Source organism: Streptomonospora wellingtoniae (assembly GCF_031845375.1).
Taxonomy (GTDB): domain Bacteria; phylum Actinomycetota; class Actinomycetes; order Streptosporangiales; family Streptosporangiaceae; genus Streptomonospora; species Streptomonospora wellingtoniae.
The window spans coordinates 1-56,731 of sequence record NZ_JAVREK010000021.1 but is presented as its reverse complement, the minus strand read 5'-3'; the positions used below and the strand labels follow the sequence as shown (position 1 = coordinate 56,731).

General features: G+C 72.7%; 50 protein-coding genes (1 of these 50 cut by a window edge). 20 read left to right on the top strand and 30 right to left on the bottom strand.

Going from position 1 to position 56,731, the window contains the following annotated elements; genetic code table 11:
• Nucleotides 1–982 carry the 3' portion of a metal ABC transporter substrate-binding protein gene (locus tag RM446_RS18400; RefSeq protein WP_311546584.1) on the top strand. The gene continues 2 nt to the left of window position 1, outside the view, so only the last 982 of its 984 coding nucleotides appear in the window; its start codon straddles the left edge of the window (only 1 of its three bases is visible, at nucleotide 1); the stop codon is at nucleotides 980–982.
• Between the two features lie 238 nt (nucleotides 983–1,220).
• On the top strand, nucleotides 1,221–1,454 hold the full coding sequence (locus RM446_RS18395; RefSeq protein ID WP_311546583.1) for a DUF397 domain-containing protein: 234 nt from the start codon (nucleotides 1,221–1,223) through the stop codon (nucleotides 1,452–1,454).
• 420 nt (nucleotides 1,455–1,874) lie between these two features.
• Here RM446_RS18395 and RM446_RS18390 read toward each other — a convergent pair whose 3' ends face one another.
• The 4 genes from RM446_RS18390 to RM446_RS18375 form a co-directional block, all read right to left on the bottom strand.
• Nucleotides 1,875–2,696: a helix-turn-helix domain-containing protein gene (locus tag RM446_RS18390; RefSeq protein ID WP_311546582.1), complete on the bottom strand. Its 822-nt coding sequence runs from the start codon at nucleotides 2,694–2,696 to the stop codon at nucleotides 1,875–1,877.
• Nucleotides 2,697–2,952: 256 nt separating this feature from the next.
• Complete coding sequence (locus RM446_RS18385; RefSeq protein ID WP_311546581.1) at nucleotides 2,953–3,495, bottom strand: ATP-binding protein; 543 nt, start codon at nucleotides 3,493–3,495, stop codon at nucleotides 2,953–2,955.
• A 378-nt stretch (nucleotides 3,496–3,873) separates the two neighbouring features.
• Nucleotides 3,874–4,632 carry a glycerophosphodiester phosphodiesterase gene (locus RM446_RS18380; protein WP_311546580.1) on the bottom strand — a complete coding sequence of 253 codons (759 nt, stop codon included), beginning with the start codon at nucleotides 4,630–4,632 and terminating at the stop codon, nucleotides 3,874–3,876.
• A 390-nt stretch (nucleotides 4,633–5,022) separates the two neighbouring features.
• The gene (locus tag RM446_RS18375) at nucleotides 5,023–5,784 is read right to left on the bottom strand and encodes an amidohydrolase family protein (protein ID WP_311546579.1); all 762 of its coding nucleotides are present in this window, start codon (nucleotides 5,782–5,784) and stop codon (nucleotides 5,023–5,025) included.
• Between the two features lie 274 nt (nucleotides 5,785–6,058).
• On the opposite strand from RM446_RS18375, the gene fabG reads away from it, so the two are divergent.
• The 3 genes from fabG to RM446_RS18360 are packed head-to-tail and all read left to right on the top strand — an operon-like array spanning nucleotide 6,059 to nucleotide 9,274.
• Nucleotides 6,059–6,817, top strand: coding sequence for a 3-oxoacyl-ACP reductase FabG (gene fabG / locus RM446_RS18370; RefSeq protein WP_311546578.1), 759 nt, complete (start codon nucleotides 6,059–6,061; stop codon nucleotides 6,815–6,817).
• 47 nt (nucleotides 6,818–6,864) lie between these two features.
• On the top strand, nucleotides 6,865–8,070 hold the full coding sequence (locus RM446_RS18365; protein WP_311546577.1) for an acyl-CoA dehydrogenase family protein: 1,206 nt from the start codon (nucleotides 6,865–6,867) through the stop codon (nucleotides 8,068–8,070).
• 58 nt (nucleotides 8,071–8,128) lie between these two features.
• Entirely contained in the window at nucleotides 8,129–9,274 is a 1,146-nt protein-coding gene (locus tag RM446_RS18360) for an acyl-CoA dehydrogenase family protein (protein ID WP_311546576.1), read from the top strand.
• Between the two features lie 213 nt (nucleotides 9,275–9,487).
• Here RM446_RS18360 and RM446_RS18355 read toward each other — a convergent pair whose 3' ends face one another.
• The 10 genes from RM446_RS18355 to dhaM form a co-directional block, all read right to left on the bottom strand.
• Nucleotides 9,488–10,519: a threonine aldolase family protein gene (locus RM446_RS18355; protein WP_311546575.1), complete on the bottom strand. Its 1,032-nt coding sequence runs from the start codon at nucleotides 10,517–10,519 to the stop codon at nucleotides 9,488–9,490.
• Between the two features lie 123 nt (nucleotides 10,520–10,642).
• A complete protein-coding gene (locus RM446_RS18350) occupies nucleotides 10,643–11,632 on the bottom strand; it encodes a serine hydrolase (RefSeq protein ID WP_311546574.1) in 990 nt (329 codons plus the stop codon).
• A gap of 140 nt (nucleotides 11,633–11,772) precedes the next feature.
• Nucleotides 11,773–12,381 (bottom strand): energy-coupling factor transporter transmembrane component T, encoded by a 609-nt coding sequence (locus RM446_RS18345; protein ID WP_311546573.1) that lies wholly within the window; start codon nucleotides 12,379–12,381, stop codon nucleotides 11,773–11,775.
• The gene (locus RM446_RS18340) at nucleotides 12,378–13,130 is read right to left on the bottom strand and encodes an energy-coupling factor ABC transporter ATP-binding protein (RefSeq protein ID WP_311546572.1); all 753 of its coding nucleotides are present in this window, start codon (nucleotides 13,128–13,130) and stop codon (nucleotides 12,378–12,380) included. Before RM446_RS18340 ends, RM446_RS18345 begins: the two co-directional genes overlap by 4 nt.
• Nucleotides 13,127–13,792 (bottom strand): biotin transporter BioY, encoded by a 666-nt coding sequence (locus tag RM446_RS18335; protein ID WP_311546571.1) that lies wholly within the window; start codon nucleotides 13,790–13,792, stop codon nucleotides 13,127–13,129. Before RM446_RS18335 ends, RM446_RS18340 begins: the two co-directional genes overlap by 4 nt.
• Before the next feature lie 139 nt (nucleotides 13,793–13,931).
• The gene (locus RM446_RS18330) at nucleotides 13,932–15,056 is read right to left on the bottom strand and encodes a baeRF2 domain-containing protein (RefSeq protein ID WP_311546570.1); all 1,125 of its coding nucleotides are present in this window, start codon (nucleotides 15,054–15,056) and stop codon (nucleotides 13,932–13,934) included.
• A gap of 78 nt (nucleotides 15,057–15,134) precedes the next feature.
• Nucleotides 15,135–15,551, bottom strand: a complete 417-nt coding sequence (locus RM446_RS18325) for a DUF2267 domain-containing protein (RefSeq protein ID WP_311546569.1) — start codon at nucleotides 15,549–15,551, stop codon at nucleotides 15,135–15,137.
• A 208-nt stretch (nucleotides 15,552–15,759) separates the two neighbouring features.
• Nucleotides 15,760–16,827 (bottom strand): lactonase family protein, encoded by a 1,068-nt coding sequence (locus RM446_RS18320; protein WP_311546568.1) that lies wholly within the window; start codon nucleotides 16,825–16,827, stop codon nucleotides 15,760–15,762.
• 228 nt (nucleotides 16,828–17,055) lie between these two features.
• Nucleotides 17,056–21,015, bottom strand: a complete 3,960-nt coding sequence (gene hrpA / locus RM446_RS18315) for an ATP-dependent RNA helicase HrpA (RefSeq protein ID WP_311546567.1) — start codon at nucleotides 21,013–21,015, stop codon at nucleotides 17,056–17,058.
• A 50-nt stretch (nucleotides 21,016–21,065) separates the two neighbouring features.
• Entirely contained in the window at nucleotides 21,066–21,473 is a 408-nt protein-coding gene (gene dhaM, locus RM446_RS18310; protein ID WP_311546566.1) for a dihydroxyacetone kinase phosphoryl donor subunit DhaM, read from the bottom strand.
• Nucleotides 21,474–21,547: 74 nt separating this feature from the next.
• Between dhaM and dhaK the strand changes: the two genes are divergently transcribed.
• Together dhaK and dhaL are read left to right on the top strand one after the other, a co-directional pair.
• The gene (dhaK, locus tag RM446_RS18305) at nucleotides 21,548–22,546 is read left to right on the top strand and encodes a dihydroxyacetone kinase subunit DhaK (protein WP_311546629.1); all 999 of its coding nucleotides are present in this window, start codon (nucleotides 21,548–21,550) and stop codon (nucleotides 22,544–22,546) included.
• Nucleotides 22,547–22,738: 192 nt separating this feature from the next.
• Nucleotides 22,739–23,365, top strand: coding sequence for a dihydroxyacetone kinase subunit DhaL (gene dhaL, locus RM446_RS18300; RefSeq protein ID WP_311546565.1), 627 nt, complete (start codon nucleotides 22,739–22,741; stop codon nucleotides 23,363–23,365).
• A gap of 103 nt (nucleotides 23,366–23,468) precedes the next feature.
• Here the strand turns inward: dhaL and RM446_RS18295 are convergent, their stop codons facing one another.
• Together RM446_RS18295 and RM446_RS18290 are read right to left on the bottom strand one after the other, a co-directional pair.
• A complete protein-coding gene (locus RM446_RS18295) occupies nucleotides 23,469–24,467 on the bottom strand; it encodes an LCP family protein (RefSeq protein WP_311546564.1) in 999 nt (332 codons plus the stop codon).
• Nucleotides 24,468–24,908: 441 nt separating this feature from the next.
• A complete protein-coding gene (locus tag RM446_RS18290) occupies nucleotides 24,909–25,445 on the bottom strand; it encodes an NUDIX hydrolase family protein (protein WP_311546563.1) in 537 nt (178 codons plus the stop codon).
• A gap of 240 nt (nucleotides 25,446–25,685) precedes the next feature.
• On the opposite strand from RM446_RS18290, the gene RM446_RS18285 reads away from it, so the two are divergent.
• The gene (locus tag RM446_RS18285) at nucleotides 25,686–26,771 is read left to right on the top strand and encodes an S-(hydroxymethyl)mycothiol dehydrogenase (RefSeq protein ID WP_311546562.1); all 1,086 of its coding nucleotides are present in this window, start codon (nucleotides 25,686–25,688) and stop codon (nucleotides 26,769–26,771) included.
• Between the two features lie 58 nt (nucleotides 26,772–26,829).
• Here the strand turns inward: RM446_RS18285 and RM446_RS18280 are convergent, their stop codons facing one another.
• The 5 genes from RM446_RS18280 to RM446_RS18260 all read right to left on the bottom strand — a co-directional run bounded on the left by RM446_RS18280 (nucleotide 26,830) and on the right by RM446_RS18260 (nucleotide 32,693).
• Nucleotides 26,830–28,014 (bottom strand): MalY/PatB family protein, encoded by a 1,185-nt coding sequence (locus RM446_RS18280; RefSeq protein WP_311546561.1) that lies wholly within the window; start codon nucleotides 28,012–28,014, stop codon nucleotides 26,830–26,832.
• Nucleotides 28,015–28,220: 206 nt separating this feature from the next.
• On the bottom strand, nucleotides 28,221–29,423 hold the full coding sequence (locus RM446_RS18275) for a glycosyltransferase family 4 protein (RefSeq protein WP_311546560.1): 1,203 nt from the start codon (nucleotides 29,421–29,423) through the stop codon (nucleotides 28,221–28,223).
• A complete protein-coding gene (locus tag RM446_RS18270) occupies nucleotides 29,420–29,902 on the bottom strand; it encodes a hypothetical protein (protein WP_311546559.1) in 483 nt (160 codons plus the stop codon). The genes RM446_RS18275 and RM446_RS18270 overlap by 4 nt, the downstream gene beginning before the upstream one ends.
• Nucleotides 29,899–30,858 (bottom strand): sulfotransferase family protein, encoded by a 960-nt coding sequence (locus tag RM446_RS18265; protein ID WP_311546558.1) that lies wholly within the window; start codon nucleotides 30,856–30,858, stop codon nucleotides 29,899–29,901. Before RM446_RS18265 ends, RM446_RS18270 begins: the two co-directional genes overlap by 4 nt.
• Before the next feature lie 908 nt (nucleotides 30,859–31,766).
• Complete coding sequence (locus tag RM446_RS18260; protein WP_311546557.1) at nucleotides 31,767–32,693, bottom strand: LysR family transcriptional regulator; 927 nt, start codon at nucleotides 32,691–32,693, stop codon at nucleotides 31,767–31,769.
• Between the two features lie 126 nt (nucleotides 32,694–32,819).
• Here RM446_RS18260 and RM446_RS18255 point away from each other — a divergent pair, with 126 nt between their 5' ends.
• The 4 genes from RM446_RS18255 (at nucleotide 32,820) to RM446_RS18240 (ending at nucleotide 36,895) form a co-directional block, all read left to right on the top strand.
• Nucleotides 32,820–34,199, top strand: coding sequence for a CitMHS family transporter (locus RM446_RS18255; protein ID WP_311546556.1), 1,380 nt, complete (start codon nucleotides 32,820–32,822; stop codon nucleotides 34,197–34,199).
• Nucleotides 34,200–34,245: 46 nt separating this feature from the next.
• Nucleotides 34,246–35,577: an acyclic terpene utilization AtuA family protein gene (locus RM446_RS18250; protein WP_311546555.1), complete on the top strand. Its 1,332-nt coding sequence runs from the start codon at nucleotides 34,246–34,248 to the stop codon at nucleotides 35,575–35,577.
• Nucleotides 35,574–35,930, top strand: coding sequence for an AtuA-related protein (locus tag RM446_RS18245; RefSeq protein ID WP_311546554.1), 357 nt, complete (start codon nucleotides 35,574–35,576; stop codon nucleotides 35,928–35,930). Before RM446_RS18250 ends, RM446_RS18245 begins: the two co-directional genes overlap by 4 nt.
• A gap of 155 nt (nucleotides 35,931–36,085) precedes the next feature.
• On the top strand, nucleotides 36,086–36,895 hold the full coding sequence (locus RM446_RS18240; protein ID WP_311546552.1) for an oxygenase MpaB family protein: 810 nt from the start codon (nucleotides 36,086–36,088) through the stop codon (nucleotides 36,893–36,895).
• Between the two features lie 55 nt (nucleotides 36,896–36,950).
• Here RM446_RS18240 and RM446_RS18235 read toward each other — a convergent pair whose 3' ends face one another.
• Nucleotides 36,951–37,883 carry an oxygenase MpaB family protein gene (locus RM446_RS18235; RefSeq protein ID WP_311546551.1) on the bottom strand — a complete coding sequence of 311 codons (933 nt, stop codon included), beginning with the start codon at nucleotides 37,881–37,883 and terminating at the stop codon, nucleotides 36,951–36,953.
• 619 nt (nucleotides 37,884–38,502) lie between these two features.
• On the opposite strand from RM446_RS18235, the gene RM446_RS18230 reads away from it, so the two are divergent.
• Nucleotides 38,503–39,747 carry a cytochrome P450 gene (locus RM446_RS18230; RefSeq protein ID WP_311546550.1) on the top strand — a complete coding sequence of 415 codons (1,245 nt, stop codon included), beginning with the start codon at nucleotides 38,503–38,505 and terminating at the stop codon, nucleotides 39,745–39,747.
• A 157-nt stretch (nucleotides 39,748–39,904) separates the two neighbouring features.
• Here RM446_RS18230 and RM446_RS18225 read toward each other — a convergent pair whose 3' ends face one another.
• From RM446_RS18225 to RM446_RS18195, 7 genes are all read right to left on the bottom strand, one after another.
• A complete protein-coding gene (locus RM446_RS18225) occupies nucleotides 39,905–41,194 on the bottom strand; it encodes a cytochrome P450 (RefSeq protein WP_398695435.1) in 1,290 nt (429 codons plus the stop codon).
• Entirely contained in the window at nucleotides 41,191–41,814 is a 624-nt protein-coding gene (locus RM446_RS18220; protein WP_311546549.1) for a GTP-binding protein, read from the bottom strand. The genes RM446_RS18225 and RM446_RS18220 overlap by 4 nt, the downstream gene beginning before the upstream one ends.
• Nucleotides 41,795–42,160, bottom strand: a complete 366-nt coding sequence (locus RM446_RS18215; protein WP_311546548.1) for a DUF742 domain-containing protein — start codon at nucleotides 42,158–42,160, stop codon at nucleotides 41,795–41,797. The genes RM446_RS18220 and RM446_RS18215 overlap by 20 nt, the downstream gene beginning before the upstream one ends.
• A complete protein-coding gene (locus RM446_RS18210; protein WP_311546547.1) occupies nucleotides 42,157–42,579 on the bottom strand; it encodes a roadblock/LC7 domain-containing protein in 423 nt (140 codons plus the stop codon). The genes RM446_RS18215 and RM446_RS18210 overlap by 4 nt, the downstream gene beginning before the upstream one ends.
• 113 nt (nucleotides 42,580–42,692) lie before the next feature.
• Nucleotides 42,693–44,129 (bottom strand): sensor histidine kinase, encoded by a 1,437-nt coding sequence (locus RM446_RS18205; RefSeq protein ID WP_311546546.1) that lies wholly within the window; start codon nucleotides 44,127–44,129, stop codon nucleotides 42,693–42,695.
• Nucleotides 44,130–44,679: 550 nt separating this feature from the next.
• Nucleotides 44,680–45,081 carry a VOC family protein gene (locus RM446_RS18200; protein WP_311546545.1) on the bottom strand — a complete coding sequence of 134 codons (402 nt, stop codon included), beginning with the start codon at nucleotides 45,079–45,081 and terminating at the stop codon, nucleotides 44,680–44,682.
• A 137-nt stretch (nucleotides 45,082–45,218) separates the two neighbouring features.
• On the bottom strand, nucleotides 45,219–46,091 hold the full coding sequence (locus RM446_RS18195) for an SDR family oxidoreductase (protein ID WP_311546544.1): 873 nt from the start codon (nucleotides 46,089–46,091) through the stop codon (nucleotides 45,219–45,221).
• 347 nt (nucleotides 46,092–46,438) lie between these two features.
• On the opposite strand from RM446_RS18195, the gene RM446_RS18190 reads away from it, so the two are divergent.
• Nucleotides 46,439–47,332: a LysR family transcriptional regulator gene (locus RM446_RS18190; RefSeq protein ID WP_311546543.1), complete on the top strand. Its 894-nt coding sequence runs from the start codon at nucleotides 46,439–46,441 to the stop codon at nucleotides 47,330–47,332.
• 186 nt (nucleotides 47,333–47,518) lie between these two features.
• On the opposite strand, the gene RM446_RS18185 is transcribed toward RM446_RS18190, so the two are convergent.
• Complete coding sequence (locus RM446_RS18185) at nucleotides 47,519–49,012, bottom strand: FG-GAP and VCBS repeat-containing protein (RefSeq protein WP_311546542.1); 1,494 nt, start codon at nucleotides 49,010–49,012, stop codon at nucleotides 47,519–47,521.
• Between the two features lie 466 nt (nucleotides 49,013–49,478).
• Between RM446_RS18185 and RM446_RS18180 the strand changes: the two genes are divergently transcribed.
• The 6 genes from RM446_RS18180 (at nucleotide 49,479) to RM446_RS18155 (ending at nucleotide 56,603) form a co-directional block, all read left to right on the top strand.
• Nucleotides 49,479–50,549, top strand: coding sequence for a tartrate dehydrogenase (locus RM446_RS18180; RefSeq protein ID WP_311546541.1), 1,071 nt, complete (start codon nucleotides 49,479–49,481; stop codon nucleotides 50,547–50,549).
• 150 nt (nucleotides 50,550–50,699) lie between these two features.
• Complete coding sequence (locus tag RM446_RS18175) at nucleotides 50,700–51,785, top strand: tartrate dehydrogenase (RefSeq protein WP_311546627.1); 1,086 nt, start codon at nucleotides 50,700–50,702, stop codon at nucleotides 51,783–51,785.
• Between the two features lie 116 nt (nucleotides 51,786–51,901).
• On the top strand, nucleotides 51,902–53,068 hold the full coding sequence (locus RM446_RS18170; protein ID WP_311546540.1) for an enolase C-terminal domain-like protein: 1,167 nt from the start codon (nucleotides 51,902–51,904) through the stop codon (nucleotides 53,066–53,068).
• A 150-nt stretch (nucleotides 53,069–53,218) separates the two neighbouring features.
• On the top strand, nucleotides 53,219–54,220 hold the full coding sequence (locus RM446_RS18165) for a Bug family tripartite tricarboxylate transporter substrate binding protein (protein WP_311546539.1): 1,002 nt from the start codon (nucleotides 53,219–53,221) through the stop codon (nucleotides 54,218–54,220).
• A gap of 134 nt (nucleotides 54,221–54,354) precedes the next feature.
• Complete coding sequence (locus RM446_RS18160) at nucleotides 54,355–55,935, top strand: tripartite tricarboxylate transporter permease (RefSeq protein WP_311546538.1); 1,581 nt, start codon at nucleotides 54,355–54,357, stop codon at nucleotides 55,933–55,935.
• Nucleotides 55,932–56,603, top strand: a complete 672-nt coding sequence (locus RM446_RS18155; RefSeq protein WP_311546537.1) for a tripartite tricarboxylate transporter TctB family protein — start codon at nucleotides 55,932–55,934, stop codon at nucleotides 56,601–56,603. Before RM446_RS18160 ends, RM446_RS18155 begins: the two co-directional genes overlap by 4 nt.
• Nucleotides 56,604–56,731: the final 128 nt, after the last annotated feature.

The following is a 56,731-nucleotide window of genomic DNA, read 5'->3' as shown; positions in this document are numbered from 1 at the left end:
GGGACGACGGAGCTATGTCAAGGCGGCCGCGGCGTGCGCGGTCGGGGTACTCGCGGCCTCCGGCTGCGGTGGCGGCGGCCAGGAAGCCGACTCGGGCGACCGGCTGAGCGTGGTCACGGGCGTCTATCCGCTGCAGTGGCTGGCCTCCCAGGTCGGCGGCGACCACGTCGGCGTCGAGAACCTGGCCGGTGCGGGCACCGATCCCCACGAGCTGGAGCTCGCGCCGCGCCAGATCGGCGGGCTGCAGCCGGCCGTCGACGACGCCGTCTCCTCACAGGGCGGCGACAACGCGCTCGACGTCGCCGACCTGGTCGAGCTGCGGACGCTGGAGCAGAACGCCGGCTCGTCCGGACACGACCACGGGGAGGGCGGACACGGGGAACCCGGCGGCGAGAGCGGCCACGACCACGAAGAGTCCGGCCACGAGGAACCCGGCGGCGAGGACGGCCACGACCACGGCGCCTCCGACCCGCACATGTGGCTCGACACGGAGCGCTTGACCGCGGCTGCCGAGGGCCTGGCCGACCGCCTCAGCGAGATCGACCCCGACCACGCCTCGGACTACGCCGCCAACGCGGAGGCGGTCACCGGCACGCTCGGCTCCATCGACACCGAGTACTCCGAGGGCCTGGCCGAGTGCGCGAGCCGCGACATCGTCGTCAGCCATAGCGCGTTCGGCTACCTGGCCCACCGCTACGACCTGCACCAGATCAGCCCCACCGGGACGGACCCCCACTCCGAGCCGACCCCCGCGCGCCTGGCCGAGGTCGCCGAGACCGTGCGCGAGCACGACATCGGCACCGTGTTCACCGAGCCCCTGGGCGACGCCGACGCAGCCGAGACGATCGCGTCGGAGACCGGCGCGAAGACGGCGGTACTCGACCCGGTCGAGGGCGTCGCCGAGACGTCGCCGGGCGACGACTACCCCTCCATCATGCGCGCCAACCTGCAGACCCTCACCGAGGCGCTCGACTGCTCCTGACGCGAGCCGCGCCCGCACCTCTGCGCACAACGACGCCGACGGCCCGGAGATCCCCCATGCGGGGACTCCGGGCCGTCGGCGTCCGCACGCCCTTTGACCACCAGAAAGGTACCCCCTGGGGGCGGACAGGAGAGTGCACGTGCGCTATCCTGCTCAAAGTACGGTGCTAATGCACGTGCATCGGACAGTGCATCGGCCTGTGCATCAATTCAGCTCCGCAGAGAATCAAGGAGTCTCCATGAGCGCCTACAACGGCATCGCGGCCACCGAGCTCCAGAACGTCGCCTGGCAGAAGAGCCGGCGCAGCAACTCCCAGGGAGCCTGCGTCGAGATGGCACGACTGACCGACGGTTCCATCGCCGTGCGCAATTCCCGTTTCCCCGACGGCCCCGCGCTGCTGTATACCCAGGCCGAGATCGACGCCCTCATCGGCGGCGCCAAGGACGGCGACTTCGACAACCTCGTCAGCTGACCCACTCGCGGCCGGTCTCGTGCGCGCTCCGGCGCCGACTCGGCGACCGGCGCAGAACCCGCGGAGCCCCGCTCCCTGCGGCCTGATCGGCCGCAGGGAGCGGGGCTTCGCGCATCGGCCCCTCGGCCCGCGCGCGAACCTATGTGGACCAACGACACCCCCGAACACGTCGGGCCCGGCGGTGCGCGCGTCGCACGCCTCCTGCCAGGCCGGGCGCCGGAGTCGAGGGCGGTACGCAGGTAGGCCCAGGTGAGCCGCTGGACCGCGGCCGGCCTCCGGGATCCTCGTCCGCGGTCTCGGCGGAGTCGCATCCTGCGGGCCGTCGCATCGTCTGCGGATCGGGCTCGGGAGGCGAACGGCTGCGTGCGGGGGTGGGGGCGGCGGTGGGGGCGGGCGGATGGGACGCCGACCGGTGGGACGCTAGTCGAGGTCGTCGATCATGCCCTTGAGGATGTCCCTCGTGTAGGTGGGCGGCTGGGCGATTACGCTCAGCTTCTCCATCGCCATGGTGTAGGCGTCGATCTCCGTCCGGCGGTCCAGGCACATCGACCCGGTGAGCTGCTCCAGGTAGATGATGTCGGACAGGCCGAAGTCGGGATAGCGCAGGATCGTGAACGACCCCGCTTCGGCGGCGTGCGCGCCCGCGCTGAAGGGCACGATCTGCACGGTGATGTTGCGGCGGTCGCTCAGCTCGATCAGCCGCTCCAGTTGGCCGCGCATGACATCGGGCCCGCCGACGGGGCGGCGCACCGCGGCCTCGTCGATGATCGCCCACAGCCGGCATCCGCCGTCCTCGATGTGGCGCTGGCGCCGCATCCGCACCGCCACGCGATCCTCCAGCAGCGGGTCGGGGATCGAGCGCCCGGCCGAGATCACCGCGCGGGCGTAGTCCTCCGTCTGCAGCATGCCGGGCACGAACTGCGCCTCGTAGACCCGGATCCGGGTAGCGGCCTCCTCCAGGCCCACATAGACCTGGAACCAGTTGGGCAGGGAGTCGCCGTACTCCTGCCACCAACCGGGCTTCTTGGACTCGCGCGCCAGGCGGACCATGGTCTGCACCTGGTCCTTGTCGGTCACGCCGTATAACTTCAGCAGGTCCTCGACGTCGCGGACCTTGAAGCCGACCCGCCCCAGTTCCATCCGGCTGATCTTGGACTCCGAACCGCGGATGTAGTGGCCCGCTTCGCCGCGGGTCAGCCCGCGCGCCTCGCGGTACTTGCGCAGTTCGGATCCGAGCAGCATTCGGCGGACTGTGGGACCGCTCCCCCGCTTCAGACGAGCTATGTCCACAGCCGCTGCCTCCCTACTCATCGCTCCCCGCGACCCGACCGGTGTTCAGGGGTCGCCGCGTCGCGCGGAACATCCACGCACGCACCACGATATCGCCGATCCCGGCGCCGACTCGATGGGCCGCAACGGGAATCCGCGATGATTACCGGCGCGTGCACGATGTACCGGCTCCCCTCCGCGCGCCGGGAGCGCCGCAGGCGAGGACGCCTCAGCCGAAACGCGCCCAGACGTGCTTTCCGGCGGGCAGAACGGGAAGAACACCCCATCCACTGCAAAATGACGCGACAAGGTGCAAACCACGCCCGCACTCGAACCTGAAGTCGGGGTCGCGCCGCTCGGGCATCCGGTCGCTGAGATCCCGTACCGCGCAGACCAGCTCGCCTCCGCGCCGCAGCATACTCAACCGGATCGGGTCGTCGGTGCCGGCAGCGGGGTGGACGCGACGGCCGTGCCGCAACGCGTTGGTGACGAGCTCGGAGACGACGAGCTCGACGTCGGCGGCGCGCTCGGGCATGTGCCACTCCCCGAGGACGCCGGCGCAGAGGCCCCTCGCCACACCCGCCGCGCCCGGCTGCGCGTCCAGGCTCCAGGACAGCGCGTCGGCGCGGGAGGGGAGGGCCGCCGAGGCGTGCAGCGACCCGCTCAGCAGGGCGGAGGTCCACCATGCTCTCGGCGACGGAGCCGAGACCGCCCCCGGACGCTCCCCGTTGCCGAGTCTTCCCATTGATTCGCGGGCTGGCTGTCCGGTCACCGCGATCCCCTCGCAGTCGTCTATATCGGGTTCCCGGCCGGAGCGCCGGCTCGCGAAACCTCCTTGCGTGCGCACGCGCATGAGCCATATGCACGTGCATTCTCCGCTTGCACGCATCCTAGGACACCGACGGGGCGCACATCAGAGAAAGCGGGGACTTCGGCCCACACTTTTCTCAGGTGTTCCGGCGGCGGTGCGCACACCTGCGAGAACACCGGGGCGCGCAGGGAGGAGGGACGGTTCCCGGGCGGCACTCGCGGCGCGTCGCGAGCGTCCGCACGCGGCGGGAGGCCGCTCGCGACGGGGGGTTCCGGACAGCGGCGGCGGAGGCTGCGGCCCACGGAGCGGCGAGGAGGAGGGGCGAGCGGTCGGCGGGACTCAGACGGCCGGCAGGGTGCTGTGGACGCGGTCGGGGTAGTCCGTGATGATCCCGTCGACGCCGTCGCGGATGAGCCGGCGGATCGCCTGGTGGTTGTTGGCGGTCCAGCCGAACATCGACAGCCCCTGGGCGTGCGCGTGGCGCACATAGGGCGCCGAGACGCGCAGGTGGTGCGGGTTGATCAGGCGCGCGTACTGGGCGATCCGGCGAAGCCCGTAGCGGCCGTAGGTCTTGCCCAGCGCCGCGGTGTGCAGGCCGGGGACGTCGCCGGCCATCGCGCGCAGCGTGACCCAGTCGAAGCTCTGCAGGATGAGACGTCCTTCGGCGCCGGCCTCCCCCCAGTGGTGGTCGGCGCGCAGCTCCTGCGCCAGCCGGTGGGCCATCGAGCGGTCGCGGCGCTGCACCTTCAGCTCGACCAGGGCGCCGAGCCGCTCGTCGCGCAGGACCCCAAGGCACTCCTGAAGTGTTGGCACGCGCTCGCCGGCGAACTCCGGGCCGAACCAGGAGCCGGCGTCCAGGCGGCGGATCTCGGCCAGGGTGAAGTCGCCGACATGCCAGCTGCGGCGCCGGGGGAACACCTCGGCGACGTCGGTGGTGCGGCGCAGAGAGGAGTCGTGCAGAACCACGAAGGCGCCGTCGGCGGTCTGGCGCACGTCGATCTCGGCCATGTCGGCACCGCGCTCGCGGGCCGCCCGCAGAGCCGCGAGTGTGTTCTCGGGCGCGTACGCCGACGCACCGCGGTGGGCGACGACGATCACGCCCGCCACCTCCGCCCGCCGGGGGCGGCCATCAGGGCCGGCGCGGAGTCCCGCACGGCCGGACCGGACAACGCGCGCCGTGTCCGCACCGGGGTGCCGGCGAGCGACATGGCCACCGCCTCTTTCCACTCGGTCCTGGTGGGGCCTTCCTCCAGCCTCACCCCTCCCGGCCAATTGCGCATGGCCGCGGAGTGATCGCCCGGTGGAGCGCGCCGGGCGGTCGCCCGGGGGCGCGGAGGTAGGCCGGTCACGCGCCGCGGGCGGCTTCACAGCGTCACACTACAGCCGCCGACGGCCGAATCCCGACTACCTCGCGTAGTGGCCGGGTGCCCCCACCCGGGAGGTGGTACCAGCACCCCCGTCCGCGGGAGTGCCGGCGCCACGGGGGTCTCACCGCAGTCCGCTCGCGGGCAGTCCGTAGAAGTCGCGCGCGTTCGCGCCGAACGCCGCCTCGGCGGCCGCGGGCGGCAGCGTTTCGGCGATGACCTTCAGGTCGGCGGGGTCGAACGGGCGCGGCGCGCGGGTGCCGGGCAGGTCGGTGCCCGCCATCAGAGCCCCGGGGTTGACCTCGGCGACGGCGCGCAGTGCGGCGGCCACGTCCAGATCGCCGCGACCGAATCCGGTCGCCTTGACCCGCGCGCCCGATCCCACCAGGGCCAGCAGCGCGGGCAGGCCCGCGGCGGAGAGCCCGAGGTGGTCGATGCTGATGCGGGGCAGCGGCGCGACGCGCGGTGCCAGCGCGCGAAGATCGCGGGAGTCGACGTAGATCTCGGTGGGCCAGTTGAGCAGCTCGGCGGCGCGCCGGCCCAGTTGCACCAGGGAGTCGAGGTCGTCGACGGCGCCGCGGTACAGGTTGAGCCGCAGCGCGCGCACCCCCGCGGCGTGCAGGTCGCGCAGATGGGAGTCGGAGGTGTCGGGCGGCAGCTGCGCCACGCCGACGTAGGCCGGCCCCAGTTCCCGCAGCGCGGCCACCAGGTGGTCCTGGCCGGTTCCGGAGAAGGACCCGGCCACGACGGCGCCGCCGGTGAAACCGAGCTCCCGCGTGCACTCCCGGTAGTCGGCGACGGAGAAGGGCTCCGGCCGGTAGCCGGAGTTTCCGGGCAGCGCGAAGCGGTGGTCGATGATGTGGAGGTGGGCGTCGAACAACGCCATTGCCCTCGATTCGGCCGGGAGCACGGACTTCCGCACAGCGGGGTTCGGGCCGGAGCGCGCTGTGCGGTCGGCTCGGCCCGGCGACCACGCTAGTGCCTTGGGTGCCCTGCGTGGGCGGGCGCACCCCGCCCCTGCGGGGACCGGCCGGCCTTTGCGCAGGCCGACGGACCGCAGCACGCCGTCCGACCTGCACACCACCCCACATACCACCCAGTCGGTATGAAGCCGATAGTATCTGCTCGATGTGTCCCGGACCACTCAATCGGAGGTAGCAATGGCAGAGACCCCACGTGTCGCGATCGTCACCGGAGGCGCCCGCGGCATCGGAGCCGCCACGGCGCGCAGGCTGGCCGCCGACGGGCGCGCCGTCGCCGTCGTCGACCTGAAGGAGAGCGACGCGCAGGGCGCCGTCGACCTGATCACGGCTGACGGCGGGAAGGCGGTCGCCGTCGGCGCCGACGTCAGCGACGCCGACCAGGTGGCGGCCGCCGTCTCCCAGGTCGCCGAGCGGCTCGGGCCACCGCAGATCCTGGTGAACAACGCCGGCGTGATCCGGGACAACCTGCTGTTCAAGATGTCCGATGACGACTGGGACACCGTGATGAACGTGCACCTGCGCGGAAGTTTCCTGATGTCGCGCGCCGCCCAGGAGCACATGACCTCCCAGGGGTGGGGCCGCATCGTCTCTCTGTCGAGCACCTCGGCGCTGGGCAACCGCGGCCAGGCCAACTACTCCACGGCCAAGGCCGGCCTGCAGGGCCTCACCAAGACCCTGGCGATCGAGCTCGGCAAGTTCGGCGTCACCGCCAACGCCGTGGCGCCCGGCTTCATCGAGACCGACATGACCAAGGCGACGGCGGAGCGCGTGGGCATGGACTTCGAGGAGTTCAAGGCCGCGGCCGCCGCCCAGATCCCGGTGCGCCGCGCCGGGCGCCCCGAGGACATCGCCGCCACCGTCTCCTTCCTCGCCGGCGAGGAGGCCGGCTTCGTCTCCGGCCAGGTCGTCTACGTCGCCGGCGGACCGCGCGACTGACCGGTCCCACCCTCTCCCGCCCGCCACCTGCCCGAAACGGAGATTCCATGACCACTGCTCCAGCGGGGGCGTCGCTCGACGCCCCCGCACTGCGTCGGCGCGTCGCCGACTTCGTCGCCCGAAACGATCCGCAGACCACCGACCAGCGCGACTTCCTGGCCGCGCGCTTCGACGCCGGCCTCGCGTGGGTGCACTTTCCCGAGGGCGAGGGCGGCCTCGGAGCGCCGCGCGCGCTGCAGCCCGTCGTCGACCGCGAGTTCGAGCGCCTGGGATTCACCCCCGAGGGCCGCGAGGGACTGGTCATCGGCCTGGGCATGGCCGCTCCGACCCTCCTCGCGTTCGGCACCCCCGAGCAGCGCGCGCGCTACCTCAAGCCGCTCTACACCGGAGAGGAGATCTGGTGCCAGCTCTTCAGCGAGCCCGGCGCCGGCTCCGACCTGGCGGCGCTGGGCACCCGGGCGGTGCGCGACGGCGACGCCTGGACGGTCGACGGACAGAAGGTGTGGACCTCGCTGGCCCACCGCGCCGACTTCGCCATCCTGGTCGCCCGCACCGACCCTGATGTGCCCAAGCACAAGGGGATCACCTACTTCGTCTGCGACATGGCCGCCGAGGGCGTGGACGTGCGCGCGCTGCGCCAGATCACCGGTGAGGCGGAGTTCAACGAGGTCTACCTGAACGGTGTGCGCGTCCCCGACTCCCAGCGGCTCGGCGGTGAGGGCGAGGGCTGGCGCGTCGCCCAGACCACGCTGATGAACGAACGCGTCTCCATCGGCGGCCACCCGGAGCCGCGCGAGGGCGGGCTCATCGGGGCGGTGGCGCGGATCTGGCGCGAGCGTCCCGAGGCGCGCACGCCCGGCCTGCACGACGCGCTGCTGCGGCTGTGGGTGGAGGCCGAGGCGGCGCGGCTGACCAAGGAGCGGCTGCGCCAGCAGCTCGCGGTCGGCCAGCCCGGCCCGGAGGGCTCGGCGGCCAAGTTCTCCTTCTCCCGGCTCAACCAGGAGATCTCCGGACTGGAGCTGGAGATGCTCGGCGGCGAGGGGCTGACCTACGACGACTGGACGTTCCGCCGTCCCGAGGGCGTCGAGTTCGCCAAGCGCTCAGCCGGATTCCACTACCTGCGCAGCAAGGGCAACTCCATCGAGGGCGGAACCTCCGAGATCCTGCGCAACATCATCGCCGAACGGGTCCTGGGCCTTCCGCCCGAGCCCCGCGTGGACAAGGACGTGGCATGGAAGGACCTGCCCAAGTGAGGCCGCACGGTACGGAGACGACGGCAGCGCGCCACGCGCGCGCGGACCGGGGGGCGCGATGAGCGAGAACCGGCTCGACCTTCTCTACAGCGAGGTCGAAGAGGAGCTGAGGGCGAGCGTCCGCTCGCTGCTGGAGGACAAGAGCCCGCCCGAGGCGGTGCTCGCGCGTGTCGAGGGCGACGAGGTCCTCGACACGGCGCTGTGGAAGGAGCTGGTCGGCATCGGCGTCGCCGGCCTGCCCGTACCCGAGGATCTGGGCGGCGCCGGAGCGAGCCTGCGCGAGAGCGCGGTGGTCGCCGAAGAGCTGGGGCGCGGCGTGGCGCCGGTGCCCTTCATGGGCAGCGCGGTGCTGGCGACCGCGGCCCTGCTGGAGGCCGGGGACCGGGCGGAGCCGGACCTGGGCGGGCTGGCCGGCGGCGACGCCACCGCCGCGCTCGTTGTCCCCTTCGCGAGCGTGCCGGGCTCCGCCTTCCCCGAGACAGTGCGCGAGCAGGGCGGAGTGCTGCAGGGCGCGGTTCGCGGTGTCGTCGACGCGACGACCGCCGACACGCTGGTCGTGCCGGCCGTGGGCGAGCAGGGGCCGGGGCTCTACGTGGTGCCGGCCGAGCGGGCGCGGGTCGAGCGGGTGGTCACCCTCGACCTGACCCGCCCGCTGGCCGACGTGGTGCTGGAAGGCGCCGAGGGCCGACGCGTGGCCGCGGGCTCCGACGCCGAGCGGGCACTGCGCCGCGCGCTGGTGACCGGTGCGGCGCTGCTGTCGGCCGAGCAGCTGGGCGTCGCCCAGTGGGCGCTGGACGCCACGGTCGACTACACGAAGACCCGCACCCAGTTCGGCCGCCCGATCGGCTCGTTCCAGGCGATCAAGCACCGGCTCGCCGACCTGTGGGTGGAGATCTCCCAGGCGCGCGCGGTGGTGCGCAGCGCGGCCAGCGCGGCTGCGGCCGTACACGAGCCCGGCGCCGGTGCCGCGGAGGCGGCCGAGGCCGAGGTGCACGCCTCGCTCACGCAGGCGTTCGTCTCCGGTGTGGCGGTCAAGGCCGCGGAGGAGGCGCTGCAGCTGCACGGCGGCATCGGCTTCACTTGGGAGCACCCGCTGCACCTGTACCTCAAGCGGGCCAAGAGCGACGCGATCGCACTGGGCACGGCCGACCGGCACCGGTTGGCGCTGTCGGACCTGGTCGACCTTCCGGCGCCGACCGGCTGAGGCGGCCCTCGAGGAACCCGTCAGGGGGTGCCGGCCGGTGCGCCGGCCGGCACCCGCTGCGCCTTCCCGGGCGCTCCATGGAGCGCACCGGGACCGGGCGGAGGGCTCGTCGGGGCGGCACACCACCGCCGATCTTGTAGCCATCGTCACTGGAAATCGTTTACCTTCACGATGGCTACAAGATCGGCGGGGTTGGGGCCTGGGGACCGGCGATCATCCGGTCGCCCCGCAGTCCTCCGCAGCGGCCGCGGCCTTGGCGATGCGCTCGGCCGCAGTGTCGACGTCGGCCTCGGAGAGGTCCAGGTGGACGACCAGGCGGATGCGGTCCTCCCCCATCGGCACGCAGCCGACCCCTTCGCGGGTGAAGAGCTCCGCGAACTCCTGGGCGCGGCCGGCGGGAGTGTCGACCAAGACCATGTTGGTGCGCGCCCGTGCGCCCAGCGGCGCGGTCCCGGAGATGCGCTCGGCGAGGCGCCGCGCGCGCTCGTGGTCCTCGGCGAGCCGGTCGACGTGGTTGCGCAGCGCGTAGAGCGCGCCGGCGGCGACGATTCCGGCCTGGCGCATGCCGCCGCCCAGCAGCTTGCGCGCCCGCCGGGCCTCGGCGACCGCCGCGGCGTCGCCGACCAGTGCGGAGCCCACCGGTGCCCCCAGTCCCTTGGAGAAGCACACCGACACGGTGTCGGCGCCCTGGGCCAGGCGCGCGGGGGTCTCCCCCAGCGCCACGGCGGCGTTCCACAGCCGCGCCCCGTCCAGGTGCAGCACCATGCCGCGCTCGTGCGCGAAGGCGGCGACACGCTCCTGCTCAGCGGGCGCGACGACCAGGCCGGAGAAGGTGTTCTCCAGGCAGATCAGCCGCGGCACGGCGCGGTGCACGTCGTCGGCACCGCGCGCCCACTGCTCCAGCAGGTCGGGGGCGGGGCAGCCGGACTCGGAGTCGTGCAGCCGGGGCAGCACCCGCGCCAGCACCGAGGTCCCGCCCTGCTCGTTGGCCACCACGTGCGCGAGGCGGTGGGACCAGACCTCCTCGCCCGAGCGGGTGTGCACGTAGACCGCGATCTGGTTGGACATGTGCCCGGAGGGCACGTACAGCGCGGCCTCCTTGCCCAGCGCGGCCGCGGTCTCCTCTTCCAGCGCCCGGACCGTCGGATCCTCGCCGAACACGTCGTCGCCGACGTCGGCGTCGGCCATGGCCCGCCGCATCGCGGGAGTGGGCCGCGTGACCGTGTCAGAGCGAAGATCGATCATTCCAAGCACTCCGTTCCACCCGCCAAGCGCTGCCGAGACCGGTGCCCACTCTAGCCACACCGGTGGCGAGGGCGCCGACCGGCGGCCCCGCCGACGCTCCGGCGACGGAGGGGACCGGGAGACCTACGCCAGGGCCTCGGCCATCGCCTCGACCGCGAGTGCTGCGGCGCTCTCCACGCCCTGCACGCCGGTGCCGTAGTCGGGCTGCCCGTCGGAGAGCACCGCGACCAGGTACTCGCGCTCGCCGCGCACGATGCCGCCGGTGCTGTGTACGGTCCACAGCCCTCCGTCGCCGCGGACCGGCGCCCATCCGTTCTTGAGCCGGGCGGACCCGGCGGGGTCCGCCGCCGCACTGATCCCCCAGGCCTGCTCGGGCGCCACCGACCCCATCAGCCGGCGGACGTGGTCGCGGCTGCGCTCGCTCAGCGGGCTGGCCGGGGTGAACACCGATCGCAGCAGCCGGAGCCGGTCGTCGGCGGTCGTCGTGCCCAGGCCCCAGGCCCCGCCCGGGTCGGGCCGGGTGCTGCGCAGGCCCAGATGCCGGGTGGCGCGCTCGAATCCGGCGGTGAAGCCGTTGTGCTGGTAGGCGGTGTCGGCGGCTTCGTTGTCGCTGTAGCGGATCATCCGCTCGGCGAGGGCCTTCTCGCGGTCGGTGAGGAAGCGGCCCCGCTCTTCGGCGCGCAGCAGCATGTGCACGACCAGGTCCAGCTTGACTGCGCTGGCGGCGCTGAACTCGGTGTCGGCGGCATAGCCGAAGGCTGCGCCAGTACGCCTCTCCTGCACCGCCAGCGCCAGCCGCCCCGGGCGAGCGGAGAGGTGGTCGTCCAGCAGGCCGGCGATGCGATCGCGCTCCCGCGGGGTCAATGCGGCGGCGGTCTCGATCGGGGCGCCGGATCCGGCAGGGCTGGGGGGGTCGGCGGCGCCGCCGGCCCCGGGCGGCTCCGCGGGGCCGGTGGCGACGGCTACGGCAAGGGCGGCCGCGGACAGGACGGCGGCGAGGACGCCCAGCAGCCGGCGCGGCACCGGCACGCCCGCCGTGCCCCGGGCCGCGGCGGGCGGAGGCGGGCGCCGGAGGAGCGGCGGCAGCGCCCACCGGGTCGGCCGCCGTCGCACCGCTCGCCCTCCACCGTCGCTGAGGCGTCTGGAGTCCCTGCGCGCCCGCGGTGGAGCATGTGCCTACCGCGACGGGGGCCGTCCGGCCCGCCTGGGAAGCACCGAATATGCCATTCGCGGCGGTTTCGCGCCAGTGCGGTTCAGTCGATGCCGCGGGCCGTAAGGGCGTCGCCCAGCGCGTCCGCCGAACGCAGCAGCCCCACGATCACCGGAACCACCATCACATCGGGGCGGCCGCGCAGGCCGCGGGCGATATAGGCCTCACGCGAGGTGTGCCAGGCCGAGGCCACCAGCGGGATGCAGCGCACGGTCAGCGCGAGCACCAGTGCCACCCGCCGGGGGTCGGCGCCGAAGCGGGCCAGCGGGCGCGCCAGTTTCTCGAACAGGTCGAGCATCTCGCTGACCCGCGTCGAAGCGGTCACCAGGCCCGCGAGCAGCGCCGCCGCGAGCAGCTGTCCGCACACCCGCGCCGCCGACGGCCAGTCCCCCGCCAGCCACTGGAACAGTGCGATCGCCAGCAGGAAGGGCGCCAGCGCGCGCAGGGTGCGCAGCGCCGGGCGCACACCCACCCCGCACAGCGGGTGGAGCAGAGCGGCGGTCGCGGCCGCCGCCAGCGCAACCGCGGCGTTCGCGGCGGCCACCACTGCGCCCACGGCCAGCACCAGGCCCAGCAGCTTGGCCCCGGCCGGCAGCCGGTGCAGCAACGCCCGGCGCGAGCGCGGCGGGACGTAGAGGCCGACCGCGCTCATGGCCGCGGCCCGCCTCCCGGCGTCGGCGGGGGCGTGCGCGCGCCGTCCTGGGAGCGGTCGTTCCGGGCATCCGGCCGCATGAGCGCGGTGTAGTGCGCCACCGCCTCGGCCGGAGCCCCGTCGCACACGACGCGCCCCTCGTCCATCACCAGCACCCGGTCGAACCCGGCGAGGCTGCCGAGGTTGTGGGTGAGCAGCACGACCTGCTGCGAAAGAGCGCCGAGCGTCTCCTCGATGACCGCCGTGTTGCGCAGGTCCAGCAGCGTGGTCGGCTCGTCGCACACCAGCACCTCCGGCTCGGTGACCAGCACCGATGCAAGCGCGAGCATCTGGCGCTGGCCGCCGGAGAGCAAATGCGCGGGATGGTCGCGGTGGCCGGCGAGGCCGTGCCGATCCAGCACCGCGTCGACCCGCGCGCTCCGCTCGGCCGCGCTCAGGCCGCTGCGGCGCAGGCCGATGGCGACGTCTTCGGCCACCGTGGGCATGACGATCTGCGCGGAGGCGTCGGAGAAGACGAAGCCCACCCGGCGCCGGATCTCGCGGGCGTGGCGGCGGGTGTCCAGGCCGTCGACCAGCACGCGGCCGGAGTCGGGCAGCACCAGGCCGTTGAGCGTGCGGGCCAGGGTCGACTTGCCGGAGCCGTTGGCGCCGATGACGCCGATCCGGTGCTCGCTCAGCTCCAGGTCGACGCCGCGAAGTACCGCGCGCCCGTCGTAGGCGTGGGAGACCCGCTCCAGCCGCAGCGTCATTCCGTGCGGTCCTGGGTACTGCCGGAGTCGGGGGCGTCCGCACCGGTCGGTGCGGCGTCAGCACCGGCGGCGGCCGCGACCGGCCGCCCGGCAGGCGGCACCGGATAGGCCCGGTGCACGGCCGTCGCGATGCCCGCCGCCAGCGCGGCCTTGGCCAGATCCCCGGGCAGGAACACGCCCGCTCCCGTGATCAGCCCCAGCAGTTCGTCGCCGAGGGCGACCGCGCTCCAGGGCACGCCGACCAGGTAGACCACGCCGATGCCGCCGACGATGTTGATTCCCAGGCCGCGCCAGAACCTGTAGCGCGGCAGCATCAGGTTCACCAGCAGTCCGATGACCAGGGCGCCGACCACCCAGCCGAGCATGTAGCCGCCCGTGGGGCCCAGGAACGGCGCCGGCCCGCCCCGTCCGCCGGGAAGCAGCGGCAGCCCGGCCACGACCAGGGCCAGGAAGGTCAGCACGACCAGCGTCCCGCGCTTGGCGCCGAGCAGGCTGGGAGCGAGCATCACCCCGAGCGTCTGCAGCGTGATCGGCACTGGGCCGACCGGGACGGCCACGGGCATGCTGAGCACGGCCAGCAGCGCCGCGAACACACCGATGAGGGCGATGTCGCGCGCGGTCAGACCGCGGTGGCGGACCCGGTTCTTCGGGGCCTGGGACATGGGTGCGTCATCCTCTCCTGCGCTGCTGGTCGACCGGCACCTCCCTATTGTCCGATATGGTCGTCGCCGCTCGTGCCGCCGGGGCAGAGGAGTTCCCGACCCGCAACCGCGGGCCCGGTTCGCCGCGGCGGCCGGGTGATCAGTGGTCGGTCAGCGTCGGGTCGGAGAACCGCAGGATCGCGCCGACGCCCTCCTCGGGCGCCGAGTCGCGCTGGGGAACCAGGACCAGCTGCGCCGAGGTCGCGGCGGCCGCGCGCAGCACAGCGGGACCGGCCAGCTCGGTGACCGGGTCGTCCACGCCCATATCGCGCAGCTCCCGCTCCTCGACGCCGATCTGCTCTCCGGAGGGACCGATCCACACCCGCGTGTCCGTCTCGGCCAGACCTGTCGACCACAGCAGCGTCTCGACCTGCCCCCGCTGGAGCGCCCGCACCACCGCGGCGAGTCCCTCCGCCACCCGGTCGCGGTTCGCGCGGCCCTGCTCGAAGCTCTCCTGTACCTCGGCGACGTGCGCCCGGGCGCGCTCCTCCAGGTGACCGCGCAGCTCCTCCTCCAGCGGAGAGTTCTCGGACCCGGCGGCGCGCGATCCCGACTCCAGGTCCAGGGCCCGCGGCTCCAGCCAGTCCGGAAGGCGGTCGCGCAGCTCACCGCGCACCTGGACCTCGCCGGCGATCGCCACGACCTCGGCGCCGTTGCGCTTGGCCTCCTGCGCGACGGCCCCGGCCACCCGGCCGGCGTTGTCGGCGACCTGCTGCTCGACGTTCCGCTGCATCTGCTTGTGGTGGTAAGCGCCCTCACGGACCTTGCTGACCGGCCAGCCCTCGCCTTCCACGCGGCGGTGGACGGTGCGCCCGTCGCCGTGGACGGAGCGGACGTCGCCGCCGACGCTGTCGACGACTGCGAGCACGTAGGGGATCGGGGTCCGCTGGCTGTGGATGTACAGCAGCGGGTCGGGCAGCGGGCCGACCCGCGCGAGATGGTCCTGCGGCGGTTCGGCGACGACGGTATCCAGCAGCACCCCGCCGTCGGCGGCGAAGACGACCTGGCCGTGGGGCCCGGCGACGCCGCCCGTCTGCCCGACGACCTCGTCCATGGCGGTGAGCGTCTGCTCGTCGGCGCCCTGCGACCGCAGGTCCTCACGCGCCTTCTGCCACCGCACGCGGACGGCGTGGTCGGCCTCCTCTGCGTCGCGGGAGGCGTTGATGTTCAGCGAGGCGACCTGCCCCGTCGTGCTCTCGACGGATGCGAGAAAACTGAGGTCCATGGTTGGCTCCGCACAGGCGTCGATGGCGGCCCGTCCGCCCGGTCGGCGGCGGGGAGGTGGCGAACACGGGTGCCGGCGTCAGCCCCGCGGCGCACCGGGAGCACCCGCGAACAGCTCGGACAGCTCCCGCGGGAGTTGGGCGAGGGTGTCCTCTACCTCCTCGTCGGGGAGCCATTCGCGGACGGTGTTGAGCACCGCGTTCACCGCAAGCTCGACCTCGGCGGGGTCGACGGTCGAGATCCCGCCGCTCACGCTGTCCAGGAACGCGGACTTGTCGAAGGCGGCCGCCTGTCCGGACGCCTCGCGCTCGGGCTGCAGTGCGGGCGGGAGGTTGCGCGCGAGGTCGTTGAACTGCCCGCCGCTGAGACGGCGCTGCAGCGCGGACAGGGTCGCCTCGGTCAGCCGCTGCGCCTCGGTACGCGATTCGATTCCGCTGCGCTGCTGCACGCGGGCGAGAAACGCGCCGCCGGCGTCACCGGTCTGCTGCTGTACCACGAGCGGCCTCCATCAGACGTCGGAATACTGACTCAGTGCTCCTCTGTCACACAGCGCCGCCGGTAAACGTCGCACGCCCGCCAGGAGATGTGACCTGTGTCGGGGTGGACCGCGGGGCACGCTTGGCACGCCTCGCCCGGGTGCGCGGCCGCCGCCGGACCGGTCCCCCGGCACCAGGGGACCGGTCCGGCCGTGTCCGAGGCGGTGCCTACGCGGGCAGCACGCAGGCCGGGGCGCCGACGGCGAGGCGGTGGCCCGTGTCCGCCGGGACGCCGTGGGCGTCGAGTCGGAGCGTCGACAGCTCCGCCGACTTCTGGTTGGCGACGACGATGTGGCCGTCGGTGAGGGCGAAATGCCGCGGCCAGACGCCGCCGCACGGCGTCTCGGCGATCCGGCGCAATCCCGTGCCGCCGCCGGTAATCTCGAAGGTCGCGATGGTGTCGGCACCGCGGTTGGACACGTAGACCAGCCGACCGTCGGGCGACAACGCGATCTCGCCCGGGTGGTTGGGGCCCTCGTGACCGCTTGCGGCGGCGTCGGCGACGGGCACCGCCCGCGCCCGCTCCGGGTCGCAGGACAGGACGTGCACGCGCGAGTCCAGCTCCGCGGCCACGTAGATGTGCCCGTCGGGGTGGACGGCCATGTGGCGCGGCCCGGCTCCCGGCGTTAGGCGGGCGGCGACCGACAGCGGGCCCACCGGATCGGCCGAGCGCGCGTCGAAGGGGTAGCAGCGCAGCTCGTCGGTGCCGAGGTCGGCGACCAGGAGGTGCCGGCCCCCGGGCGCGATCGCGGAGGAGTGGGCGTGCGGCCCTTCCTGGCGCGCGGGATTGGGGCCGTGCCCGGTGTGCTCCAGCACCGCGACGGCCTCCCGGAGGGCGCCCGCGCCGTCCAGCGGGTGGACGCTGACGCGCCCGTCTGCGTAGTTGGCGGCCACGACGTGGCGGCCCTCGGGGTGGACCAGGACGTGGCAGGGCGACCCTCCGCCCGTCGGGGCGCCTCCGATCCCGGTGAGGCCCGGGATCCCGCGCTCGTCCGCTCCCCCGCTGACGGCGAACGCGCCGACAGCGCCCCGTTCGCACTCGCTGACCGCGTAGAGCACCTCGCCGCCGGGGTGCGCGGCCAGGAACGACGGCGCGGTGGTGCGGACCGCCGGCTCGCCTCCGCTCAGCGCGCCGGTGGCGGGATCCAGAAGTGCGCGGTGGATGCCGGCCCCGGTGGCCTCGGGATCGGAGTCGGGGGTGTAGGTCCCGATCCACAGCAGGCGGGATGCGGTCATGGATGCCCCTTCGGTCGGTTTCGGGTGCAGGCGCGGGTCGCGGGGACGGCGGCGGTGCGGGCGGCCGGGCGTCGGCGGCCGGTGCGCGACGATTCCGCGCCCGTCCGCCACTCCTGCCCGATTATCCGCTTTCCGACCGCCTCGGCCGAGCGCGGATGCCCCGCCTCGGCGCCGGCGCGGTCGCACCCGCTCCGCGCTCCGGCGGTGGGCGAATGCCCGGCCCCGCCGTCAGGCCCTGGCCGCCTCGATCGCCTTGAGGATCCGCTTTTCCGACACCGGATAGGCGGCTCCCACCTCCTGCGCGAAGAGGCTCACCCGGAACTCCTCCAGCATCCAGCCGATCTCGCGGACGTCGGCGTCCTGGTCGCGGCCCGGCGGAAGCTCACCGAGCAGCTTGTCGCGGGCCTGGCGCATCTGCTCGACCTTGGACATGTTCACCTGGTCGCGGCGCGGGTTCTCGGGCATCTTCGCCAGCCGGTACTCCACGGCCTTGAGATAGCGGTGCACGTGCGGCAGCCGCCCCAGCCCGGCCTCGGTGACGAAGCCGGGGCGTACGAGCCCGGCTAGCTGGCCCTGGATGTCGTTCAGCGACGGCAGCACGGCCAGGCTGGTCGTGCCCTTGAGACTGCGTCCGAGGTCGTGTGCGGTCTGCAGCACGCGCGCCGCGCCCGACACGGCCTCGTCGAGGGTGTCGGCGAGCTCGGCGCGCACGTGCTCGCGCAGGGCGCCGAAGGCCGCGGGGTCCCACTCTCCGCCGTCCGCGGAGGTGAGATCCTCCAGCCCTCCGCGGCCGGCCATCAGCGCGTCCGCAGCGCACTCCAGGCAGTCCGCGAAGAGGGCGGGCACGCCGCCGTGCGGGTTGTGGCTGATTGCCAGCTTGGTGCGGTTGTCCAGGCCGCGCTGGACCACCGCCGCCGGCGAGGGCACCTGCAGGAGGAGCAGCCGCCGCACACCGCGCCACATGGCCTGGCGCTGCTCGGCCTGCGAGTCGAACAGGCGGACCGCGACGGTCTCGCCCTCGTCCACCAGTGCGGGATACCCCTTGACGGTGGGACCGGCCGACTTGCGCTCGAACACCCGCTGCAGCGGGCCGAAGTCCCAGTCGTCCAGCCCGGAGCGCTCGATTCCGCGTGCCTCGGCCGAGATGGCCTTCTGCAGCCGGGGCTTGAGCCGGGCCCGCAGAGCCGCCAGGTCCTTCTCCTCGGCCAGGGTCTGCTGCCCGTCGCCGACGGCGCGGAAGGTGATCCGCAGGTGGTCGGGCACTTTCTCCCAGTCGAAGTCGCCGGGGCCGATGCGCTCGCCGCTCATCGCGCCAAGCTCGCGGGCCAGCGCCTGGGCGAGCGGCTCGGTGTAGGGCGTCAGCCGCCCCAGGACGGCGCGGGCGGTGTCGGGCACAGGCACGAAGTTGCGGCGCAGCGGCTTGGGCAGCGACCGGATCAGCGCGGTGACGAGATCCTCGCGCAGGCCGGGGATCTGCCAGTCGAAGCCCTCATCGGACACCTGGTTGAGCACGGTCAGCGGCACGACCGCGGTCACGCCGTCGGCGTCGGTTCCCGGCTCGAACTGGTAGCCGAGCTCGAACGCGGCCTCGCCCTGGCGCCACCGGTCGGGGTAGTCCTCCTCGCTGACCCGGGCGGTGCCGTCGTTGATCAGCATCGACTTCTCGAAGCTGAGCAGGTCGGGCTGCCGCCGCCGGACCCGCTTCCACCAGGTGTCGAAATGGGCGGCCGAGACGGCCTCGGTGCCCACCCGCTCGTCGTAGAACTGGAACAGCGTCTCGTCGTCGACCAGGATGTCGCGCCGGCGGGCGCGGTGCTCCAGGTCTTCGACCTCCTCCAGCAGCTTCCGGTTCTGGTGGAAGAAGCTGTGCCGGGTGTTCCAGTCACCCTCGACGAGCGCGTTGCGGATGAACAGCTCCCGCGAGACCCCGGGGTCGACGGAGCCGTAGGCCACCTTGCGCTGGGCCACCAGCGGCACTCCGTAGAGGGTGACCCTCTCATAGGCCATGACCGCGCCGCTGTTCTTCTCCCAGTGCGGCTCGCTGTAGCTGCGTTTGACCAGGTGAGAGCCGAGGCGCTCGGCCCACTCGGGCTCGATGCGCGCGACCGTGCGGGCCCACAGCCGCGAGGTCTCGACCAGCTCGGCCGCCATGACGTAGCGGGGCTGCTTCTTGAACAGCGAGGAGCCGGGGAAGATCGCGAAGCGGGCGCCCCGTCCGCCCAGGTACTCGTGCTTGTCGGGGTCCTTGAGGCCGACGTGGGACAGCAGCCCCGCAAGCAGCGACACGTGGACCTCGCGCGGCGCGGGAGCGGAGGTGTTCAGCGTGGCGCCGTCGGCCTTGACGACCTGCTTGAGCTGGCTGTAGATGTCCTGCCACTCCCGGACGCGCAGGTAGTTCAGGTACTCGTCCCGGCACATGCGGCGGAACCGGTTGCCCGACAGCGCCCGCTGCTGCTCCTGCAGGTAGTCCCACAGGTTCACGAAGGCCAGGAAGTCCGACTCCTTGTCGGCGAAGCGGGCGTGCTGTTCGTCGGCGGCCTGCTGCTTGTCGGCGGGGCGCTCCCGCGGATCCTGGATCGACAGCGCCGCCGCGATGATCATGACCTCGCGCAGGCAGCCGTTGTCCTCGGCCTCCAGCACCATGCGGCCCAGGCGGGGGTCGACCGGCAGCTGGGAGAGGCGTCGCCCGATCGGAGTGAGGCTCTTGCCGGGGTCGGGCTCGCCGGGGTCGAGGGCGCCCAGCTCCTGCAGCAGGTGCACGCCGTCCTTGATCTGGCGGCGGTCGGGACCGTCGACGAACGGGAAGGCGGCGACGTCGCCCAGGCCCAGCGCGGCCATCTGCAGGATGACCGAGGCGAGGTTGGTGCGCAGGATCTCGGGGTCGGTGAACTCCGGACGGGCGAGGAAGTCGTCCTCGGAGTAGAGCCGGATGCAGATGCCCTCGGCGACGCGGCCGCAGCGGCCCTTGCGCTGGTTGGCCGAGGCCTGGGAGACCGGCTCGATCGGCAGCCGCTGCACCTTGGTGCGGTGGCTGTAGCGCGAGATGCGGGCGGTTCCCGGGTCGATGACGTAGCGGATGCCCGGCACCGTCAGCGAGGTCTCGGCGACGTTGGTGGCCAGCACGACGCGGCGCCCGCTGTGCGGGGCGAAGACCCGGTTCTGCTCGGCGGCGGAGAGGCGGGCGAACAGGGGAACGATCTCGGTATCGCGCAGCTTCTGCTTGTGCAGCGCGTCCGCGGTGTCGCGGATCTCCCGCTCGCCGCTGAGGAACACGAGGATGTCGCCGGGGCCCTCGGCCTGCAGCTCGTCGACCGCGGCGCAGACGGCCTGAATCTGGTCCTCCTGTTCGGACTCCTCCTCGACGGGGTTGTAGCGGACCTCGACCGGATAGGTGCGCCCGGACACCTCGACGATCGGGGCGTCGCCGAAGTGGCGCGAGAAGCGCTCGGGGTCGATGGTCGCCGAGGTGATGATCACCTTCAGCTCGGGGCGGCGCGGCAGCAGCTGCTTGATGTAGCCCAGCAGGAAGTCGATGTTCAGGCTGCGCTCGTGCGCCTCGTCGATGATCAGCGTGTCGTAGCGGCGCAGCATCCGGTCCTGCTGGATCTCGGCCAGCAGGATGCCGTCGGTCATCAGCTTGACCAGAGTGTCGTCGCCGGACCGGTCGGTGAAGCGGACCTTGTAGCCCACGGCCTCGCCCAGCTGCGTGTCGAGCTCGTCGGCGATGCGCTCGGCGACGGTGCGCGCCGCCAGCCGGCGCGGCTGGGTGTGGCCGATGGCGCCGTGCACGCCGCGGCCCAGCTCCATGCAGATCTTGGGCAGCTGGGTGGTCTTGCCGGAGCCGGTCTCGCCGGCGACGATGACGACCTGGTTGTCGCGCACGGCGGCCGCGATGTCGTCGCGGCGCGCGCTGACCGGCAGCGCTTCAGGGAAGCCGATGGCGGGCACGGCGGCGGCGCGGCGCTCGACACGGGCCTGGGCGGAGTCGATCTCGGCCGCGATCTCGGCGGCGATGCCGGCGCGCTTGCTCTCGGTGCGGACCTTCTGCAGGCCGTCGATACGGCGGCGCAGGCGGTGCCGGTCGGCGAGCATCAGCGGGGACAGGCGCCGGCGGAGATCGCGGATCTCAGAGTGCTCGGTGCCGGAACCGGAACGGGAGCCGGAGGGGGCCGCAGACGACGTTTTCATACCGCAGTCCAGAATAAGCGGCCGCGCAAAAGGATGTCCCGCCCGCGGCATCAGGCCGGGAACTTCGCCTGCCCGCGGGCCTCGCGGGCCGCCTCGGCGACCGCGGACAGCTCGCCGCCCGTCGCCGCGGTCACCGCCGCGGACACCGCGCCTTCGACGAACGGGGCGTCCACGACCACTACGTCCTCGCGCGGCTCGTCCTCCAGCACCAGCCGCGCTGTGAGCACGGCGCTGCCGATGTCGGGCAGCATGACCACGCCCGCACCGGAGTCGGCCTCGGCGACGGCCGCGCTCACGCGCTCGTAGGAGGTGCCGAGCCCTCCCTCGTCGGTGCCGCCGGCGCAGAAGACACGCCCGCCCGCCGAGCCGAGTTGGTCGATCAGCTCGCGCAGTCCTTCGGCGAGTTTCCCGCTGTGCGACACGAGCACGATCCCGACAGTGGAGCCGCTGTTTTCCATGGGCACCTAGGCTACTCATCTGAAAGCGCGCTGTGGCGCATATCACCGCCGAGGCCATCGCGGGAGCGAGTCGTATGAAGAAGTTCCTCAATACCGCCGACACCTACCTGACCGACGCGCTGGCCGGCTTCGCGGCCGCCCACCCCGACCTGTCCGTGAACCTGGAGTCCCGCGTGGTCACGCGCGCACGCGGCGCCGTGCCGGGCAAGGTCGGCCTCGTCTCCGGCGGGGGCTCCGGACACGAGCCGCTGCACACCGGGTTCGTGGGCGAGGGCATGCTGGACGCCGCCTGCCCCGGTGAGATCTTCACCTCACCGGTTCCCGACCAGGTGCTTGAGGCGGTGCGCGCCGCCGACAGCGGCGAGGGCACCGTGCTGATCATCAAGAACTACACCGGCGACGTCATGAACTTCGACATGGCCGCCGAACTCGCCGGCGAGGAGGGCCGACGGGTCGAGACCGTGCTGGTCGACGACGACGTGGCCGTCGAGGACTCCACGTTCACCGCGGGACGGCGCGGCACGGGGGCAACGCTGCTGGTGGAGAAGATCGCCGGAGCGGCGGCGGCGCGCGGGGACTCCCTGGAGGAGGTCGCGGCGGTGGGCCGCCGCGTCGACGCTGCGTCGCGCTCCTTCGCGGTGGCGCTGACCGCCTGCACCACGCCCTCGGCGGGACGTCCGGGATTCGACCTGCCCGAGGACGAGATCGAGGTGGGCGTGGGCATCCACGGTGAGCCCGGCAGGCGCCGCGAGAAGCTGCGCTCGGCGAGCGAGATCGTCTCCGGCATGGTCGACGCGGTCCTCGACGACCGCCCGCTGGAGTCGGGCGCGGAGGCGATCGTCGTCGTCAACGGCATGGGCGGCACTCCGCTCAGCGAGCTGTACCTGGTCTACGGCGAGGTCGCCGCCCTGCTGGAGGAACGCGGTGTCTCCATCGTCCGCAACGCGGTCGGCGACTACGTGACCAGCCTGGACATGGCCGGCTGCTCCATCACGGTGTGCGAGGCCGAGAAGGGCTTCGTGGACCTGTGGGACGCGCCGGCGAGCACTCCCGGACTGCGGTGGGGGATCTGAGGGACGCTGGACGGGCGCGGACACTCCGGGCGGCGCGCATGCGGGCCGCCCGGAGCGCGCCGGGTTTGGGCCGCCCTGCGCCGCCTCCCGCCCCGCCGCCCCGAACGTTCGGCGGGGGTGGCAGTGCCGCCGCGGCGGGGCATGCTGTGTGGGGTACGCGACGGCACACGTGACGAGGGTTGGGAGACGCCGGTGAACATCGAACTCGCGCGCGCCTGGGTGAGGGCGATCGGCGCGGCCGTAGAGCGTGACCGGGAGCGGCTGGGCGAGCTGGACGCCGCCATCGGGGACGGCGACCACGGGGCGAACATGCAGCGCGGCTTCGCGGCAGCCGTCGCCGCGGTGGACGCGATGAGCCCCGAGTCGGTCGGCGCAGTGCTGACCAAGACCGGCACCACCCTGGTCTCGAAGGTCGGCGGCGCCTCCGGGCCGTTGTACGGCTCGGCGTTCCGGGCCGCTGGGAAGCGGCTTGCCGCAGAGCGCGCCGAGACCGCCGAGGTGGGCGCGGCGCTGTCGGCCGCACTCGACGAGGTGCGCCGGCTGGGCGGTGCGCAGGCCGGCGACAAGACGATGGTCGACGCCTTCGCGCCCGCCGTGGACGCGTTCGCGCGGGCCGCCGACTCCGGCGGCCGACTGGACGCGGCCGCCCGCGCGGCGGCGGACGCGGCCGCCGAGGGCCTGCGCGCCACCGAGCCCATGCAGGCGCGCAAAGGCCGCGCGTCCTACCTGGGCGAGCGCAGCATCGGCCATCCGGACCCCGGTGCCGCCTCCACAGCGCTGGTCTTCCGTGCCCTGGCCGAGGCGACCGCCGAGGACTGAGCGGCCACATCACCGCCGATCTTGTAGCTATCGCAAATGGAAATCGTTTTCCTTCACGATAGCTACAAGATCATCGGGGTTCGGCGGCCAACGCGGACCGGGATCATTGGTCGTGCGGTTGCCCGTCGGTCTCACGGCCCAGCCGCTCGGCGTCGTTGGCCAGGCCGTGCTTGTCGATGTAGGCCCGGAGCCGGTCCTCCTCCAGCGCCTTGAAGAACCCGTCGTTGACCGACTTGTCCAAGCGCAGCACGTTCTGGCCGTCGACCCACGCGGGCTTGGCGACCGCCAGCGTCGCGAAGGTGATCCGCTCGGGGCCGGTGTCGAGCAGCCGCATCGCGACCGCGCGCAGCGTCGCGGCGTCGGCCCGGTCGTCGACGGCCATGGACTCGCTTGCGGCCGTCAGCAGGCGGTCGAGCCGCTGCGGGTCGGAGGACAGGTCGGACTCCGCGACCTTCTCGGCCATCGCATTGAGGAAGACCTGCTGGCGCTGGACCCGGTCGATGTCGCTTCCGGAGAGGCCCTTGCGCTCGCGGACGAACCGCAGCGCCTCCTCGCCGTCCATGCGGTTCTGGCCCGCCGGCCAACTCCAGCCGTTGGTGGGGTCGTGGATCGCGTTCGGCAGGTCCAGCGTGACACCGCCGAGCGCGTCGACCATCCGCTCGAAGCCGCGGAAGTCCAGGGCGGCGAAGTGGTCGACCGCGACGCCGCTGAGCTCCTCGACCGTGCGCACGAGCAGTCGGGGCCCGCCCTCCCGATAAGCGTCGTTGATCTTGGCTTTGCCGTGGCCGGGGATCTCGACCCACGAGTCCCGCGGAAAGGAAATGGCGAAGGCGCGTTCGGAATGCTCGGGCATGTGCAGAAGGATGATCACGTCGGAGCCCGACTCTCCGCTGCGCCACTTGCCGGCCGTCGCCTCGCCGCGCAGGTCCGAGCCCACCAGCAGCCAGTTCCGGCCGGGGTCGGCCTCGGCTGAGGCGCGGTCGGACGGCAGGGCGCCGACGATGCGCTCGATGTTCTCGTCGTAGGACTCCGTGCGCCACAACGCCACTCCGCCGGTGGCCGCCACCAGCACGAGCACGGCGGCTAGCGCGGAAAGTGCCACGCTGCGCGCGCGACGCCGACTGCGGTGTCTACTGCGGTGCCTAATGCGGGACTCGCCCATACGGCCGCCTCGATCGGATCGCTACGTAGGACCTCGCTCGACCTCGATTGTCAGCGTTCCCGGTGTTATACGATTCTCACCCGATTTCACCTGTTCCAGAGGCGGGCCGGATCGCGGCTTTGCCGTCGGCCCCGCCAGTGCGGGAGCGCTCGCCCGGCGCCTCGGACCGACCTCTGCGGTCCCAGGCGGTCCGCAGGAAGCGGGAACGCACCGACGGCGGCACGCGCCTGTACCGCGCCAACGGCATCGCCCGGCTCCGCCGTATCGCTCGCCGGCCGAGGAGGGGGGACCTCGCCGGGGTCGCCCGCATCCTCGACCAGCAGGAGGACAACACCCGCCCGCGCGGCGCCGGCGGCGGAGCCGGGTCGAGGCCGCCGGCGCTCAGGGAACCAAGCCGACGTGGGCCAGCGCCTGGCGCACCAGCACGCCCTGCCCGCCGCTCATCTCCTGCTGCAAGACCTCGCCGGCCGCCTCCTCCGGGGAGAACCACACCAGGTCGAGCGCGTCCTGGCGCGGCCGGCAGTCCCCGGTGACCGGCACGACGTAGGCGAGCGAGACCGCGTGCTGGCGGGGGTCGTGGAAGGGGGTGACACCCGGCGTGGGGAAGTACTCGGCCACCGTGAACGGCTGCGGGGAGGCGGGAACGTGCGGCAGCGCCACAGGCCCGAGGTCCTTCTCCAGATGGCGCAGCAGGGCGTCTCTGATCCGCTCGTGATAGAGCACCCGCCCCGAGACCAGCGCGCGGCTGATGGAACCGTCGGGCGCGACGCCGAGGAGGAGGCCGACGCTCACCACCGAGCCGGACTCGTCGACGCGGACGGGCACCGCGTTGACGTAGACGATGGGCAGCCGTCCGCGCGCATCCTCGATTTCGGTGCGGGAGAGCCAGCCGGGCGAGGTGTCCGTCGTTTCTGTCATGGCAACCTTCCTACCCTCTCGGTCCTGCGGACACCGGAGGGTGTCCCGGCTCACACCCGCACCGGGTCTCCCTTCTGCACCGGGAATCGGCTCTTCCGCAAGGGTGGTAGACGCGGTGCCTCCGACTGGCCACCATGGCCTCAGGGAGGAGCGGGGCGCGGGGTACCGCGGCGCTCGCCCGCTGCCTCGGCGGCGAAACACGGCATCAGGGCAAGGCGGCAACGAAAGAGGGCATGCCGGATGACGCAGGAAGTGCGCGGAGTCGTCGCGCGGACCAAGGACGCACCCGTCGAAATGGAGACCATCCTCGTCCCCGATCCCGGCCCCGGAGAGGCCGTGGTACGCGTGCAGGCGTGCGGGGTGTGCCACACCGACCTGCACTACAAGCTGGGCGGTATCAGCGACGAGTTCCCCTTCCTGCTCGGCCACGAGGCCGCGGGAGTGGTGGAGTCGGTCGGCGACGGGGTCACCGGGGTCGCGCCGGGCGACTTCGTGGTGCTCAACTGGCGAGCGGTGTGCGGGCAGTGCCGTGCCTGCAAGCGCGGCCGGCCCTGGTACTGCTTCGACACACACAACGCCGCCCAGCCGATGACGCTGGCCGACGGCACGCCCCTCTCCCCCGCACTCGGCATCGGCGCCTTCTGCGACAAGACGCTGGTGGCCGCGGGCCAGTGCACCAAGGTCGACCCCGAGGCATCGCCCGGTGTCGCAGGGCTGCTCGGATGCGGAGTGATGGCCGGCATCGGTGCGGCGATCAACACCGGTGCCGTGGGGCGCGGCGACAGCGTCGCCGTCATCGGATGCGGCGGCGTCGGCGCGGCCGCGGTCGCCGGAGCCCGCCTGGCCGGTGCCGCCCGGATCATCGCCGTCGACCTCGACCGGCGGAAGCTGGAGGCCGCCGCCGGCTTGGGCGCCACCGACACCGTGGACGCCGGCGAGCAGGACCCCGTCGAGGCGGTCCGCAAGCTGACCGGCGGGTTCGGGGCCGACGTGGTCATCGAGGCCGTGGGCCGCCCCGAGACCTACCGGCAGGCGTTCTACGCTCGCGACCTGGCGGGAACCGTGGTGCTGGTGGGGGTGCCCACTCCGGACATGACGCTGGAACTGCCGATGCTGGACGTCTTCGGCCGCGGCGGCGCCCTGAAGTCGTCCTGGTACGGCGACTGCCTGCCCAGCCGCGACTTCCCGATGCTCATCGACCTCTACCTGCAGGGCAGGCTCGACCTGGACGCGTTCGTCTCCGAGACAATCCCCCTCGACGGCGTCGAGGGCGCCTTCACCCGCATGCACCACGGCGACGTGCTGCGCTCGGTCGTCCAGCTGTGAGGCGGTGCCGCGCCCCCGCCGCCACGGGGGCGCGGCACCGACCGCGCGGGCCTGGCGCTCAGCCGGAGCGGTCGGCGCCCGAGCCCGCGACCGCGGCGATCCCCGACACCAGCCGTCGCAGGATGGGCCGGGGCGTGGCGAAGTTGAGCCGGGCGAACCCGCGACCGGGCGCGCCGCAGTCGGGGCCGTCGACCAGCACGATCCCGGCGCGCTCGTGCAGGACGCGGCCCGGGTGGTCGCCCAGCCCGAGCCCGCGGAAGTCCAGCCAGGCAAGGTAGGTGCCCTCGGGCGGGGTGTAGTCCGCCCCGGGCAGGTGCTCGGCCACCAGGTCGGCGAGTTCCTGCCGGTTGCCGTCGAGGTAGTCCACGACGCCGTCCAGCCACGGCCCGCCCGCGGTGTAGGCGGCCGTGGCGGCGGCCACGCCGAAGTTTCCCGCGCCGTGGGCGAGCACGGGCCCGATCTCCGCCATGACCGCGGCGTCGCCGGGGTTGCTCACGATCAGCTGCGCGCACTTGAGGCCGGGCACGTTCCAGGCCTTGGAGGCGGAGGTCGCGGTCAGCACGTGCCGAGCGGCCGCCGGCGAGACCGACGCGTAGGGAACGTGGCGGTGTCCGGCGTAGGTCAGCGGCGCGTGGATCTCGTCGGCGAAGACGCGGCCGCCGTGCCGTTCGACGACCTCCGACAGGTCCGCGAGCTCTTCGGCGGTGAAGACCCGGCCGAGCGGATTGTAGGGGTTGCACAGGGTGAGCAGGTGGCCGCCCGCCCGGAAGGCGCGGTCGATCGCGTCGAGGTCGAAGACGTGGCGGCCGCCGTCGCGGGCCATCGGGACCTCGATGATCTCGCGGCCAAGGCTCTGCGGGACGGTCAGGAACGGCATGTAGGCCGGGGTGGGCAGGATGACGGGGCTGCCCGGGCGGGAGAACCGCTCGACGGCGGTCTCGAAGCCCTTGACCACGTCGGCGACCGGGTGCACGTCGGCCGGGTCGACCCGCCAGCCGTAGCGGTCGCGCTGCCAGTCGGCGCAGGCGGCGCGCATGGCCGCCACGGCGCGCGGAGGCAGGTAGCCGAACTCCATGCGCTCGACCGCGGCGTGCAGCGCCTCGGTGATCGGCGGTGCCGTGCCGAAGTCCATCTCGGCGATGAACGCGCCGAGCGTGTCCTCGCCGTGCAGCGTCCACTTGATGCCGCCGCGGGAGCGGAGGCCGTCGACCGTCACCGCGTCGAACTCGCTCGCCAGGCTCACAGGGCGTCCTTTCCGGCCGGGGGCTGCCCGCGGGCGCCCGACGGCGGACCGCGAGGAGGCGGACACAGCGGCGGGCGGCCCCAAGCGAGTGCCGCCCGTCGCCTCGGCCCACCTTAGGCCGCTCCGAAGGAGCCGTTGCGGGCCAGTCCCGTGCCGTCTGCGCCATCCCGGTTCAGCGCAGGCGGAGCGTAGCCCGGCCCGCCCGGTCACGCCGCGGGTGTGGCGCCCTTCCCGGAGGTGCGCACCAGGTCGGTGAACAGCTCGTCCCACATCGTGTGTACCGACTCCGGCGCATAGTTCTGCGCCGTCTTGAGCGCCTCGGCGCCCATGCCGGCCCGCCGGTCCCGGTCGTCCATCATCTTCGAGATCGCGTCGGCCAGCGCGTCGACGTCCTTGGGCGGCACGAGGACGCCGTCCTTGCCGTCGGTGATGACGTCGGCCGGGCCGGTGGGGCAGTCGAAGCTGACGATCGGCAGCGCGTGGGTCATCGCCTCGATGACCACCATCGGCAGGCCCTCGAACCGCGAGCTGAGGACGTAGAACGACGACTTGGTGAGCTCGCCCTCCATGTCGTCCGTGTGGCCCATCAGGAAGACGTGGTTGTACAGGTGGTGCTCGTTGATGAGGTCCCGCAGCTCGGCCTTCTTCTTGCCGGTGCCGAAGATCCGCAGCTGCCAGTCGGGGTGGCGTTCGGTGACCTTCTTGAACGCCGGGATCAGCATGTCGAAGCCCTTCTGCGGCGCCAGGCGGCCCGCGGCGAGGGCGATCTTGCTGCTGTGGTCGGAGAGCTCCTGGTCCATCGAGTGCACCGCGTTGGGGATCCGCACGAGCCGGGCGCCCGGCATCAGCTTCTCGTAGTCATCGCGGTCGCGGTGGGTGAGCACCGCGACGGCGTCGAAGCGCGGGTAGTGCTTCTTGATCGCCCGCTGCACGTCGTTTCGGTGCGTGGCCAGGTTCATGTGCTCCTGGGCGACGCGGATCAGTTTCGGATCGGCGAACTGCGCGGACAGGATGTTCAGCGCGGGCCGAGTGGTCACCAGGATGCCGTCGTGCACGCCCTTGAGGTAGCGGATGATCTCGCGCTCGACGTAGCGGGTGAACGTCTCGGCGGCGAACTCGCCGGCCGGGACGTGCACCGCGCTGAGCTGCTTCAGGCGTTCGCGGTCCCACGCGCGAAAGCGCGCGACGGGCCCCGGCTTGGGCTCGTCGCCCTTCGCAGGGCGCTGGTCGATGATGGCGCTCAGCTTCACCCGCTCGTCGAGGTCGAAGTGCGGGTCGTCCCGGTGCCGGATGACACTGACGATCTCGACAGTGTGGCCCAGCCCGGCCATCGTCTGGGCCTGCGTGAACACGGTGCGGATGGTTCCGCCCGTGCCGTACGCGTTGAGCAGGAGGTACCGGATCCTCATGGGTTTTCCTTGTCGGAAGGGCTGGGCAGGCATTCGACCGAGAGATTGTTGTTGACCGTGTAGAACGGCCGCACCGTCACCCCGGCCCCGCTTTCCGCGGACGTCTGGGCGGGGAAGACCATCACCTTCTTCTTGTCGGCGATGTCGTCGAGGTGGCGGCCGAGTCGCAGCCATTTCTCGGCCGACTCCTCCAACCGGTCCTCGGGTGCGCAGTAGAGGTCCCACTTCACCCCTTCTCGGGCGGGACCCTCGCCGGCGGTGCCGAACTCCGTCACGGGAACAGAGACGTCGAAGCGCCCGTCCTCCACGCGGAGCTCGTAGGACTTGCTGGTGTCGGTGTCGCGCAGCACGGCCAGCAGGTACCAGCGGCCGGATCCGGAGGCTGCGTCTGCGAGGAGGTCGCCGATGATGCGGACGGCTCCGTCGCGCGGCCAGATCTCGGCGACCTCCGCCTGCGGGGTCTCGGTCTCGGCGTTCACGAAGCGGTTACCCCTTCGCGTGCGTCGGTGCCCGACTCGTCGGCCTCGCCGGACTCGTCGAGGTAGCCCCACTTCCGGCTGATCCCGCGCAGGACCTCGGGAACCTCGGAGGCCTTGGGCAGCTCGCGCCCGCGCTGGACGCTGCCGGAGCGGACCTTGTCCTTCCAGTCGCCCAGGCCCTTGGTGAAGTCGCCCTGGACGCTGTCGCCGTACTCCAGCATCGTCGGCTCGTAGTCGATGTCCAGGTACTCGCAGATACGGCCCAGCTCGCCGGCGGGGTCGGCGGTCAGCTCCTCGTAGTGCACCGTGTGGGCACCGGACAGGCCTTCGCGCGCCCGCTGGACCGCGTTCATGTAGCGCAGCGCGTCCTCGGCGGCCTCGTCGTAGGTGCGCTTGACCGGATCGGCCTCGTGCCAGGACTTGGCGATGGAGACCGGGTGGCGCAGCAGGCAGATGAAGCGGGCGTCGGGCCAGCAGGCCGCGAGGCGGTCCCACACGAAGGCGTTGCTCGGGGTCTTCTCGACGACGAAGTCCTTGCCGGCCCGGGACAGCTCCCGGTGGAGCACGCGGTCCCACAGCAGGTGCTCGATGTCGCCGCGCTCCAGGCCGCAGGCCTCCATCGCGCGCTCGGAGAGCTTGGTGCGGAAGTGCACCTCAAGGCGGCGGATGTGCAGCTCGTGAGGGGCGTGCAGGCGCGAGTGCGCGTTGAGCAGCAGGCGCAGCAGCGTCGATCCGGACCGCACCGGCGAGATGACGAACACCGGGCGGTCGAGCAGGCGGTCCAGCGCGGGATTCTCCGGCGGCCGGAAGGGGACCTTCTCCTTGGGCTTCTTCACGGCGGCGGGCTTCGGCGCGGGCTTGGCCGCCGCCGCCGGCGCCTGCTTCTTGCGGGCCCTGCGGAGCTCGACACCCAGGGTCGCGCCGAGCGCCGAGTTGATTTTGCGTGGAAGATCCATGCTCATGGAACTTATGGCTCTTTTCGACTGGGAGCAAAGGAAACGGATTTTTGTCGTTCACGCCGCGGCCGACCGCCGTCCACCGCGAAGCCGCCCGGTACCAGGAGGCTTCCCGGAAGGCGAAGCGCTCCCGCGCCGGCGACGCGGCGGCGAGGCACACCCGAATGGCCGTGCGCGCCGATAGCGCCCAGTCCGCACGGCGGCCGAAGCCGCGGAAGGACGCGCATACCGGACCGGCGGGAAGCGGGGCCGCGCCTTGTCCGGCCGTATCGGCGCCCGTCGGAATCCGCCGGGCTGTGAGGCCGATGACGCGGCCAATGCCACGATAACCGCCCCCGCATAGCCGTTCGCGCATGCGCGGGCTCCCGGGCCACGGGCGGTTCGGCCCATGGAGAGCACCGGTCATGCACGCATATCAGGTTCACATAAAACTCCCAGGTTCGCACGCCGCACGGTCGGCGAGTCGCGCAGTCGGTCGTGCGCACCGGGCACAGAAAGGGCCGGTCCCGGTCATCAGGACAACCGAATCGGAGGACGAACGTCGCAATCACCTCCTTCTCTGCCATACAGCCCAGTGACTCCCACTGCCCCCAAGAGGGGCGCTCTCCCCCCGCGACACCCGGGGCCGGACGACGCACCACCGACAAGCGTGCTGCCATGAACGCATCGCCGGGCCGACTCGCGGTCCGCGACACGCCGTCACCGCCGCACGCGCACCGCCGACGACGCGGCTCCCCGATTCCCGGAGCTTTGGCGCCTGTGAAAGCACGCGCGGGAATGCGGCTCCCGATCGAGACGGCACCTCCCCCTCTATCCCGACGTCGAGGGGGCGCCCCGCGCGCCGCGAGCGCGCGACCGATCGCCTGTGACGTCCCGGCGCGGCGGACCCGCTTGCCCGGCGCGGCCGCTCAGTCCACCCAGCGCACGTCCGCCGGAAGCGGATGGCCCTCCTCCCGCAGGCCGCGCAGGCAGTCCAGGAAGCTGCGGGCCGGCGGGGGCACGCGGCGGTCCCGCGGCAGGACCACGCTGAGGCGCCGGTCCAGCGCCGGGCGCACCAGGGGGACCCGGGCGTAGTCGGCGAAGCTCATCAGCACCTCGACCAGCGCCGGCATCGCCGAGACGCCCAGACCCGCGGCCAGCAGGCCGCCCACCGTGGACACGTTGCCGGCCTCGGTCACACCCGCCGGGCGCACGGCCGCCTCGGCGAAGGCGCGGTCGGTTCCGGCCCGCACGCTGGAGTCGGCGCCGACGGCGATGAACTGCTCGCCGCTGAAGTCGCCCCAGCCCAGCTCGGCGGCCCCCGCCAGCGCGTGGGCGGGGGGCAGCACCGCGAAGAAGCGGTCCTCGGCCAGCGCGTGGGCCCGCAGCCCTTCGGGCAGGCCTTCGGCGGAGGTGATGGCCAGGTCGGCCGCGCCGGCGGCGAGCCGCTCCAGCGCCGCCTCCGACATCCCGTCGAGGATGCGCACGGCGGTCTGCGGCCGCTCCTCGCGGAAGCGGGCGATGACCGGCGGCAGCAGCGCCGCCGCCACCGAGGGCAGCGTCGCGATGGTCACCACGCCGCGCTCGCCCGCGAGGTAGCGCTGCAGCCCGGCCATCTCCGCGCGGTGGGCGCCCAGGATGCGCTCGGCCGCCTCCAGCAGCTCCCGGCCCTCCGGCGTCCGGCGGATCCGCCGCGTGGTGCGGTCGAACAGCCGCACACCCAGCAGCCGCTCCAGCTCCAGCACAGTGCGGCTGAGCGACGACTGGGCCACGTGCAGCTCCGCGGCGGCGGCGGTGAAGCTCTCCGCGCGGGCCACGACAGCGTAGACGCGGAGTTGGCGCAACGACAGGTCCATGCATCCGAAGCATAGATCCTTGCCCGATTGATGTTGGACGCGCAACCGCGCACCTTGCAAGCATGAGTGGCCAGCCCCACGTGAGGCACATCACTCCCCCGGCCGCCTTCGCAAAGGATCGTCGACATGCTCACAGCAATGGGATTCGCGGCCATCGCGACCGTTCTGGCACTCCTGCTGTCCAACCGGGTCTCGGCCGTGGTCGCGCTCGTCGCGGCGCCGGTGGCGGCGGCGCTGATCGCCGGGTTCTCCCCCGCCGAGATCGGCGAGTTCGCCGGGACCGGGATCTCCGACGTGGCCGGCACCACGGCGATGTTCGTCTTCGCCATCCTCTACTTCGGCGTGATGCGCGACGCAGGGCTCTTCGACCCCGTCGTCCGACGCGTGCTGGGCTTCGCGGGCCGCAATCCGGTGACCATCGCGCTGGCCACCGTGGTGCTGGCGATGCTGACCCACCTCGACGGCGCCGGGGCGACCACCTTCCTGATCACCATCCCCGCGATGCTCCCCCTCTACGACGCCCTGGGGATGCGGCGGCTGGTGCTGGCCGCCCTGACCGGCCTGGGCGCGGGGATCATGAACATGGTGCCCTGGGGCGGCCCGACCGCCCGCGCGGCATCGGCGACCGGGATCGACGCCAACGCCCTGTGGGCCCCGCTGATCCCGGCCCAGCTGGTGGGGATCGCCGCCTGCCTGGCCATCGCCTACCTGCTGGGGCGCCGGGAGAGGAACCGCCTGGCCGTCGCCGCGCCCGCCGCCCGGCCCGCGAAGGCGCCGACCGGGGGCCCGGCCGGCGACGGCGTCCCTCAGGACGACGACGAACCGGCGTCGCCGACCGACGACGGGGAGCTTTCCGCCGAGGAGGCGGTTCTGCGGCGCCCGCGGCTGTTCTGGGCAAACGTCGCGCTCACCGCGGTCACGGTCGCCGTGCTGATCTCCGGCGTGCTCTCGCCCGAGCTCGTGTTCATGGTCGCGCTGGTCGTTGCGCTGCCGCTGAACTACACGGGCCTCAAGGCCCAGACCGACCGCATCAACGCCCACGCGCAGGGCGCCGTGCTGATGGCCAGCACCCTGCTGGCAGCGGGGGTCTTCCTCGGCGTCATGAGCGAGAGCGGGATGATCGACGCCATGGCCGAAGCGCTCACCGGCGCAATGCCCGGCGCCGTCGGTCCTGCTCTGCCGCTGTTGGTGGGCGTGCTCGCCGTCCCGCTCAGCCTGCTCTTCGGTCCCGACGCCTACTACTTCGCGGTGATGCCGGTGCTCACCGCCGTCGGCGACACGTTCGGCGTACCCGCGAGCGCCATCGCCCAGGCCTCGATCACGGGCGAGGAGACGGTCGGCTTCCCGATCAGCCCGCTCACCGGCTCCTTCTACCTCCTCACCGGGCTGGCGGGAGTCTCGATCGGAAGCCACATCCGCTTCCTGCTGCCCTGGGCGTGGCTGGTCGGCATCGTCGTGCTGGCCGTCGCCGCCCTCACCGGCGCCATCCCGCTGTGGACGGGGTGACTCCGGCACCGGACCACCACCACGAGCGACGGGGGAGCAAGGACACGTGAGCAGCAACCAAGCCCGGATCGGCTGCGGCGCGGGGTTCGCCGCCGACCGGATCGAACCGGCCGTCGACCTGGTCGAGCAGGGCCGACTGGACGTCCTCGGCCTGGAGTGCCTCGGCGAGCGAACCGTCGCCCTGGCCGCGCTGCGCAGGCTTTCGGACCCGCGGGCCGGCTACGATCCCATGCTGCGCAAGCGCATGGCCCCGCTGCTGGGGCCGCTCAGCCGGACGGGGACCCGGCTGATAACCAACGCCGGGGCGGCGGACCCGGTCGAGGCCGCGCGCATGGTGCGGGACCTGGGCGCGGAGCTGGGCGTGCCGACCGCGGTCGCGGCGGTCACCGGCGACGACGTGCTGGACCGCATCGATCTCACGGCCCCGGCCTGGGAGGACGGATCGCCGCTGGAGTCGCACGGGGAGATCGTCTCGGCCAACGCCTACATCGGCGCCGACGCGCTTCTTCCGGCCCTGCGGGGGCCGGCGCCGGTGGTGATCGCCGGACGCGCGGCCGACCCCTCCCTGTTCCTTGCGCCGCTCGCCCACCTGCTGGGCTGGGAGACCGAGGACTGGGCGCGCATGGCGGCGGGCACGCTGGTCGGCCACCTGCTGGAGTGCGCCGGGCAGGTGACCGGCGGCTACTTCGCCGACCCGGCGCGCAAGCCGGTGCCCGGCCTGGCCCGGCTGGGCTACCCGATCGCCGAGGTCGGCGGCGACGGCGGCGCCGTGATCACCAAGCCGCCCGGCACCGGCGGCCGGGTCGACCGGCTGACCGTGGCCGAGCAGCTCACCTACGAGGTGACCGACCCCCGCGCCTATCTCACGCCCGACGTGTCGCTGGACTTGACCGGGGTGGACGTGCGCGACCACGGGGGCGACCGCGTCTCCGTGCGCGGGGCGCGCGGGGCCGCCCGCCCCGACGAGCTGAAGGTCAGCGTCGGCTACCGGGCGGGCTTCCGCGGCGAAGGCGAGATCTCCTACGCCGGGCGCGGCGCGCTCGACCGGGCGCGGCTGGCCGCCGAAGTTGTACGCGAGCGGCTCGCGGGCGCGCTGCCGCGGTTGCGGGCCGACGTCGTCGGTCACAGCGCGCTGCACGGCGAGGCGCTGGCCGAGGGCGCCGAGCCCTACGAGTGCCGGCTGCGGGTAGCAGGACTGGCCGGGACACGCGAGGCGGCCGATGCGGTGGGCGAGGAGGTCAGCGCCCTGTACACATCCGGCCCGGCGGGGGGCGGCGGGCTGCGCGTGGCCACCGCCGAGGTCGTGGGCGTCCTGTCCGCGACCGTTCCGCGCGAGCAGGTCGAGACCGGGGTCGTCGTCTTCGAGGGGACCGAATGAGCATCCGGCTGTACGACATCGCCCACGCGCGCGCGGGGGACAAGGGCAATCTGATCACCGTCTCGGTGATCCCCTACGACCCCGCCCGGTACCCGCTGCTGTGCGCTGCGCTGACCCCCGAGCGGGTCGCCGAGCACCTCGCCGAGCGGGTCTCGGGCGACGTGGTGCGCCACCGCCTGGACAACCTGCCCGCGCTGATCTTCGTGTGCCCGCGTGCAGCCGACGACACGGTCACCACCTCGCTGTTCCTGGACTCCCACGGCAAGAGCCTCGGCTCGGCGCTCCTGGAGCTGGAGCTGGACGCGGACGACGGGGGCGGCCCCGAGGTCGCGGGCGGCGCAGCGGCCTTCTAGCTAGGGCAGACCTCTCGGGTGGGGCCGGGCGGGCCTCGGTCTGGGGCGCGGGGGCCCGCCCAGACCGGGGCCCGCGAGCGTCCGGGGCACGGTCGCCGCCCTCGGCCCGGGACGCCGCGCGGCGATCGGCCGCGGGCCCGTCTAGCATGGGGACCGTGGGGGACGAGCGGCGTGCGCGAGCGGGGGCTCCGGCACAGCGGGTCTACCGCGAGGCCGTCGTGCTGGGCGCGGCCGCCTACGCCATTCTGCTGCAGATCGCACAGCCGGGGGTCGGCCAGGGGGTCGCCGACCACAGCGACTTCGCCCAGCGGCCGGTGGACCGGCTGCGCGGCACCCTCGTCTTCGTCTACGGGCTGGTGTACGGCACCGAGGACGAGGCGGACCGCGTCGCCCGGATCGTGCGTGCGATCCACAAGCGGGTCGCGGGGCCGGGCTACAGCGCACAGGACCCGGAGCTGCAGGTGTGGGTCGCGGCCACGCTCTACGCCTGCAACATGCACGTCTACGAACTGGTCTTCGGCCCGTTGGCACCGGAGGAGAAGGACGAGGTCTACCGGCACGCCGCGGTTTTCGCCACCTCGCTGGGCTGCCCGCTCGACCGCTGGCCCGCCACCCGGGCCGACTTCGACCGCTACTGGGCCGACACGATCGGTGCCATCGAGGTCAACGACACCGCGCGCGCAATCGCGCGCGACCTGTTCAACCCCGCCAATCCGGTGGTGAGGGCGCTGGTCCGGGTGCAGCGCTTCCTGGCCGCCGGGCTGCTGCCCGACCACGTCCGCGCGGGTTTCGGTCTGGAATGGGGGCCGGTCCACCAGCGCCGGTTCGACCGGCTCGTCGCCACCGTGCGCACGGTCTACCCGCGCCTGCCGCTGGCGGTACGCACCCTGCCGCGCGACTACTACTTGCACGACATGCGCAGACGGGCCGCGCGCGGGAGCCGCACCCAGCCGGGACGCCGGTAGCCCGGCCGCCGACGAGCCGCACGAGCCCGCCGCCTCGCGGGCCCGCTCAGGGCCGTCAGGCAGGGCCCGTTGGGGCTCGCAGCCACTTGGCATCGATTCCGGTCGGCTCCGGAGCACCCATATCCTCGACCGCATAGCCGTCGGGGTATCCGGGGTAGGTCCGGTTCCGCCGGTCCGCGGACAGCCGCGAGACGCGCCGCGGCGGCAGTTGCGCGACCACGCCCGCCCGCACCCGCAGCGCCGTGCGCACGGCCCTTCCCAGCCACCGCGGCGCGGGGGCGAACCCGAACGCCTCCAGCATCGGCTCGTCGAGCAGCGCCCGCAGGCCCGCGTCGGCCGCGGGGCGCAGAGGGGCCGGGAACCAGGCGCGGAACACGTCCAGCGTGGCCCGGCCGACGCGGGCGTTGGTCTCGGTGTAGCGGAAGTGGTCGCGCTCGTAGGCGGTCCTGAACTCGCGGAAGGAGTCCAGGTCGGCGGGGATGTCGCGGATGTTCATCCGCCGGCCCACCTCGGTGTAGTAGCGCAGCGCCGCCTCGCGCTCGGCGCCGGTCAGCGGCCGCCACCCGTAGTCGGCGATCCAGTCGATGGGCTCGAAGACGAAGGTCGACAGCACATAGAGCATGTCGCCGTTGGAGATCGCGTACCGGTTGTGCATCCGGTTGACGGTGCGCAGACTCGCGCGGCCGCGGTCGGAGTCGACGCCGTGCTCGACCATCTCGCCCATCAGCAGCGACGTGTCGTCGTAGCGCTTCTGGCCGCTGCGACCGAACTCCCCGGTGGCGTCCAGCAGCGCCGAGATCGAGGGCACGCAGTAGGTGCGGTACAGCGCCAACTCCAGCGCACGGGTGTAGTCCCACGGGAACTCGTAGCCGGCGGAGATGCGGTAGATCTCGTGGAAGTCGGTCTCGGGGTCCAGGTCCGCGATGCGGCGCAGCCAGTGGAAGCGGTCGCGGCGGAGTCCGGGCGGGGCCAAGGGCTGGCGGGGCATGGCGTGCTCCTTCTCAGGGGGGCGGGACGGCGGGCGGCGCTTTCGGCGATCGGCGGCGGCCGGGCGGTCGCGGCAGTCGCGGCAGTCGCGGCAGTCGCGGTCGTGCCCGACTGTAGAACGGCGCACGCCGATCCGCCTATCCGCAGTCCGGCGATTCCGCCCGTCGGCAGGACAGGATATGGCGGAACCGACGGGCGTCCGAATTACACCAGCTCAGTGTCCGGAATTCGAGACGGACGCGCGCCAGCTCCCCTTTCGACCCCCGCCGCGGTCGGCACGGAATACCCTCGCACCTGCGGTTCCCCGTGCCCGACCGGACGCCGTCGCGTCCCAGTCCCCGCCGCGCCCCGGCCGGGGTAGGGGCCGACCGCATCGACGGCTGCGACGGGGATCCTGCGCGCCGGACCGCTCGCGGGCGCCCGCTACCGCGATCGCCCGAGCGCACAGATGCCCGAAATCCGATTCGTCCGATTCCAGGCACGATAAACCAGTGACGGGCGTGAGGCCGATGCGTACTGGTTTCCGGCACTTCGGGGACGTTACGCCTGGCTCGTCGCGAATGACTTCCCTACTCTGGGACGAGTCGATCTTCGTCCCCCCTCATTAGTGAGGCGCAGACATGACCAAAGTCCCGGACACTCCCGGTATCCCCGATATCCTCTCCGCGGAGTTCAACGCCGATCCGTATTCCGCGTACCGGATCATGCGCAGCGAAGCACCCCTCATCTGGCACGAGCCGATGCAGAGCTACATCGTCTCGCGCTACGAGGACGTCCAGCGGGCGTTCAAGGACGAAGTGTTCACCACCGCCAACTACGACTGGCAGTTGGAACCGGTGCACGGACGCACGATCCTCCAGCTCAGCGGACGGGAGCACGCCGTGCGCCGCGCCCTGGTGGCGCCGGCCTTCCGCGGCAGCGAGCTGCGCGAGAAGTTCCGCCCCGTGATCGAGCGCAACGCGCGCGAACTGATCGACGGGTTCCGCGACGCGGGCTCGGTCGACCTGGTCTCGCAGTTCGCCACGCACTTCCCCATCAACGTCATCGTGGACATGCTGGGGCTGGACAAGGGCGACCACGACCGGTTCCACAAGTGGTACACCAGCATCATCGCGTTCCTGGGCAACCTCTCCCAGGACCCCGGCATCGCCGCCGACGGCCTGCGTACCCGCGAGGAGTTCGCGGAGTACATGATTCCGATCATCCGCGAGCGCCGCGGCAACCCGGGCGACGACCTGCTGTCGGTGCTGTGCCGGGCCGAGATCGACGGCACCTCGATGAGCGACGAGGACATCAAGGCGTTCTGCAGCCTCCTGCTGGCCGCGGGCGGGGAGACCACGGACAAGGCGATCGCCGCGATGTTCGCCAACCTGCTGGCCCACCCCGACCAGATGGAGGCGGTGCGCGGGGACCGCTCGATGATCCCCAAGGCCTTCGCCGAGACACTGCGCTACACCCCGCCGGTGCACATGATCATGCGCCAGCCCGCCGAGGACGTGGTCTTCAGCGGCGGCGAGGTGCCGGCGGGCAGCACGGTGACCTGCCTGATCGGTGCCGCCAACCGCGATCCCGAGCGCTACGCCGACCCCGACTCGTTCAACGTCTTCCGCGACGAGCTGGACGCCTCCACGGCGTTCACGGCCGCCGCGGGCCACCTCGCCTTCGCGCTGGGGCGGCACTTCTGCGTCGGCGCGCTGCTGGCCGAGAACGAGGTGGAGATCGCGTCGAACATGCTGCTCGACGCGATGCCCGACGCCCGGCCGGCCGACGACCACGCGGCCGAGGACAAGGGCGTGTTCACCCGCGGCCCGGCCCGGGTGCCGGTCGTGTTCACCCCGCGCACCACGGTCTCCGCCGGGTTCTGAGGGCGCCGCTCCCCCGCGGGCCCGGCCGCGCGCATGCGGCCGCCGGCCCGGTTCCGCGGGGTCCGGCTCGCCGCCGAGCGAAGGCGCACGCCCGCCCGGCGGCGAGCGGTCTAGCCCGGCCCCGGGCGGGAGCCCTGCGGCCGGGACCGGGCGGTACCTACAGGGCCCGCTCGTCGACGGGAATCGCCGGGGTGAAGTCCACCGGAAGCGCGTAGAGCCCGCGCATCCACACCGACGGCCGCCACTCCAGCTTCTCGGCCGGCAGGCTCAGCTCGACGTCGGGCAGCCGGTCCAGCAGCACCTCGACGGCGTTGCGGGCGATGACCTCGGCCAGTTCCGGCGCGGGGAACGGGCAGCCGTGCTCGCCGTGGCCGAAGGACATGTGCGCGCGGTTCGCGCCGGAGTCCAGCTGCTCGGCGGGCTGCACCCGCGGGTCGGCGTTGGCCGCCGCCAGCCCCAGCACCAGCATGTCGCCGCGCTGGATGCGCCGACCGCCGAGCTCGCAGGCCTGCACGGCGAAGCGGCCGATGAAGTTCTGCGTCGGGGTGTCGCGCCACAGCACCTCGTTGAGCGCCTGCGTCGCGCTGCTGCGCCCGCCCTGGAGGCTGACGGAGAAGCGGTCGTCGACGAACATGTGCCGCAGCGTGTTGGCGATCCAGTTGCCGGTCGGGGCCTGCGCGGCCGCCATGAGGACCAGCAGGTCGATGACGATCTCGTCGTCGGTGAGCTTGGCGGGGTGCTCCAGCAGCCGGGTGGGTACGTCCTGGCCCGGTCGCGAGTGAGCGTCGGCGACCAGCTGCTGCATGCGCGCCTGCACCCGCTGGTGGGCCTCGACGGCGTTGCCCTTGACGTCCAGGGAGTCGAGGATGTCGCGCACCAGAACGGGCACGTCGGCCGGCGGCAGGCCGAACAGCTCGGCGATGACCCGGGCCGGGATCTGGTGGGCGTACTGGGACACGAGGTCGGCCTCGCCGTCGCCGCTGAAGCCGTCGATCAGCTGGTCGGCGACCCGCTGGCAGATCAGCGCGAGCTCGGTGCGGTCCACGGCGTCGAGTGCGTCGCCCAGGGCGCCGGCGCGGCGCTGGTGCTCGTTCGCCTCGGCGAACATCACCGAGGGGGTCCAGCCCACGTAGGGCATCAGCGGCCAGTCCTCGGGGACGTGGTCCCACACGTTCCACCGGCGGCAGTCGCGGGCGAACCACTGGGGGTTGCTGGTGACGTAGTGGACTTCGCGGTAGCCCATGACGAACCAGGCCGGGATGTCGCCGTCCAGCAGGATCGGGGCGACGGGGCCGAAGCGCCACCGCATGTCGTGGTAGAGGGTCGCGGGGTCCACGGCGATCTGCGGGCCGTAGAACCGCACCGCCTGGTCGTGGTCGGGGTATCCGGCCAGCGGGGAGTCCGCCGCCGGCTGGGCGAACGCTGCGGAATGGTAGTCGTCGGTCACGGCGTGCCCTCCCGGGCGGGCGAGAGTGCGTACAGGTCGTTGAGGTGGCGGACGAGGGAGATCAGCACCGTCTTGCAGTCGTGCCTGCTCCGCGCGTCGCATTCGACGAGCGGTACCTCGTCGGGCAGCGAGAGCGCCTCGCGCAGGGCGGCGAGGCCGGGCCCCGGCTCGAACCGGTTGATCGCCACGACGAACGGCATGCCGTGGGCCTCCAGCCGGTCGACGGCGTACCAGGAGTCCTCCAGGCGCCGGGGGTCCGCCAGCACGACGGCGCCAAGGCTGCCCGCGAAGAGCTGGTCCCACAGAAACCAGAACCTCTCCTGTCCGGGCGCGCCGAACAGGTAGAGGATCTTGTCCTCGGTGATGGTGATGCGGCCGAAGTCGAAGGCCGCGGTTGTCGTGGTCTTGCTGCGGACGCTCGACGGATCGTCGATGCCGACACCCGCTTCGGTCATGACCTCTTCGGTACTGAGCGGCCGGATCTCGCTGACCGCCCCCACCATGGTCGTCTTGCCCACGCCGAACCCGCCGACGACGACGATCTTCAGCGCGTCGTGCGCGTCGGCGGACAGCGGGGCCGGGGTCTGGTACGCGGGGGCTTCAGAGGCGTTGGAGTGCATCGAGCACCTGCTTCAGGGTCTCGGAGGAGGGGGAGTGCACGTTGGCGGCCGTGGACGCCGAGGACGGATGGCGGACGGTGATCTGACCGGTGTCCATCAGGTCGCGCAGCAGGATCTTCACCACGCTCACCGGCATGCCCAGGGCGGCGGAGACCTCCACGACCGCCGTCGGCCGCGCGCACATCCGCAGGATCCGCATGTGCTCGGACTGCATCCCCGCCCTGGGCTCGCACTCGCCGACGACGAGCGTGACACTGTCGAAGGTGCTCTCCTCGGTGCGGCTGCGTCCGCCGGTGACGGTGTAGAGGCGGTCCGGATCCTCGCCGTCGATCCGCTTGGGATTCATGGCGTCGGGTCGCCGCTGTACTGGGGTGTCCTGGGATCGGCGGTGAGGTAGGAGCCGATCTGCTCGACGAGCTCGTTCATGTTGTGGCCCACGACGCCGACGTCGGTGTCCTCTTCGGCGACCACAGCGAGGTGGGCGCCCGCGCCGGCGGGCACGATCAGCAGGATCCCGCCGGCGAACTCCACCATGGCCTGGCCGGAGGTGATGCTGCCGTCGCCGAACTCGGCGGAGGCGCTCAGCGACAGGCTCTGGATGCCGGCGGAGATGGCGGCGAGCTGGTCGGCGCGGTCGCCGTCGAGCTCGGCGGAGAAGACCATCTTGAGCCCGTCCCTGGACAGGACCAGCGCGTGCTGGGCGCCGGGGGTCTTCGCGAGCAGGTTCTCAAGCAACCAGTCAAGGCCGCGGTCTGCGGTGCTCATGGGATGTGTGCCACTCCTCGTTCAGGTCATGCGGACGGTGCGGTGCCGGAATGTGCGCTGTGTGCCCGGCGACCGCGCGCCGGCAGTGGACGAGCGCCACCCGGGACCGGGGCTCACCGTGTGGTGTCGTCCGAAGCGCTGTCGCGCCCGCGGGCGGACTTGCGAAAGGCCGCGAAGCGGGTGCCCGGGTCGCCGCGTTCGCGCGTGCGCTCGGTGCGCGGCTGGGACTGCTGGCGCTGGGCCTCGGCCAGCGTCTGGCCGCGGCGCCGCTTGGGCAGAAGGGGCTCGTCGGTGTCCCCGGCACTGCCGCCGCCGATCGCCGAAGCCGGCGGCGAGGACGCGGCGACTGCAGCGGGCTCGGTGGTGCGCGGCGGCGGGGGCGGAGCGGCGGGCGCGTCGAGCCCCTGGCGCGGGCGTGTGACGAGGTGCTGCGGGATGAGGACGACGGCGCCGGTTCCGCCGCGCGAGGACGGGCGGAAGTTGACCGTCAGCCCGTACTTGGCGGAGACCCGGCCGACGACGGCGAGGCCCATGCGGCTGCCGGGCAGGTTCGTCAGGTCGTGGGGCTGGGACACCAGCTGGTCGGCGCGGCGCCGCTCGCGAGGACGCATGCCCAGGCCGCTGTCCTCGACCGTCACCATGACCCCGGTGTCCTCCTCCTCGACGTAGACGTGCACCTCGGTGTTGTGCGCGGAGAAGTTGGCGGCGTTGTCCATCAGCTCGGCCAGGGCCTGCATCACGCCCTCGGCGGCGTAGCCGACGACCGCCGCGCTGCTGGTGGAGTGGATTCGCACGCGGCGGAAGGCGTAGATGCGGCCCATCGCGCCGCGGAGGATGCTCTCCATGACGATGGGCTTGGTCCAGCGGCGCCCGGAGCGGCCGCCGCTGAGCAGCGCGAAGCTGTCGGCGAGCCGACCCATCTGCGAGACCTGGTGGTCGAGTTCGAGCAGGTCGCCGAAGACGCCGTCCTGGTCTCCGTAGCGGTCCTCCAGCTCGCGCAGCTGGGCGAGGAGGTTGGTGACCTGCGCCTGCACACGCGCGGCGGCGCCGGCACAGGCCGCCATGGCGGCGGCGCCGCGCCGCTCGGCCTGCCCGAGGGTCTGGCCCAGCTGGACGAGCAGCGTGCGCAGCGCCTCCTGGTTGGGCTGCGCGGAATCGGCGATGGCGGCGTCGGTGGTGGCGCCCTGGCGGATGCGGCGGCGCAGGTCGGGGACGCCGTCGTGGGCGAACTGGCGCAGCTCCTGCTCCAGGCCGGCGGTCTTGTGTTCGGCCTGGGCGACGCGCTCCTCCGCCCGAGCGGCCCTGTCGCGGCTCATGGCGGCAGCGGCAGCGTGGTAGGTGGCGACGGCGACGGCGCCGGCCAGCAGCACCCCCATGACCGAGCCGACGGCGATCATGAGCACACGGGCGTCGCCCGGCACGGCCGAGACCACCCAGTACCAGGCTGCGGCCAGGACGACGCCCGCGGCGCAGAATACGAGTACGGCTTGCAGACCCGGCGAGTTCGGCGAGCGCTGCGACTGATTTCTTTCGGATACACGTGCTGACATCGATCAGGTCCTCGTCGGCGATTGGAAGCACGGAACCCGGCCCGCGTCGGACCGTGATCCGTTGCACGGCTGCACGGTAGACGATCGGGCCCGGAGGCAGCCTGTGCGACGGCCAGTGGGGGTGATCCGGAACTTACCGTAGCCCACTCCAGACATGCGGGGTCAATCGAGCGTCAAATCCCCATTCGGCGCCGATTCCTGCTTTTCGAATCCGACAATCTTCGCCTATGAGACATCCGATGCGGACATTCGGCACATCCGCAGGGACTCACCCAGGGTGAGGTTGCGAATCGAGTACCGACCGACCGGAATGCAAAAATGGACAAATCACACAAATTGACGCCCCGAGGGCGGGAAGGGCGGAGGGAGGCGGTGCTCGACGCAGGGGCGGGGCGCGGGGAGGGGAGAGGCCGCGGGACGCCGGAGGGGCGGAACGGGGCGGCGGGGGCACATCGCCGTTGATCCTGTAGCCGTCGTTGATGGAAATCGTCTGCCTTCACGACGGCTACAGGATCAACGGGGTTGGGTCGGGCCGCGAGCGATCCGCCCGTCAACCCATGGCTTCGGTGTCCATGTACACGACCTCCCACAAGTGCCCGTCGGGGTCCTGGAAACTCCGCCCGTACATCCCAGGTCCTTCCATGGGTTCGTTGGAGGCGCTTCCGCCCGAGGCCAGGGCCTTGTCCACCAAGTCGTCGACGTCCTGTCGACTGTCTGTGGAGATGGCGATGATCGCCTCCGTGGACGTTCGGGCATCGGTGACCTCCTTCTTGGTGAAACTTGTGAAGAAGCCCTTGACCAGCAGCATCACGACGGCGTTCTCGCCGACGGTCATGGCGGTGGCGTTCTCGTCGGTGAACCTCGGGTCGAACTCGAAACCGAGTGCGGTGAAGAAGTCGACGGAGGTCTTGAGGTCGGCTACGGGCAGATTCACGAACAACGTTCTCGACATGCCCTGAAGCTAGCAACGACCGCCGAAGATTCGGCTCCAGCCGCGCCAGGACCTGCGCCTTCGCTGCGCGGCTAGTGCCCCCGTCCGGCCGGGCACGCCGTCCCGCAGCCCGCACGGCCTCCCTCGACCGGCGCCCGCTATGCCGCCCGCTCAGCGGCCACCCGGTCGGCGGCCCACTGGCGGAACGTGCGCGCAGGTGCTCCCGTCACCCGTTCCAGGGTGTCGGTCGTCGAGCCCGCCGGGTGCGCCGCCATCCGGGCATGCGCCTCCATGATCTGGCGGGCCATCTCCTGCGGCAGCCCGCCGTCGGTCAGCTCCCGCACGGCCTCGTCGTCGGTCATGGTCTCGACGCGGACCGGCACCCCCAGCTCCTCGCCGATGATCCGTGCCTGCTCGGCCTGGGTGAGGCCCGCGGGCCCGGTGATCTCGTAAGCCGCCCCGGCGTGGCCCTCCTCCGTGAGGGCGCGCACAGCGACCTCGGCGATGTCGGCCTCGTGGATCAGCGGTCGCGCGAGTTCCGGGTACGCCATGCGGATCACTCCCGTCTCGCGGATGCGCGGGATCCAGTCGCGCAGGTTCGCCGCGAACCCGCCGGAGCGCACAAAGGTCCAGCTCATCCCGGACTCCCTGAGCAACCGCTCCAGCATCGCGTGTGAACCGAGGATCCCGCCCTCCCGCTCCGATCGCTCGGGGTCGATGCCCATGGTCGACAGGTACGCGACCCGCTCGACGCCGACGGCCATGGCCTGGACGGTCTCGGCTGCCGCCGCGTCGGCCTGAACGCTCGGCCACACGAGGAACACGGTGTCCACCCCCTCCAACGCCGCCCCCAGACTGCCGGGATCGGCGAGGTCGCCCTCGACCGCCTCGACGCCGGCGGGCAGGTCGGCCTTCGCCGGATCGCGGGTCAGCGCGCGGACGGCGCGCCCTTCCTCCGACAGCCGGCGCACCACGTGCCGACCGACGTTGCCGGTCGCTCCGGTGACCAGGATCGGGCTCTGCGCTGCCATGTGACGCCTCCGGTGTGTCGTTTCGCCTGCGGCGCGGCACCGGGCGGCGCCCGTCCCGCACCCTCACGTCCACGACTCTGCGGCCTCAACTTTAGTTCAGGTCAATCGGCCGGCACGGGCGATCTCCACTCCCGGACAAGGTCCGATGCGGCGCGCCTCCCAAAGGCGGGGCCGCCGCGGCCGCGGCCCCGATCGGCACCTCCGTCCGCCGAAACCGCCGCGGGCCCCGCTCGGCGGAGCGCGCCGTCCGACCGCCGCGATGGGGTGGTACCGGCCTCCGATAGGTTGAGGCTATCGACCGGCGCCTCCCACCGGCTCTGCTTGGAATACCGAACACGGGATGTCGTATGGACACGCGCCAACTCGAGTACTTCGTCGCCATCGTCGACCACAACGGGTTCAGCAAGGCGGCGGCGCGCATGCACGTCGCGCAGCCGTCGCTCTCCCAGGCGATCCAGCGCCTGGAGCGCGAACTCGGCACGGCGCTGTTCCACCGCGTGGGGCGCCGCGTGCAGCTGACCGCGGCCGGCCGGGCGATGGTCGAGCCCGCGCGCCAGGTGCTGCGCGGCCTCGACACCACGCGCGCCAGCGTGGAGTCGATCAAAGGCATGCTCTCCGGCAGGGTCGACATCGCGGTGATGCCGTCGCAGGCCGTCGAGCCGCTGACCACGATCGTCACGCGGTTCGCCGAGCGCTTCCCCGGCGTCACGGTGAACGTGGCGGCGGTGTTCACTCCTCCCGAGGCGATCGAGAAGGTGCGCGAGGGCGCCTGCGAACTGGCGCTCGTGGGCTCGGGCGATCCGCTGCGGCCGGTGGGCGTGCAGGAGCACCCGGTCGAAATGCAGAAGTTCATCCTGGTGGCGCCCCCGGACCACCCCTTCGGCGACGCCACGCGTGCGCACTGGTCCGACCTCGCCGGGCACCGGGTGATCACCTACCCGGCGGGCAGCCGCGGCCGCCACCTCGTCGACCGCATCCGCGCCGAGGGCGTGGACCTGCACATCGCCGTCGAAGCGGGCCACCGCGAGGCGATCCTGCCGCTGGTGCTCAACGGCGCCGGTGTCGCGGTCCTGACGGAGTCCTGGACCCGCACCGCCCGCAGCGGCGGCGCCCAGGTACTCGACCTGGACCCGCCGACCTGGATCCAGATCTCCCTGCTCAACCGCGACGCCCCGCTGACTCCCGCCGCGGGCGCGTTCCGCAGGATCGCGCTCTCCTCTGCGCACAATTCCCACCGCTGACAGCAGCGGGACCGGCTCCGGGGCGCCCCGCACGGTTCGGCCTCCGTGTCCCCCTTGCGCCCTATCGCGGATCGCGGTCGCGGACCGCGGGACGACAGGGCATCCCGGAACCCCATCACGCTGCTACCGCGAAGCCCCGACCACCCGTACCGCCCCGACCACCCGGAACTCCGCCACCCCGGCGGCTCAGAAGTGCTCCGTCGAGAACCTGGCGGGCACGGCGGAGAAGCCCTCACCGGTGCCCGGGTAGAGCGCGTAGGCCGCGTGTCCCCTCGTCCAGTCCTCGCCGCCCGCGGAACGGTTGATCATCAGCAGGTCGGCGGCGCCGTCGCCGTTGTAGTCGCGCACCGCCTCGGCTGTCACCGCGGCGTCCTCGTCCGCACCCGGCGCAGGCGGCTCAAGGCCGACCGTGCGCGCACTTGTGGCGCCGGCCGCGGAGCCCGAAACGACCGTCACGCGCCACTCGTCCCCCCGCAGCTTCGGGCCGACGATCACGTCGGCGTAGCCGTCGCCCTGGACGTCGGCGGCCATGACGAGGTCCCCGAAGCCGTCGGCGTCGGTGGGCCGGCCCGCCACCCCCGGTAGGGCCCGCGTGATGCGCTCGGGCTCGCCCGCCGCGAAGCCGTCGGCGCCGGAGTACACCTCCACGTAGCCGGGATGCAGCTCGGGGTCCGTCTCGCCAAGCTGGTTCTCGTTGTTGGGGATGCCGTGTGCGCCGACGAGCAGGTCCGGGGTCCCGTCGCCGTCGACGTCGCCCGCTGCCAGTTCGTGCCCGGCCGGGGTCTCGCCCAGGACCTCCGGCGCCGCACCGCCGCCGACGGACCGCAGGACGATGTGGGAGACGGGCGATTCGTCCTCGTGACGCAGGAAGAGCAACTCGCTGCCGCGGCCGGCGCCTGCGGCGTCGAACGGGACGACGCGGCCGCTCAGGATGTCCTCTGCCGTGGTCGCGCTCGGCGGGAGCGGCACGGCCGAGGTCGTGCTCGGCTCCCCCGAACGGTCGAAGGGCCCGCGCAGGAGACGGGCGTCGTAGCGGTACGGCCCGACCTCGGTGAACCGGAACACGTCCACGGCTCCGTCGCCGTCGAAGTCGGCCACCGCGTAGGACACCGCCGAGGCCGCGCCCGGGCCGGGCTCCTGCCACGGCAGGGGGTTGGCGGGCCCGGCAGGGCCGTCGGGACCGCCCCAGACGACGTAGCGCCCCTCCCCGGCGACGACCATGTCGGTGAAGCCGTCGTCGTCGAGGTCGGCGGTACCGGTCACGCCGAGGCGCCGCACCGGGCCGGGCTCCGGCTCCGCCGCCGGGAGGTCGAGGTCGTCGCGGGTCAGGACCACCCGGCGGTCGGGGTCCAGCCCGTTCTCGCCGCCGAACACCGCGCCCACGTAGGCCGCACCCGCCTCGCCCGCGCCCCCGTCTCCCGAGCCCTTCCCCGGCGCTTCGGCCGCGCTGCGGCGGCCTTCCAGCGCGAGGTCGGAGTAGCCGTCGCCGTCGAAGTCGACCGCCGGCCCGGTCCCCGGGCCGGGAGTGTCGCCGGCGGGCGGCTGCGGCGAAGCCGGGCCGGGTTCCGGGTGGGCGTTGACCTGCGCGGCGGGCGGAGTCGAGGGGCCCGCCGCGCCAGGGGCGTCCGCGCCGCACGCGGTCGCCGCGAGCAGGCAGGCGACCGCGGCGGCCGCCTGCACGGCACTGCAACGGGGGGCACGGGAGCGAATCGGGGGCCTCCAAGGTCCGCTGGCGCCTTAGTACGACTCCCCGGACGCTGCGGCGGTTTACCGTCCGCGCCGGTCCGGGGAGCCGGCTCTCCCACCGGCTCCCCGGCCCCCGGCTCTTCCTGCCGCGCCCGCATCGCGGAGCAATCCGCATCGCGGAATTCAGCCCAGCGAATTCACGCCGCCGTTTCAGGAAGGCGATTCGCGGCCCTGCTCGCACTCGGATTGCCGACTCATAGGCGCAGCCTATAGATCACATCGCCAATGCCAGTTGGACTTTCGGCACATTCCTGGAATTAGATGTCCAACGTGTGAACCACGGCATTCCGGGAGATGCGGCGGGCCCGTCCGGCCGCAGGCCCGTACCCGCCGCGCAGGCACGCCATCGTGGAATCGTCGAGCCCGGTCCCAGCGGTCCGCGGCGAGTATGGGAGTCGGTGTGGAACGCTTCGAAATCGCGGTCATTCCCGGTGACGGGATCGGCACCGAGGTCATGCCCGAGGCCCTGCGGGTCCTGGAGGCGGCCGGATCCCGCTACGGCGTCGAATTCGCCTTCCGCGATTTCGACTGGAGCTGCGAGCGCTACAAGCGGACCGGCCGGATGATGCCCGAGGACGGAATCGAGCAGCTGCGCGGCCACGACGCCATCCTGCTCGGCGCCGTGGGCTATCCCGGCGTGCCCGACCACGTCTCGCTTTGGGGCCTGCTGATCCCCATCCGCCGCGAGTTCGACCAGTACGTCAACCTGCGCCCGGTGCGCCTGCTGCCGGGGCTGACCCCGCCGGTCCGCGACGCCTCGCCCGGCGACATCGACTTCTGGGTAGTGCGGGAGAACAGCGAGGGCGAGTACTCCATGCTCGGCGGCCGCCAGGGTGAGGGCACACCCGGCGAGATGGTGATGCAGGCCTCCGTGTTCACCCGGCGCGGCACCGACCGCATCCTGCGCTACGCCTTCGAGTTCGCCCGCCGCAACCGGCGCTCGCTGGTCACCTCGGCGACCAAGTCCAACGGCATCTACCACTCGATGCCCTACTGGGACGAACGCTTCCACGCGATCGCCGAGGAGTACCCCGACCTGTCCACCGAGCAGGAGCACATCGACATCCTCACCGCCAAGTTCGTGCTCCGCCCGCGGCACTTCGACGTCGTCGTAGGCAGCAATCTGTTCGGCGACATCCTCTCCGATTTGGGACCGGGCGTGACCGGCACGATCGGCGTCGCCCCCTCGGCCAACATCGACCCCGAGCACCGCCACCCCTCCATGTTCGAGCCCGTCCACGGCTCGGCGCCCGACATCGCCGGCCGGGGCGTGGCCAACCCGATCGGGCAGATCTGGTCGGCGGCGATGATGCTCGACCACCTGGGCGCCGCCGAGGCGGGCGCCGGCGTGCTCGCGGCCGTGGAGTCGGTGCTCGCCTCGGCTGATGCACCGCTCACCCCCGACCTGGGCGGCACGGCCCGCACCGCGGACCTCGGCGGGGCCGTCGCCGCCGCTGTGGCCGCCGGATAGCGCCCCGAGCCCGACCGCCCCCGCCCCACACGCTCTGCCCCGCCCCTCTCAGGCCTTCCGAGCCCGGCCGCCCGGCACCCGCCGCAGCGGTCCCGCGCCGCGCAAGGCCCCGCACCGATCCGCCCTGAGAACGCGAGAAGGAGTCCCGCCATCAGCGCCCGACACCGCTTCACCATCGCCGCCGTCCCCGCCGACGGCGTGGGCACCGAGGTCGTCGACGCGACCCGCACCGCGCTGGCCGAACTCGCCCGGCGCGGCCCCGAACCCTTCGAGATCACCTGGCGCGAGTTCGACTGGGGCTCGCACTACTACGCCGAGCACGGCCGCATGATGCCCGAGGACGGGCTGGACCGGCTCCGCGACATGGACGCGATCTTCTTCGGCGCCGTCGGCTGGCCGACCGTGCCCGACCACGTCAGCCTGTGGGGCCTGCGCCTGGCCATCTGCCAGGGGTTCGACCAGTGGGCCAACATCCGCCCCGTGCGCTTCCTGCCCGGCGTGCGCAGCCCGCTGCGCGGCACCCAGGGCGCGCAGGACCGGGCGCTGGACTGGGTGGTCATCCGCGAGAACAGCGAGGGCGAGTACGCCGGGCTGGGCGGGCGCAACCTCTCCGCGCGCGGGCCCGGCCACGAGGTCGCCGTGCAGTCGGCCCTGTTCACCGAGGCCGGCTGCGAGCGGATCGTGCGCTACGCGTTCGACCTGGCCCGCACACGCCAGCGCCCGAAGGTCACCGGCGTCACCAAGTCCAACGCCCAGCAGTACGGGATGGTGCTGTGGGACGAGGTCTTCGACCGGGTCGCCGAGGAGTACCCCGACGTCGAGGCCGAGCGGGTTCTGGTCGACGCGATGGCGGCGCGCTTCGTGCTCCAGCCGGAGAGCCTGTCCGTCGTGGTGGCCTCCAACCTGCACGCCGACATCCTCTCCGACCTCGGCAGCGCCCTCGCGGGCAGCCTGGGTGTGGCGGCCAGCGCCAATCTCAACCCCGAGCGCCGCTTCCCCAGCATGTTCGAGCCGGTGCACGGTTCGGCGCCCGACATCGCCGGGCAGGGCGTGGCCAACCCGATCGGGGCGTTCGGCAGCGCCGCGCTGATGCTGGACCACCTCGGTCTGCGTGCGGCGGCGGCCGCGCTGGAGGCGGCCATCGCCGAGACCACGGGAGCCGGCGCGCTCACCCCCGACATCGGCGGAACCGCGACCACCGACGAGGTGACCAAGGCGCTGGTCGACCGGCTCTGACCGCGGAGCGGCGCCCCGCCGCTCCGCGCATCCTCCCCGATCCGCATCCGCATCCCCGCCCGGCGCGGCGGCCGCGAGCCGCCCGCCGACGCTCTTCGATCTGGACAGGACCACCGATGCGCATCACCAAGATCACGCACAGCGAGGCCCCGATCGCCTCGCGGATAAGCAACGCAGTCATCGACTTCTCCCGCATGACCGTCTCGGTCGTGGCGGTGCACACCGACGCCGTCGTCGACGGCGAGCCGGTGGTGGGCTACGGGTTCCACTCCAACGGCCGCTACGCCCAGACGGGCATCCTCGCCACGCGCGTCCTGCCGCGCGTCGAGGAGGCTCCGGCCGAGGCGATCACCGACCCCGAGACCGGCATCATCGACCCCGTCGCCGTGCACCGCGCGGCCATGGCCAATGAGAAGCCCGGCGGGCACGGGGACCGCGCGGTGGCAGTGGGCACACTCGACATGGCCGTGTGGGACGCCGCCGCAAAGGCCGCGGGGCTGCCGCTGTTCCGGCTGCTACACCGGCGCTTCGGCACCACTCCGGAGCCGGAGACCTCGGTGTGGATCTACGCCGCCGGCGGCTACTACCACCCTGACAAGCCCCTCGACGGTCTGCGCGCCGAGATCGGCGGCTACCTGGAGACCGGCTACCGCGACGTCAAGATCAAGATCGGCGGCGCGCCGCTGGCCGAGGACATGCGCCGCGTCGAGGCCGTGCTGGAACTGCTGCCCGAGGGGTCGCGGCTGGCCGTGGACGCCAACGGCCGCTTCGATCTGGCGACCGCACTGGAGTACGCGCGGGCGCTGAGCGACTACGACCTCATGTGGTACGAGGAGCCCGTCGACCCGCTGGACTACCGCGCCCACGCGGTGCTGGCCGAGGAGTACGCGGGCCCGCTGGCCACCGGGGAGAACCTGTTCTCGGCGGCGGACGTGCGCAACCTCCGCCGCTACGGCGGCCTGCGGCCGCACCGCGACGTCCTGCAGATGGACCCGTCGCTGAGCTACGGCGTCGCCGAGTACGACGCGATGCTGCGCGACCTGGCCCTAGGCGGCTGGTCACCGCGGAACTGCTGCCCGCACGGCGGCAACCAGATCAACCTCGCGCTCGCCGCGGCCTTCGGCTTCGGCGGCTGCGAATCCTATCCGCAGGTCTTCGAACCCTTCGGCGGCTTCGCCGAGAACACGCCGATCACCGACGGCCGGGTGGCCCTGCCCGAGGCGCCGGGGATCGGCATCGAACTCAAGCCCGCGCTGCACAGCATGCTGCGCGAGCGGCTGTGAGTCCCGGTCCGCGCCCGCAGGCGCGGACCGGCGGCCACGGCCGCTACCCCGGCCGCGGCGGCGCCCCCGCCGCGGCCCGCGGGGCGGCGAGCGACCGCCGCCCCTGACCCCCATCTCCTTTGTGCCCGCCGGGCACAGCGAGGAGGAGCGATGCACCACCCCTCACGCAGGGCCTTCCTGGGCGGCCTGACGGCGGCCGCCCTGCCCCTGCCCCTCGCGTCCTGCGCCACGCAGAGCGCACCGGCCGGAGGCGACGTCTCCGACTACCCCTCCCGCAGCGTCACCTACACGCTGCCGTTCGACCCCGGCGGCGAGTCCGACGTCACCGCGCGCCTCCAGCAGCAGCCGCTGGAGGACGCGCTGGGGGTCTCGGTGGTCGTCACCAACCGCCCGGGCGGCGGCGGAGCGGTCGGCTGGTCGGAACTGGTCCACCAGACACGTTCCGACGGCTACACGTTCATGGGAGCGAACCTTCCGCACGTGATCCTCCAGCCGCTGGCCCGCGGGCAGGCCGGCTACGAGACCCACCAGATCAACTGGGCCTACATCTTCCAGAGCACACCCAACGCGCTCGTGGTCAGCGGCGACAGCGAGTTCCGGACCGTCGACGACTTCGTCGCCGCGTCCCAGGAGGAGAAGCTGAGCCTGGGGGGCAGCGGCTCCTACAGCGCCAACCACGTGGGCGCCCTCGCACTGGCAGAGGAGTCGGAGGGCCGATTGACCTACGTGCCCTTCAGCGGCACCGCCGCGGCCTCGCCGGCGCTGCTCGGCGGCCAGGTCGACGGGCTGATGACCTACAACACCGAAGCGCTGCAACTCCAGGACAAGGGCATGCGGGTGCTGGCCATCGCCTCCGAGGAGCGTGTGCCGGAGTTCCCCGACGTCCCGACGCTGCGGGAGAGCGGCTTCGACATCGTCGAGGGCGCGTGGCGCGGCGTCGCCGTGCCGCCCGACACGCCCGACCGGGTGATCAGCGTGCTGGCCGATGCGTTCGCGCAGGTCAACCAGGACCGCGAGTTCGTACGGAAAGCCGAGAACCTCGGCTACCACATCCTCGACATGGGTCCCGAGGAGTCCAAGGAGTTCACCCGCGAGCGGACGACCCAGGCCGAGGACCTGCTGCGGCGCTTCGACCTGCTGCACGACCAATAGCCCGGCGGCCCCGCGGCCGGGGCCTCGGCTTGCCGCGAGTGCTGCGAGCACCCGCCTGAGGGCGGACGGCGGAGGGGGAGTCCCCCGACCCGCCGCACCGGCCCACTCTTGACCCCCCAACGCCAGGAGCAACCATGTTCCCAGGTATCGATGAGGCTTTGGCGCAGGTCGTTTCCCCGACCATGCTGGCGCTGTGCCTGGTCGGCGTCATCGCCGGGATGGCGGTCGGCGCCACGCCGGGGCTCAGCGCCACCGTCGGCCTCGCGCTCCTCCTCCCCATCACGTTCACCCTCGACCCCGCCCGCGGACTCGTGCTGATGGGCGCGTTCTACTCGGGCGCCATCTACGGCGGCTCCTTCACCGCGATCCTGGTGAACTCGCCGGGCACTCCCTCGTCCATCGCCACGACCTTCGACGGCTATCCCATGACCCGCAAGGGCCGCAGCGAGGTGGCCATCATCGCGGTCACCACGGGTTCGGTCATCGGCGGACTGGTGGGGGTGGTCGGACTGCTGCTGCTCGGCCCCGCGATCGCCGACGTCGTGCTGGCCTTCGGTCCCCAGGAGTACTTCTGGCTGGGAATCTTCGGCCTGACGATGATCGCCGGCCTTGCCGCGAAGTCGCTGGTGAAGGGCTTCGCGGCCGGGTTCATCGGACTGCTGATCTCCACGATCGGCATCGCGCCGGTGGGCGGCGACGTCCGGTTCACCTTCGGCTTCACCCAGATGCAGGCCGGCGTTCCGCTGATCGTGGCCCTGATCGGGTTCTTCACCATTCCGGCGATGATCGACCTGATCGTGGACCCGGGCTCGCGGGCGGCCGCCATGCGGCGCGAGGCGCGCCGGCGCGAACCGGGGCTGCTCATGCGCACGGTCCGCGACGTGCTCTCGCGCCCGGTCAACCTGGCGCGTTCGGCCGTGATCGGCACCTTCGTCGGCATGCTGCCGGGCGCCGGCGGCAACGTCGCCAACCTCATCGCCTACAACGAGGCCAAGCGGGCCTCGAAGACGCCCGAGGAGTTCGGCACCGGCAAGGTCGACGGCGTGGTCGCGCCCGAGACCGCCAACAACGCGGTGGTGGGCGGCGGGCTGATCCCGCTGCTGACGCTGGGCATCCCCGGCGCGCCCGCCGACGCGGTCATCTTCGGCGTGCTCATGCTGCACGGGCTGCGCCCGGGCGCCGATCTGTTCACCGAGCAGGGCTCGCTGACCTTCACGTTCATTCTGGCCCTGGGGATTTCGGCGCTGCTGCTGGCTCCGGTGGGGCTGATCGTGGGCCGCGGCCTGCAGCGGGCCGTGGTGCGGACGCCGACCACCTACCTGGTGCCGGCGATCGCGCTGCTGACGATGATCGGCGCCTACGCGGTGCGCAACAACCCGCTGGACGTGGTGATCATGGTCGCGCTCGGCCTGCTCGGCTACGGCCTGCGCCACCTGGGGCTTCCGCCGCCGGCGGTGGTGCTGGGCGTGGTACTGGGGCCGATCATCGAGTCCGGCCTGGGCCAGGGGCTGCTGACGGCCAGCGGCGACGACCAGCCGTGGCTGTCGTTCTTCACCCGCCCGATCAGCATCGGGATCCTCGCCGTCGTGCTGGTCGCCCTGCTGTGGCCGATGGTGAGCAGGTGGCGCGCGCAACGGGCTCGGCCGACGGGCCCGGCGGCCGACCCGGAGAGCGGCCGCGGCGCCGAAGGCACGGAGCGGGAGGACGCCCGATGAGCAGAGACGTGATCCGCGACCTGGTCGCCGCGGGCCTGATCCTGGCGGTCGCCGCGGTCTTCTGGACCCGGCAGGACTTCGACACGCCCTCGGACGTGATCTTCCCGCGCTTCGTACTGGTGGTGCTGCTCGTGCTGGCGCTCGCCATCGGTGTGACCGCCCTGGTGCGCATGCGCGGGGGCGGTTCGGCGTCCGGCGCCGGGGCGCCGGACGCGGACGCCGCGGCACCGCCTCCGTCGGAGGCGGTGCCGATGCGCGGCCGCAACGACAACCGGTCGGCGGCCGAGGGCGTACCGGCAGACGCGGCGGCCGAGGGGGCGGAACCCTCGCGCGCCGCCGGAGCGGCTGAGGGATCGGACGCCGACCCCGCCGAGGTCGAGGACGAGGAGGAACTCGCCGAATCGGCGGGCGACCGCCCGCGCTGGGCCATGCCCGCCGCGGCCGCCCTCCTCCTGGCCTGGGGAACGGCCTTCGGGCTGTTCGGCATCACGCTCAGCGGTGCGGTGGCGTTCGTCCTCGCCGCCGTGCTCATCCGCCGCGGGACGGGCGGCGCGCGCCGGCTCCTGCTGGACGCGGCCGTGGCCCTGGTCGTCGTGCTGTTCTGCTGGGCGGTCTTCACGCGGCTGCTCTACGTTCCGCTACCGGTCTCGGTGATCCTCGGGGTCTGACTCGCGGCGGCCCGGATTCGCCGGGTACCGGGGGCGGCAGCGACCACGGACATGGTCCGGGAGCGGTCGGCGCGCCGCCGCCGGCGGCGGGCACGGAGCGGCACGGCGGAAGGGGGCGGTGCGGCCCC

Bases quoted from the DNA above. Each gene is read 5' to 3' on its own strand.
- RM446_RS18395 (WP_311546583.1), top strand. From the start codon at position 1,221: ATGAGCGCCTACAACGGCATCGCGGCCACCGAGCTCCAGAACGTCGCC.
- RM446_RS18390 (WP_311546582.1), bottom strand. From the start codon at position 2,696: ATGCTGCTCGGATCCGAACTGCGCAAGTACCGCGAGGCGCGCGGGCTG.
- RM446_RS18375 (WP_311546579.1), bottom strand. From the start codon at position 5,784: ATGGCGTTGTTCGACGCCCACCTCCACATCATCGACCACCGCTTCGCG.
- fabG (WP_311546578.1), top strand. From the start codon at position 6,059: ATGGCAGAGACCCCACGTGTCGCGATCGTCACCGGAGGCGCCCGCGGC.
- RM446_RS18365 (WP_311546577.1), top strand. From the start codon at position 6,865: ATGACCACTGCTCCAGCGGGGGCGTCGCTCGACGCCCCCGCACTGCGT.
- RM446_RS18360 (WP_311546576.1), top strand. From the start codon at position 8,129: ATGAGCGAGAACCGGCTCGACCTTCTCTACAGCGAGGTCGAAGAGGAG.
- RM446_RS18355 (WP_311546575.1), bottom strand. From the start codon at position 10,519: ATGATCGATCTTCGCTCTGACACGGTCACGCGGCCCACTCCCGCGATG.
- RM446_RS18345 (WP_311546573.1), bottom strand. From the start codon at position 12,381: ATGAGCGCGGTCGGCCTCTACGTCCCGCCGCGCTCGCGCCGGGCGTTG.
- RM446_RS18340 (WP_311546572.1), bottom strand. From the start codon at position 13,130: ATGACGCTGCGGCTGGAGCGGGTCTCCCACGCCTACGACGGGCGCGCG.
- RM446_RS18335 (WP_311546571.1), bottom strand. From the start codon at position 13,792: ATGTCCCAGGCCCCGAAGAACCGGGTCCGCCACCGCGGTCTGACCGCG.
- RM446_RS18330 (WP_311546570.1), bottom strand. From the start codon at position 15,056: ATGGACCTCAGTTTTCTCGCATCCGTCGAGAGCACGACGGGGCAGGTC.
- RM446_RS18320 (WP_311546568.1), bottom strand. From the start codon at position 16,827: ATGACCGCATCCCGCCTGCTGTGGATCGGGACCTACACCCCCGACTCC.
- hrpA (WP_311546567.1), bottom strand. From the start codon at position 21,015: ATGAAAACGTCGTCTGCGGCCCCCTCCGGCTCCCGTTCCGGTTCCGGC.
- dhaM (WP_311546566.1), bottom strand. From the start codon at position 21,473: ATGGAAAACAGCGGCTCCACTGTCGGGATCGTGCTCGTGTCGCACAGC.
- dhaK (WP_311546629.1), top strand. From the start codon at position 21,548: ATGAAGAAGTTCCTCAATACCGCCGACACCTACCTGACCGACGCGCTG.
- RM446_RS18290 (WP_311546563.1), bottom strand. From the start codon at position 25,445: ATGACAGAAACGACGGACACCTCGCCCGGCTGGCTCTCCCGCACCGAA.
- RM446_RS18285 (WP_311546562.1), top strand. From the start codon at position 25,686: ATGACGCAGGAAGTGCGCGGAGTCGTCGCGCGGACCAAGGACGCACCC.
- RM446_RS18275 (WP_311546560.1), bottom strand. From the start codon at position 29,423: ATGAGGATCCGGTACCTCCTGCTCAACGCGTACGGCACGGGCGGAACC.
- RM446_RS18265 (WP_311546558.1), bottom strand. From the start codon at position 30,858: ATGGATCTTCCACGCAAAATCAACTCGGCGCTCGGCGCGACCCTGGGT.
- RM446_RS18260 (WP_311546557.1), bottom strand. From the start codon at position 32,693: ATGGACCTGTCGTTGCGCCAACTCCGCGTCTACGCTGTCGTGGCCCGC.
- RM446_RS18255 (WP_311546556.1), top strand. From the start codon at position 32,820: ATGCTCACAGCAATGGGATTCGCGGCCATCGCGACCGTTCTGGCACTC.
- RM446_RS18245 (WP_311546554.1), top strand. From the start codon at position 35,574: ATGAGCATCCGGCTGTACGACATCGCCCACGCGCGCGCGGGGGACAAG.
- RM446_RS18235 (WP_311546551.1), bottom strand. From the start codon at position 37,883: ATGCCCCGCCAGCCCTTGGCCCCGCCCGGACTCCGCCGCGACCGCTTC.
- RM446_RS18230 (WP_311546550.1), top strand. From the start codon at position 38,503: ATGACCAAAGTCCCGGACACTCCCGGTATCCCCGATATCCTCTCCGCG.
- RM446_RS18220 (WP_311546549.1), bottom strand. From the start codon at position 41,814: ATGCACTCCAACGCCTCTGAAGCCCCCGCGTACCAGACCCCGGCCCCG.
- RM446_RS18215 (WP_311546548.1), bottom strand. From the start codon at position 42,160: ATGAATCCCAAGCGGATCGACGGCGAGGATCCGGACCGCCTCTACACC.
- RM446_RS18210 (WP_311546547.1), bottom strand. From the start codon at position 42,579: ATGAGCACCGCAGACCGCGGCCTTGACTGGTTGCTTGAGAACCTGCTC.
- RM446_RS18205 (WP_311546546.1), bottom strand. From the start codon at position 44,129: ATGTCAGCACGTGTATCCGAAAGAAATCAGTCGCAGCGCTCGCCGAAC.
- RM446_RS18200 (WP_311546545.1), bottom strand. From the start codon at position 45,081: ATGTCGAGAACGTTGTTCGTGAATCTGCCCGTAGCCGACCTCAAGACC.
- RM446_RS18195 (WP_311546544.1), bottom strand. From the start codon at position 46,091: ATGGCAGCGCAGAGCCCGATCCTGGTCACCGGAGCGACCGGCAACGTC.
- RM446_RS18190 (WP_311546543.1), top strand. From the start codon at position 46,439: ATGGACACGCGCCAACTCGAGTACTTCGTCGCCATCGTCGACCACAAC.
- RM446_RS18170 (WP_311546540.1), top strand. From the start codon at position 51,902: ATGCGCATCACCAAGATCACGCACAGCGAGGCCCCGATCGCCTCGCGG.
- RM446_RS18165 (WP_311546539.1), top strand. From the start codon at position 53,219: ATGCACCACCCCTCACGCAGGGCCTTCCTGGGCGGCCTGACGGCGGCC.
- RM446_RS18160 (WP_311546538.1), top strand. From the start codon at position 54,355: ATGTTCCCAGGTATCGATGAGGCTTTGGCGCAGGTCGTTTCCCCGACC.
- RM446_RS18155 (WP_311546537.1), top strand. From the start codon at position 55,932: ATGAGCAGAGACGTGATCCGCGACCTGGTCGCCGCGGGCCTGATCCTG.